The sequence below is a fragment of the Aquimarina algiphila genome (assembly GCF_947494415.1).
In the GTDB taxonomy this organism is placed as follows: Bacteria; Bacteroidota; Bacteroidia; order Flavobacteriales; family Flavobacteriaceae; genus Aquimarina; species Aquimarina algiphila.
Map to the genome: position 1 here is coordinate 634387 of NZ_CANLVC010000007.1, position 57671 is coordinate 692057.

At 32.7% G+C, this 57671-nt stretch carries 55 protein-coding genes (2 of these 55 only partly in view); 26 read left to right on the plus strand and 29 right to left on the minus strand.

The features are described from left to right. A protein-coding gene (locus tag PQF96_RS17370; RefSeq protein WP_109438728.1) for a helix-turn-helix domain-containing protein crosses the window boundary here: on the minus strand, window positions 1-672 show its 5' portion. It extends 297 nt beyond the left edge of the window; 672 of the gene's 969 nt are visible here — the first part of the coding sequence; the start codon lies at window positions 670-672; its stop codon lies beyond the left edge, outside the window. Window positions 673-828: 156 nt separating this feature from the next. Here PQF96_RS17370 and PQF96_RS17375 point away from each other — a divergent pair, with 156 nt between their 5' ends. The 4 genes from PQF96_RS17375 (at window position 829) to PQF96_RS17390 (ending at window position 4177) form a co-directional block, all read left to right on the plus strand. Further along, window positions 829-1530 carry an LA_2272 family surface repeat-containing protein gene (locus PQF96_RS17375; RefSeq protein ID WP_271767609.1) on the plus strand — a complete coding sequence of 234 codons (702 nt, stop codon included), beginning with the start codon at window positions 829-831 and terminating at the stop codon, window positions 1528-1530. Between the two features lie 2 nt (window positions 1531-1532). Then, window positions 1533-1919: a hypothetical protein gene (locus PQF96_RS17380; RefSeq protein WP_271767610.1), complete on the plus strand. Its 387-nt coding sequence runs from the start codon at window positions 1533-1535 to the stop codon at window positions 1917-1919. Window positions 1920-2034: 115 nt separating this feature from the next. Next, window positions 2035-3132, plus strand: coding sequence for a fatty acid desaturase family protein (locus tag PQF96_RS17385; RefSeq protein ID WP_271767611.1), 1098 nt, complete (start codon window positions 2035-2037; stop codon window positions 3130-3132). Beyond that, window positions 3122-4177, plus strand: coding sequence for a fatty acid desaturase family protein (locus PQF96_RS17390; protein ID WP_271767612.1), 1056 nt, complete (start codon window positions 3122-3124; stop codon window positions 4175-4177). Before PQF96_RS17385 ends, PQF96_RS17390 begins: the two co-directional genes overlap by 11 nt. 77 nt (window positions 4178-4254) lie before the next feature. On the opposite strand, the gene PQF96_RS17395 is transcribed toward PQF96_RS17390, so the two are convergent. Beyond that, window positions 4255-6447, minus strand: coding sequence for a polyribonucleotide nucleotidyltransferase (locus PQF96_RS17395; protein ID WP_271767613.1), 2193 nt, complete (start codon window positions 6445-6447; stop codon window positions 4255-4257). A gap of 222 nt (window positions 6448-6669) precedes the next feature. After that, window positions 6670-6939, minus strand: a complete 270-nt coding sequence (gene rpsO / locus PQF96_RS17400) for a 30S ribosomal protein S15 (RefSeq protein WP_109438722.1) — start codon at window positions 6937-6939, stop codon at window positions 6670-6672. 166 nt (window positions 6940-7105) lie between these two features. Here rpsO and PQF96_RS17405 point away from each other — a divergent pair, with 166 nt between their 5' ends. Continuing rightward, window positions 7106-7933, plus strand: coding sequence for a hypothetical protein (locus tag PQF96_RS17405; RefSeq protein WP_271767614.1), 828 nt, complete (start codon window positions 7106-7108; stop codon window positions 7931-7933). Window positions 7934-8053: 120 nt separating this feature from the next. On the opposite strand, the gene PQF96_RS17410 is transcribed toward PQF96_RS17405, so the two are convergent. From PQF96_RS17410 to tamL, 4 genes are all read right to left on the minus strand, one after another. Further along, a complete protein-coding gene (locus tag PQF96_RS17410; protein ID WP_271767615.1) occupies window positions 8054-10924 on the minus strand; it encodes a GNAT family N-acetyltransferase in 2871 nt (956 codons plus the stop codon). Between the two features lie 280 nt (window positions 10925-11204). Beyond that, entirely contained in the window at window positions 11205-12062 is an 858-nt protein-coding gene (gene accD / locus PQF96_RS17415; protein WP_109438719.1) for an acetyl-CoA carboxylase, carboxyltransferase subunit beta, read from the minus strand. A 66-nt stretch (window positions 12063-12128) separates the two neighbouring features. Further along, the gene (gene fbaA, locus PQF96_RS17420; RefSeq protein WP_109438718.1) at window positions 12129-13196 is read right to left on the minus strand and encodes a class II fructose-bisphosphate aldolase; all 1068 of its coding nucleotides are present in this window, start codon (window positions 13194-13196) and stop codon (window positions 12129-12131) included. Window positions 13197-13395: 199 nt separating this feature from the next. Then, window positions 13396-15969: a translocation and assembly module lipoprotein TamL gene (tamL, locus tag PQF96_RS17425; RefSeq protein ID WP_271767616.1), complete on the minus strand. Its 2574-nt coding sequence runs from the start codon at window positions 15967-15969 to the stop codon at window positions 13396-13398. Window positions 15970-16006: 37 nt separating this feature from the next. Between tamL and PQF96_RS17430 the strand changes: the two genes are divergently transcribed. Beyond that, a complete protein-coding gene (locus tag PQF96_RS17430) occupies window positions 16007-16738 on the plus strand; it encodes a TrmH family RNA methyltransferase (RefSeq protein ID WP_271767617.1) in 732 nt (243 codons plus the stop codon). Window positions 16739-16744: 6 nt separating this feature from the next. Here PQF96_RS17430 and porT read toward each other — a convergent pair whose 3' ends face one another. Next, a complete protein-coding gene (gene porT, locus PQF96_RS17435) occupies window positions 16745-17452 on the minus strand; it encodes a type IX secretion/gliding motility protein PorT/SprT (RefSeq protein WP_109438716.1) in 708 nt (235 codons plus the stop codon). Between the two features lies 1 nt (window position 17453). After that, a complete protein-coding gene (gene ubiE, locus PQF96_RS17440) occupies window positions 17454-18182 on the minus strand; it encodes a bifunctional demethylmenaquinone methyltransferase/2-methoxy-6-polyprenyl-1,4-benzoquinol methylase UbiE (RefSeq protein ID WP_109438715.1) in 729 nt (242 codons plus the stop codon). Window positions 18183-18391: 209 nt separating this feature from the next. Here ubiE and trkA point away from each other — a divergent pair, with 209 nt between their 5' ends. Together trkA and PQF96_RS17450 are read left to right on the plus strand one after the other, a co-directional pair. After that, window positions 18392-19741: a Trk system potassium transporter TrkA gene (trkA, locus tag PQF96_RS17445; protein ID WP_143917100.1), complete on the plus strand. Its 1350-nt coding sequence runs from the start codon at window positions 18392-18394 to the stop codon at window positions 19739-19741. A gap of 1 nt (window position 19742) precedes the next feature. Next, on the plus strand, window positions 19743-21239 hold the full coding sequence (locus PQF96_RS17450; RefSeq protein ID WP_109438713.1) for a TrkH family potassium uptake protein: 1497 nt from the start codon (window positions 19743-19745) through the stop codon (window positions 21237-21239). A 21-nt stretch (window positions 21240-21260) separates the two neighbouring features. Here the strand turns inward: PQF96_RS17450 and PQF96_RS17455 are convergent, their stop codons facing one another. The 3 genes from PQF96_RS17455 to PQF96_RS17465 form a co-directional block, all read right to left on the minus strand. Then, complete coding sequence (locus PQF96_RS17455) at window positions 21261-21548, minus strand: hypothetical protein (RefSeq protein WP_271767618.1); 288 nt, start codon at window positions 21546-21548, stop codon at window positions 21261-21263. A gap of 236 nt (window positions 21549-21784) precedes the next feature. Further along, window positions 21785-22972 (minus strand): pyridoxal phosphate-dependent aminotransferase, encoded by a 1188-nt coding sequence (locus PQF96_RS17460; protein ID WP_271767644.1) that lies wholly within the window; start codon window positions 22970-22972, stop codon window positions 21785-21787. Between the two features lie 40 nt (window positions 22973-23012). Further along, window positions 23013-24116: a fatty acid desaturase family protein gene (locus PQF96_RS17465; RefSeq protein ID WP_109438860.1), complete on the minus strand. Its 1104-nt coding sequence runs from the start codon at window positions 24114-24116 to the stop codon at window positions 23013-23015. A gap of 139 nt (window positions 24117-24255) precedes the next feature. Between PQF96_RS17465 and rsmG the strand changes: the two genes are divergently transcribed. From rsmG to PQF96_RS17480, 3 genes are all read left to right on the plus strand, one after another. Beyond that, entirely contained in the window at window positions 24256-24885 is a 630-nt protein-coding gene (rsmG, locus tag PQF96_RS17470; protein WP_109438711.1) for a 16S rRNA (guanine(527)-N(7))-methyltransferase RsmG, read from the plus strand. A gap of 201 nt (window positions 24886-25086) precedes the next feature. Next, the gene (locus PQF96_RS17475) at window positions 25087-26412 is read left to right on the plus strand and encodes a M949_RS01915 family surface polysaccharide biosynthesis protein (protein ID WP_271767619.1); all 1326 of its coding nucleotides are present in this window, start codon (window positions 25087-25089) and stop codon (window positions 26410-26412) included. A 24-nt stretch (window positions 26413-26436) separates the two neighbouring features. Continuing rightward, on the plus strand, window positions 26437-27549 hold the full coding sequence (locus PQF96_RS17480; protein WP_271767620.1) for a YARHG domain-containing protein: 1113 nt from the start codon (window positions 26437-26439) through the stop codon (window positions 27547-27549). Between the two features lie 49 nt (window positions 27550-27598). On the opposite strand, the gene PQF96_RS17485 is transcribed toward PQF96_RS17480, so the two are convergent. From PQF96_RS17485 to pruA, 3 genes are all read right to left on the minus strand, one after another. Further along, window positions 27599-28066, minus strand: coding sequence for a GNAT family N-acetyltransferase (locus PQF96_RS17485; protein ID WP_271767621.1), 468 nt, complete (start codon window positions 28064-28066; stop codon window positions 27599-27601). 54 nt (window positions 28067-28120) lie between these two features. After that, window positions 28121-29230: an FAD-dependent oxidoreductase gene (locus PQF96_RS17490; RefSeq protein ID WP_271767622.1), complete on the minus strand. Its 1110-nt coding sequence runs from the start codon at window positions 29228-29230 to the stop codon at window positions 28121-28123. A gap of 103 nt (window positions 29231-29333) precedes the next feature. Continuing rightward, complete coding sequence (pruA, locus tag PQF96_RS17495) at window positions 29334-30962, minus strand: L-glutamate gamma-semialdehyde dehydrogenase (RefSeq protein WP_271767623.1); 1629 nt, start codon at window positions 30960-30962, stop codon at window positions 29334-29336. Between the two features lie 316 nt (window positions 30963-31278). On the opposite strand from pruA, the gene PQF96_RS17500 reads away from it, so the two are divergent. Continuing rightward, window positions 31279-31995, plus strand: a complete 717-nt coding sequence (locus PQF96_RS17500; RefSeq protein WP_271767624.1) for an NRDE family protein — start codon at window positions 31279-31281, stop codon at window positions 31993-31995. A 24-nt stretch (window positions 31996-32019) separates the two neighbouring features. Further along, window positions 32020-33015: a DUF6695 family protein gene (locus PQF96_RS17505; protein WP_271767625.1), complete on the plus strand. Its 996-nt coding sequence runs from the start codon at window positions 32020-32022 to the stop codon at window positions 33013-33015. On the opposite strand, the gene apaG is transcribed toward PQF96_RS17505, so the two are convergent. From apaG to PQF96_RS17520, 3 genes are all read right to left on the minus strand, one after another. Then, window positions 33008-33394: a Co2+/Mg2+ efflux protein ApaG gene (apaG, locus tag PQF96_RS17510; protein WP_109438703.1), complete on the minus strand. Its 387-nt coding sequence runs from the start codon at window positions 33392-33394 to the stop codon at window positions 33008-33010. The two genes, PQF96_RS17505 and apaG, sit on opposite strands and share 8 nt — an antisense overlap. Window position 33395: 1 nt before the next feature. Further along, a complete protein-coding gene (locus tag PQF96_RS17515) occupies window positions 33396-34550 on the minus strand; it encodes a DUF3667 domain-containing protein (protein ID WP_109438702.1) in 1155 nt (384 codons plus the stop codon). Between the two features lie 78 nt (window positions 34551-34628). After that, entirely contained in the window at window positions 34629-35897 is a 1269-nt protein-coding gene (locus tag PQF96_RS17520) for a type IX secretion system plug protein (protein ID WP_271767626.1), read from the minus strand. A 414-nt stretch (window positions 35898-36311) separates the two neighbouring features. On the opposite strand from PQF96_RS17520, the gene PQF96_RS17525 reads away from it, so the two are divergent. From PQF96_RS17525 to PQF96_RS17570, 10 genes are all read left to right on the plus strand, one after another. Continuing rightward, window positions 36312-37667 (plus strand): Na(+)-translocating NADH-quinone reductase subunit A, encoded by a 1356-nt coding sequence (locus PQF96_RS17525; protein WP_109438700.1) that lies wholly within the window; start codon window positions 36312-36314, stop codon window positions 37665-37667. Window positions 37668-37671: 4 nt separating this feature from the next. After that, on the plus strand, window positions 37672-38898 hold the full coding sequence (locus PQF96_RS17530) for an NADH:ubiquinone reductase (Na(+)-transporting) subunit B (protein ID WP_271767627.1): 1227 nt from the start codon (window positions 37672-37674) through the stop codon (window positions 38896-38898). Window positions 38899-38900: 2 nt separating this feature from the next. Then, window positions 38901-39656 (plus strand): Na(+)-translocating NADH-quinone reductase subunit C, encoded by a 756-nt coding sequence (locus PQF96_RS17535; RefSeq protein ID WP_271767628.1) that lies wholly within the window; start codon window positions 38901-38903, stop codon window positions 39654-39656. A 3-nt stretch (window positions 39657-39659) separates the two neighbouring features. Then, entirely contained in the window at window positions 39660-40352 is a 693-nt protein-coding gene (locus PQF96_RS17540; protein ID WP_271767629.1) for an NADH:ubiquinone reductase (Na(+)-transporting) subunit D, read from the plus strand. A gap of 11 nt (window positions 40353-40363) precedes the next feature. Next, the gene (gene nqrE / locus PQF96_RS17545) at window positions 40364-41080 is read left to right on the plus strand and encodes an NADH:ubiquinone reductase (Na(+)-transporting) subunit E (protein ID WP_109438696.1); all 717 of its coding nucleotides are present in this window, start codon (window positions 40364-40366) and stop codon (window positions 41078-41080) included. A 1-nt stretch (window position 41081) separates the two neighbouring features. Then, window positions 41082-42389: an NADH:ubiquinone reductase (Na(+)-transporting) subunit F gene (gene nqrF, locus PQF96_RS17550; RefSeq protein WP_109438695.1), complete on the plus strand. Its 1308-nt coding sequence runs from the start codon at window positions 41082-41084 to the stop codon at window positions 42387-42389. A gap of 114 nt (window positions 42390-42503) precedes the next feature. Further along, window positions 42504-43217 carry an NADase-type glycan-binding domain-containing protein gene (locus tag PQF96_RS17555; protein WP_271767630.1) on the plus strand — a complete coding sequence of 238 codons (714 nt, stop codon included), beginning with the start codon at window positions 42504-42506 and terminating at the stop codon, window positions 43215-43217. A 13-nt stretch (window positions 43218-43230) separates the two neighbouring features. Beyond that, the gene (locus PQF96_RS17560; protein WP_109438693.1) at window positions 43231-44109 is read left to right on the plus strand and encodes a DUF4846 domain-containing protein; all 879 of its coding nucleotides are present in this window, start codon (window positions 43231-43233) and stop codon (window positions 44107-44109) included. Window positions 44110-44214: 105 nt separating this feature from the next. Beyond that, entirely contained in the window at window positions 44215-44592 is a 378-nt protein-coding gene (locus PQF96_RS17565; protein WP_109438692.1) for a Na(+)-translocating NADH-quinone reductase subunit F, read from the plus strand. Window positions 44593-44600: 8 nt separating this feature from the next. Continuing rightward, complete coding sequence (locus PQF96_RS17570; protein WP_109438691.1) at window positions 44601-45599, plus strand: FAD:protein FMN transferase; 999 nt, start codon at window positions 44601-44603, stop codon at window positions 45597-45599. A 104-nt stretch (window positions 45600-45703) separates the two neighbouring features. Here PQF96_RS17570 and PQF96_RS17575 read toward each other — a convergent pair whose 3' ends face one another. The 5 genes from PQF96_RS17575 to gpmI all read right to left on the minus strand — a co-directional run bounded on the left by PQF96_RS17575 (window position 45704) and on the right by gpmI (window position 50857). Next, entirely contained in the window at window positions 45704-46696 is a 993-nt protein-coding gene (locus PQF96_RS17575) for a hypothetical protein (protein ID WP_271767631.1), read from the minus strand. 305 nt (window positions 46697-47001) lie between these two features. Beyond that, complete coding sequence (locus PQF96_RS17580; RefSeq protein WP_271767632.1) at window positions 47002-47769, minus strand: class I SAM-dependent methyltransferase; 768 nt, start codon at window positions 47767-47769, stop codon at window positions 47002-47004. A 59-nt stretch (window positions 47770-47828) separates the two neighbouring features. Further along, the gene (map, locus tag PQF96_RS17585) at window positions 47829-48647 is read right to left on the minus strand and encodes a type I methionyl aminopeptidase (protein ID WP_109438688.1); all 819 of its coding nucleotides are present in this window, start codon (window positions 48645-48647) and stop codon (window positions 47829-47831) included. Between the two features lie 120 nt (window positions 48648-48767). After that, the gene (locus PQF96_RS17590; protein ID WP_109438687.1) at window positions 48768-49229 is read right to left on the minus strand and encodes a RidA family protein; all 462 of its coding nucleotides are present in this window, start codon (window positions 49227-49229) and stop codon (window positions 48768-48770) included. Window positions 49230-49339: 110 nt separating this feature from the next. After that, the gene (gpmI, locus tag PQF96_RS17595; protein WP_271767633.1) at window positions 49340-50857 is read right to left on the minus strand and encodes a 2,3-bisphosphoglycerate-independent phosphoglycerate mutase; all 1518 of its coding nucleotides are present in this window, start codon (window positions 50855-50857) and stop codon (window positions 49340-49342) included. A gap of 319 nt (window positions 50858-51176) precedes the next feature. Here gpmI and PQF96_RS17600 point away from each other — a divergent pair, with 319 nt between their 5' ends. Both PQF96_RS17600 and PQF96_RS17605 read left to right on the plus strand, forming a co-directional pair. Then, window positions 51177-51560, plus strand: coding sequence for an ankyrin repeat domain-containing protein (locus tag PQF96_RS17600; protein ID WP_271767634.1), 384 nt, complete (start codon window positions 51177-51179; stop codon window positions 51558-51560). A 478-nt stretch (window positions 51561-52038) separates the two neighbouring features. Then, window positions 52039-52419 (plus strand): ankyrin repeat domain-containing protein, encoded by a 381-nt coding sequence (locus PQF96_RS17605; RefSeq protein WP_271767635.1) that lies wholly within the window; start codon window positions 52039-52041, stop codon window positions 52417-52419. Window positions 52420-52484: 65 nt separating this feature from the next. Here the strand turns inward: PQF96_RS17605 and PQF96_RS17610 are convergent, their stop codons facing one another. The 4 genes from PQF96_RS17610 to PQF96_RS17625 form a co-directional block, all read right to left on the minus strand. After that, window positions 52485-53249, minus strand: coding sequence for a M48 family metalloprotease (locus PQF96_RS17610; RefSeq protein WP_109438683.1), 765 nt, complete (start codon window positions 53247-53249; stop codon window positions 52485-52487). Between the two features lie 172 nt (window positions 53250-53421). Then, complete coding sequence (locus PQF96_RS17615) at window positions 53422-53931, minus strand: CAP domain-containing protein (RefSeq protein WP_271767636.1); 510 nt, start codon at window positions 53929-53931, stop codon at window positions 53422-53424. A 57-nt stretch (window positions 53932-53988) separates the two neighbouring features. Further along, entirely contained in the window at window positions 53989-54714 is a 726-nt protein-coding gene (locus PQF96_RS17620) for a M15 family metallopeptidase (protein ID WP_109438681.1), read from the minus strand. 40 nt (window positions 54715-54754) lie between these two features. Continuing rightward, window positions 54755-55318, minus strand: a complete 564-nt coding sequence (locus PQF96_RS17625; RefSeq protein WP_408629612.1) for a ClpP family protease — start codon at window positions 55316-55318, stop codon at window positions 54755-54757. Between the two features lie 126 nt (window positions 55319-55444). On the opposite strand from PQF96_RS17625, the gene PQF96_RS17630 reads away from it, so the two are divergent. Further along, entirely contained in the window at window positions 55445-55870 is a 426-nt protein-coding gene (locus PQF96_RS17630) for a GNAT family N-acetyltransferase (protein ID WP_271767637.1), read from the plus strand. Between the two features lie 73 nt (window positions 55871-55943). Here PQF96_RS17630 and PQF96_RS17635 read toward each other — a convergent pair whose 3' ends face one another. Further along, complete coding sequence (locus PQF96_RS17635) at window positions 55944-57107, minus strand: gliding motility-associated C-terminal domain-containing protein (RefSeq protein WP_271767638.1); 1164 nt, start codon at window positions 57105-57107, stop codon at window positions 55944-55946. A 237-nt stretch (window positions 57108-57344) separates the two neighbouring features. After that, window positions 57345-57671: the final stretch of a beta strand repeat-containing protein gene (locus tag PQF96_RS17640; protein WP_271767639.1), read on the minus strand. The gene runs 3372 nt beyond the window's last position; the window shows 327 of its 3699 coding nt (coding positions 3373-3699); the start codon falls outside the window, past its right edge; its stop codon occupies window positions 57345-57347.

The following is a 57671-nucleotide window of genomic DNA, read 5'->3' on the forward strand; positions in this document are numbered from 1 at the left end:
TTGTGAAATCACTTTTTTGGCAATCGAATCAATCAACTTCTGAAGATCATTGCATATTTCTAAGGCATCATCAGAAGAAAGAGAATTGGCTTCAAAATAGAAATGTATCTGTTTTAAGGTGCTGTTTATTGTGGTGATATCCCATATTTCTATAGAGTTAAGATTATTATAGATGTTTCCAAGACGTTTTGCTGCTTCTAGAATAGACAGTGGTGGATTAAAAGAAGTAAATTTAACATCGTTAATTCCTGAATCCAGAATTTTTAGCCATACATACATTTTAAATTTTGACAATAAACTATCATCTGAGGTGTAGAAAATTGGTAAATCCTTTGCTGAATATATCATTTCTACATTTGGATTATTAACTAAGGGAGATAATGATTTATAAGAGTTTTCATAATATACCAGTAAACTCTCCATGTCAGTTATAGGTGCTGTTTTTTTTACTGCTACAATATGTTCGTCTTCATTAGAAAATAATTGATCAATAGAAAGACTAAAGTATTTGGCTAAGGATACGGCTTCCTCTAATGATAATTTACTTTTCTTGTTAGTTCTTCTGTGCGCAGCATCATAGCTTATATCTAATGCGGTAGCTACTTCATCAATCAAAGAGGTTTTAGGATCGATCTGTTTTTTAATAAGTTCTAGAAAGTTTTCTTGTATCATCAATTGGTTATTTAGCTAATCATAATGGGCAGTGTATCAAAAATAAACTAATTTTTGTGATTTTCGCAAAAAAATAATTTCACATTCGCGATTTATATCTTCTTAATTGTTTTTATCACAATAATTTTGACTTGTTGAATTTTAAAAACAAAAAGAATGAAAAATAGAATTTTAATAATCATTGTATTGTTGATTTCGATATCTGTAGTTGGTCAGAATAGAAAAACATATTTTCCAGCATGGACCTTTCATAGTAGTAATAGTGATATTATTGGATTATCGTTGGGAGTTGTTCCTAAGGATTTTCTTAATGAAAATAATACAACTTTGACCAGATCTTATGGCTTTAGACTAGAAGCTCCCGGATTAGGAGTGTTCTATTTTATGGCACCATCAACCCTTATTTCTGGAGGAGCAGATATGAAATCACTAACAGATCATGTATATGGGATTAATATTTCTGGAGGCAGTATAGGGGATATAGCTGTTGATGGCATCTCTGGAGCTTTGATGGGACAATATTTACAAAGAGTAAATGGAATTGCCTTTGCTGGAATAGGAAACTCTATAGAAGAACAACGAGGAATATCTTTATCCATTTATGGAAATGAAATGTATGAAGGTTTTGGAATCTCTGCCTCCGTTTTGGGAAATCAAACCTATTACTATACAGGAGTGCAAATAGGTGCTATAAATGATATTGAAGTAAAAGGAGTCGGACTTCAAATAGGACTTTTTAACAAAAGTACAGACCATAGAGGAATTCAAATAGGGCTATGGAACAAAAACGAAAAACGTTCCTTACCCTTTATTAATTGGCAGTTTTCGAAGAAAAAAACAAAAATTAAGGAATCTTAGTTATGAAAATCACAAGCAATCTGAGTATAGAAGGAGATTATAAGTTTGAAGCATTTTATGTGCTTACAGGAAATTTGGTTGGGCTTATTCCTGAAAAAGGAGATTCGTTTACCCGTATCAAATTATTAAATAAAAAAACATTAAAAGTGAGTTTAATGAAATCTGGAGTTCAAAAAACTACCAAGTATATTAAAGGATCCTTGAGAGATGGAGTTTTTGATGTATGTGTCTCCAATCCATTGACGACTATAGTCTCGTTTATAAAACATTGGCGAACACAAAAAATAAATGTGCATTCTACTAGAGAGCAATTGTTAGTTTTTTTGTCTAAAACTGGGAATGTGAAAATTGGAATTTTTAAAGACAGTACATCACATAACAAAAAGTAATCCCTTTGAAGTAATAGTTATTACTTAATTAATTATCAATAATGTATTTGTAAACAGTAAGAGTCTTATTACTGTATGCGCACTCTTTTCTGTCGAATTTTAAAAATGAATAATTATGAAAAAAATAAAATTTTCTAAGGATGAAGGTTCTTTATTCTATAAAGAATTAAATGAAAGTATTAAGAATTATTTTGAAGAAAACAAGATCAATAAAACAGGAAACCAAAAGATGATGTTTAAGATAATAATGTATTTTGGGCTTGTGATGCTGTTTTATTCTTTGATGATTACTTCGTCCAGTGTTTGGATATTTTTTGTTTTATATATTCTCTTAGGAATATCGGTTTTGTTAACGGCATTTAATGTCTCGCATGATGCTGCACATGGAGTAGCTGTCAAAAGTAAATTTTGGAATAAATTATTATTCCAATTAAGTTTTAATTTACAAGGAAACAATGCTTATGTGTGGGGTAAGAACCATAATGAATCACATCATTTGTATACTAATATAGAAGGAAGTGATATAGATATAATTCATAACCCCTTAGTGAGAATGACTACGAGTCAGGATTTAAAGTGGTATCATAAGTTTCAGCATCTATACACTCCATTTTTATATCTATTGTATTCATTAAATTGGTTTTTGTTTAGAGAGTTTTTAATGATTTTTAATCGCTCTAGCAGAACTATTAAAATTTCAATTCCGAAATGGGAGATTGTTAAACTTATTTTTTTTAAGGTATGTTACCTCTCTTATATGGTCGTGTTACCATGTCTATTGTTGCCATTTGATTGGCGCTTTATTTTATTAGCATTTCTTTTTAATCATTTTTTAGTTTCTATAATTTTTACAGCAGTATTGGCGGTTTCTCATTTGTCTGACTATGTAGAACATCCAGAAACTGATGTAGAAGGTAGGCTAGCAATGAGTTGGCCAAAATTACAAATGTGTACATCGGTTGATTATAATGTAGATAGCTCTTTTTTGAACTGGGTTTTGGGTGGGTTTAATGCACATGCATTACATCATCTTTTACCCAATGTTTGTCACGTACACTATATTAAATTACTACCCATTTTTAGAAAATTAGCAAAAAAACATGGTATTATTTATATGGAAATGTCATATCTCGAAGCATTAAAATCACATTTTAGATTCTTAAAGAAAATGGGAGAACAAACAGAATTTAAACCTATGGCTTATGAAATCTAAACATATTTATAACCAATTACATGCCGATTTGTTGAAAACAATTCAGGTAGAAATAAATCAAAAGCTATCTTTTTGTCCGAAACGATTTAATAGAATACTAATCTTTAAATGCTTTGTTTATTTGATATTAACGATAATCACTTATGTTTCTCTTTATATGATTACAAATACGTTGTTGTTTATGGGGTGTTTTGTATTGTATGGGATAATATCATTGTTATTTGCGTTTAATTTTGCACATGATTTTTCACATAATACAATTTTTAAAAATAAGAAAGCAAATCATTACTGTTTCATTATTTTGTATACAATAGTAGGGGCTCATGCAGAGGCTTGGAAAGATAGACATGTGACATCACATCATCATGCACCAAATGTAGAAGGGTATGATACTGATTTGGAGATAACAGATTTAATAAGAGTAGTTCCAGAAAGCAGATTGAAAAAACATCATCGATTTCAGCATTGGTATGCACCTTTTTTATATACCACGTATTCTTTGTTTTGGATATTTGTAAAAGATTTTAAGGTCTTTTTTACTAGAAAATTGCCTGGGAAAACTAAAACTCTTCGCTATATGATATCTTTTTGGATGCAGAAAATGGTTTATGTATTATATTTAATTGTTTTACCAATAGTATTGAGTAATCAAAATTGGGGTATAGTATTGATTGGGTTTTTCTTAATGCATTTAATACAATCAATCTTTTTACTCTTTACATTTTTTATGACGCATCATATCGAAGGAGTGGTTTATCCTAAAACTAATGCCAATGGCTTTATAAAAATTTCATGGTTAATGAATCAAATACAGAGTTCTAATGATTTTTATCCTTTTAGTAAAATAGCTAATTTTATTTTTGGAGGTTTTAATAATCATATTGCTCATCATCTTTTTCCACATATTCATCATGTCTATTATCCAGAATTAAATAAAATATTATATAAGGTTTTGATCAATAATAATATAATTCCGAACCAAACATCATATTTGGGCGGAATTAGGTCTCATTTATTGCATCTACGGCAATTAGGAAAAGCATAAAAGAAATAGTTTAATCAATAAAAAAGAGTCCTTAAAAATTTTTAAGGACTCTTTTTTATTATCATAATAAAAGAAAATTAATTTTCTTTTTTATCTCTACGAGGAGGTCTTCTGTCATCCTTTTTTCTATCACCACCTTCTGGTCTAGGAGGTCTAGGTAATAAAGCTTTTCTAGAAACCTTTTCCTTTCGTGTTCTAGAATCAATTCCGAAATATTTCACATCAAAAACGTCACCCATGTTTACAACATCACTAACATTTTCTGTACGTTCCCAAGCTAACTCCGAAACATGAAGAAGTACTTCGTTACCTGGAGCTTCCATATACTCCACTACAGCACCAAAATCTAACATTTTGATTACTTTCACTTCATATACACTACCAACGGCAGGCTTGAACGTAATAGAATCTATTTTTGCTAATACAGCATCAATTCCTTCTTGGTTAGTTCCAAGAATTTCTACATTCCCTTCTTCGGTAACAGGATCTTCATTGATCACAATAGTAGTACCTGTTTCTTTTTGTAATTCCTGAATTACTTTCCCACCAGGTCCGATTAAAGCACCAATGTATTCTCCTGGAATAGTTTTGGTTACCATTTTTGGAGCATGAGCTTTTACATCAGCATTTGGAGTAGCAATAGTATCAGTAAGTTTTCCAAGTATATGTAAACGACCATCAGCAGCTTGCTTTAATGCATTTACCAGAATCTCATAAGAAAGACCTTTTACCTTGATATCCATCTGACAGGCAGTAATACCATCAGCAGTACCAGTAACTTTAAAGTCCATATCTCCTAAATGATCTTCATCACCTAAGATATCAGATAAAACAGCATAGTTTCCTGTTTCACTATCAGAAATTAACCCCATTGCGATACCAGAAACTGGTTTTTTTAATTGCACACCAGCATCCATTAATGCCATAGTACCAGAACAAACAGTGGCCATAGAAGAAGAACCGTTAGATTCTAATACCTCTGATACCACACGAACAGTATATGGACAATCTTCAGGAATCATTCCCTTTAATGCGCGTTGAGCCAAATTACCATGTCCTACCTCTCTACGAGAAGTTCCTCGAATAGGTCGTGCTTCTCCGGTAGAAAAAGGAGGGAAGTTATAATGCAGGTAAAAAGTTTCTTCTCCTTCATAAGAGGGCATATCAATTTGATTTGCTTCTCTGGAGGTTCCTAAAGTTACCGTTGCTAATGCTTGAGTTTCTCCTCTTGTAAAGATGGAAGAACCATGAGTTGAAGGTAAATAATCAACCTCACACCAGATAGGTCTAATTTCGTCGGTTTTACGACCATCTAGACGTAATCCTTCGTTAAGAGTTAAATCACGAATGGCAGCTTTTTCTGCTTTATAGAAATATTTTGATACCAGATCACCAAAATCTTCTAATTCTTCTTCAGAAAATGTAGCTGTTATTTCCTCTTTTATTTCTGAAAAAGCTAAACCTCGTTCTTTTTTAGAAGAACCTGCTTTTGCAATGGCATATACTTTGTCATAAGCCATTTCATGAATTTTCTTAGCTAGATCTTCATCTTCTCTTTCTGGATCATATTCTCTAATTTCTTTTTTCCCAAAGGCTTCTGCTAATTTAAGTTGAGCAGCACATTGTACTTTGATAGCTTCGTGAGCAAATTTTATAGCCTCCACCATTTCTTCTTCAGAAATCTCATCCATTTCTCCTTCTACCATCATAACAGAATCTGCAGAAGCACCGATCATCATATCAATGTCTGATTCTTCTAGCTGAGCTCTGGTTGGATTGATGATGAATTCTCCATTGATACGACCTACACGTGCTTCTGAGATAGCACACTCAAATGGAAAATCAGATAATTGTATTGCCGCTGAAGCTGCTAATCCAGCCATAGCATCTGGCATAACATTTTCATCATGCGACATTAACTGGATCATTACTTGCGTCTCGGCATGATAGTCTTTTGGAAAAAGAGGACGTAGTACTCGATCAACTAATCTCATTGTTAATACTTCACCATCACTTGGTCTTGCTTCTCTTTTGAAAAAACCACCAGGATATCGTCCTGCTGCAGCAAATTTCTCACGATAATCTACAGTTAAAGGAAGGAAGTCTACATCACTTTGTTTGTAATTTGAAACAACTGTACATAATAACATACAATTGCCGGATTGCACAACAACAGAACCATGAGCCTGTTTTGCTAATTTTCCGGTTTCGATAGAAATCTCTCTACCGTCACCAAGGTCGATGACCTCTCTATAAACTTTTGGAATCATAATTTTTTTGATTCTAACGTATCTGTCTTATCTAATACTATTATGACAATACGTTTCATTAAACATTGGTTTCCGTCTTACTCGGACGGACAAGGTTGTGTTGTTGTTGTAGTAATTGCGCGACCAATGAAAAACTAAGGCATGCATTCAAAACTTTTGGTAATGAATGTTTTTAATTTATAAATATAAAAAAAGAGGCACGTAGCCTCTCTTTTTTTTCAATTATTTTCTTAAATCTAATTCTTTAATAATTGCACGATATCTCATAATATCTTTCTTCTTAAGATAATCAAGTAGATCTCTACGTTTACCTACCAGTTTTACCAAAGAACGCTCAGTATTAAAATCTTTACGATTCTTTTTTAAGTGCTCTGTAAGGTGAGTAATTCTGTGAGTAAACAATGCAATTTGACCTTCTGCAGAACCACTGTCATTCTTTCCTTTACCGTGTTTTGCAAAAATCTCTTCTTTAACTTCTTTCGTTAAATACATTCCAATATTATTTAAATGATTTTTATGTATCGATAGCGCTTTGCTATCAGCGTGCAAATATAATATTTTTTGTATTAGAAATACATTTTATAGTAAAAAACATATTGAAATTAAACGTTTTGACAGATTTCAGGTCTTAATTCTAGTAACGTTAAAATTAAATATTATGAAAAGTAACTTAATTAGATTCAGTGTAATTGTCTTTTTTTCTATGCTTTTAGTTAATTGTGACAAAGATGAATCAGAAAATCAAACTTTACAATCTTTCAATGTAGAAGAGACAGAACTTAATGCCAAAGTAGATAATACTACAGAGGTAATAAGTGATATATTTTTACAAACATATGAACATGAAGAGAGTATTGTTAAAAGTCCTATTCATCCTTTTTTGCCAGAATGTGCTATGGTAACCATTGAGATAACAGGCACTTCAAAAGAAGTGATCGTAGATTTTGGAACCGAAGGGTGTGAAGTGCGTAGTGGATATATTTTAAAAGGAAAAGTAAATATGTCTTATACTAGGAATGTCGATGCGATGACATTAGTCATTAATTATACTCTTGAAGACTTCTTTGTAAATGATATTCAGTTTTCTGGATCTAGAACGGTTACAAGACAAAAGGCCAATGATAATGGTAATCCTCAATATATTATGAATATGGATCTGGTAGTTACTTTTGCAGATGGTACAGAGGCATCTAGAACAGGAACCAAAACCCGAGAATGGATTGAAGGTTCTTTTAATGGAAATTGGGGAGATAATGTTTTCTTAATTACAGGAGAGTGGGCAACTAATTTTAAAAACGGAAACATGCATAGTACAACCATTAAGACTCCATTACGTCGTGAAGCTGGTTGTAGATTCCTGGTTAGTGGAGTTGTAGACATGGTAAGAACAAATTATAGTGGTTCATTAAATTATGGAGACGGATTGTGTGATAATCTGGCAATGTTTACAAGTTCTGATGGAGAAGAATATGAAATTGAGTTATGAGCTAAATCAGTTACAAGCATACTTAGAAAAACACCTATAGTCAAATAGGTGTTTTTTATTTGCTTTTACTTAGTTAATAGATTTTAGTTTATCTATTTACTATAGATATAGGAAGAAACGTTATTTGACTTGAAAAATCATTTTGGTTTTGTCTTCCAAAACTTCTACTATTCTTGCACCAAGTTTTTTATAAAATTCAATAAGATTGATACCTTCTTTGCTAACATTTTTACAATAAAATAATGCTTGAGAATATTTTGATAATTTTGATATATCTAGCATGCTTTTAACGATCAGTTTTCCTATTCCTTTTGATTGATACTTTTGTCTTATACACATGGTATCAAAAAATATCGTATGATCTAATAAAGAAGGGTCATAATAGCATAAGCTAGAGGCTATTGGGATTCCATCATCTTTTATAATCGCCAGGAAGGTGTCTTTATAATTGGATCTTTCTTTTAATTCTTCTCTGTTATACCTTAAATCGATATCAAATTCTTTTTCAAGGTCAATAATGACCTGAAGAGCATTGTGATCTAGATCAAATAAAATTTCTACTTCTGGAGAAGGAATGATTTTTTTTAAAGTTGTTACTAATTCAGTTTTTAATACCTCAAAATCTTCAATATTTTCTTTTATTTTTAATGTTAGTTGCTTTATCAAAAGATTGCTGATTGATTTAAATTGACTAGGGATTAATTCAAATCCATTCCTTTTATAAAACTTGATTAGGCTTTCTGATTTTTCACCTTTTTCAGTAAGAACATATATTTGAGAAAAACCATCAAAAAGTGAAATTTTAGAATATAATTGTAACATTATTTGTCCTAATCCCAGATTTTGTTTTTCAGAAATGATACCAATAGTATCGAGATAAATAATCTCATTTGATAAGTTAGGGCTTACATAAGATAAAATAAATCCAACAGGTGTTTTGTTTTCATATATCATTATTATCTGAGAAGCTTTTTGCTGTAGTCTTTTTTTGATATCATCAGTAGAATATCTTAATTCGTTAGAAAAAGAATCCTTTTCAATAGATAACAATTCTTCTATCAATTCATCGCTAAATGCTTTGTTAGTAATTTCAATTTTGGGATTAGAAAGCTTTTCACTTAGTTTCTTTGTAAATTTGTCAATCACTTTCTCTTTTCTTTCATTTATAGTTGTTTCATGATAATCAGGTTGGCGATCGATTAACATTTTTGGAGTAGAAAAGCTTGTTTTTTCCTTTTTATGAATTTGCGATATCAATTTATTCTCTTTTATATATTCTTCTACATCAATTTCGAATACTCCTTTATTACCATCAACTAATTTTTCAACTTTATTTGCGCCCACTTGAGTGAACCCATAGTCAATTACACCTTTTAAAGGTTTGTTGTACCCAAGAGCAACAGTATAATGATGTTTTGAATTTGATGAAGAATGAAGTGCAGTATTGTCAGGATCTACAGATTCAAAATAATATGCTTCATGAAAAGAAATACTAGCTTGTTTCTCGCTAAATTTTTTTATATAATTTACAAAGTTTATTGGTTTTCCATAAGGGGCAGCAAAGATGACCACTTTTTTGGATCCTGCCTGATGCGCATCCATTAGGATTGAATTTAAAATGAATTTCATCGTTCCGTTATTTCCTCTTAACTCAAGAAGACGATTGTCATATTCTACTGTATCTACCAAAATAGTTTTTTGCCCTAATCGATTTACACCTAAGTATAATGTTGCTATTCCGAGAAATTCCTGATAAGGTTCCAACCAAAATTCGATAATCGGTGTCGTTGGATTAAGAGTCAATCTTGTTATTTCTCCATGAAAGAGTCCTGTCGGTTTAAATATACAGCATGATAATCTCTTGTTATCAAACAGTAATTCAGGAATATTTTTAGAACTTCTGACTGCGTATAATTTTCTGGGTTTAGGTAATTTACCTTCGTAATTTTGTAGGATATCTTTAATGTAGTCCAATTCTAATTTAAGATTATCTATTTTTACTTCTTCATCTAACTTATTTTGTTTTTTTAGAATGGAATGACCTTTATCCAGGGCAGGAGAAATTAGATTAATAATCTCCAAAGCAGCAACTTTATCCTTTTTGTTTTTTAGTAAGGTATAATGTTCTTTAATTATATTGAATAATTTATTTCTATTCTGTTTGATGTCAACTTCTGGTTTTTCATCTTTACTACCTAATATTTTTTTAATGATCTGAAGCAATCTTTCATCCCACTCCGTTTGCTTTTCTAGTTTACTGGGACCGATACTATGAATCTGTGAAGAGTTAAAAATTATATAATCTGTATCAAAACCTTTATGAGATATCTTTCTTAAAATTTCACTGGTGATTTTGTTATTCTGATAGTAGGCTTGAAGACCGCCATAAGTGCTTATCATCTGAAAGTAAAGCATAATATTGAGATCTTCGGACAAAAGTGTATTTATAGATTCTAATAGCCTAATCTTACTCCTGAGGTTAAGGTTTGTATTGGTTGGATGAAGTTCGGTTTTGCTGTATAGTAAACCCATGTATTGAAACAAAATTTCATCAATTATTTTTACTATTTTTTCATCTTCGATAAAATTTATAGTTTCTTCTGAAAAAGCAATACTATGATAATTCTCCTGCAACAGTTTTGATAATGCTTTATAGTGTTTGGGAGGGATAATACTCAGTAATCTTTGATGGAACAATAGGTTTTCTGGATGATAATCTTCGCGATTAACTATTAAATGTAGATAACTGATTATTTCTGAAATACTATTTAGTTCGTAATTAGATAATAAGTTAAAAAATGAAATGTTAGAGATTCCTATACTTTGAAGATCTGCTAATAAATTTTTAAAAGTATTTTCGTTCTGATTTTTAGATATAAAAATTTCAGGTTTTGGAATTAATGTTTTGGATAGTTCTGATTTTCTATAGTTTTCGAATGGTGATTTTGGGGAAAGTGAATTAGGTTTTGTGATAAGAGTGTTTCTTTTCATGATTTTATGCTTTTAAGCTGTGTATAATCTTTTAAAAGGGGTGTGGTGTTTATCGAGTAGGGGAAATCTGGATATGAATAAATCAATTTTTAGTAGTCTATTGATCTATATGCTTTATAAAACAAAAATATTAGATAAGAATAATGTTTGTAAGAGGGGAATATCCCTTTTTTTTAAGGTAAATGACTGTTTTTGAAAAAGATATGAGATTTAAGTTTGTTTTTTGAGAATAAAAAACCCGACATAAAGCCGGGTGAGTTCATTTTTATGTCGATATAGACTAATTCGCTAACGGTCTATTCAAAATTAAATTTAAATATAGATTTATTCGTTGTTTTAATTCTTGTCTAGGAGTAATAAAGTCAAGGAATCCGTGTTCTTTTAAGAATTCTGAAGTCTGGAAACCATCAGGAAGTTCTTTTCCTGTAGTATCTCTTACTACACGAGGTCCAGCAAATCCAATTAATGCTCCTGGTTCTGCAATATTGATATCTCCTAACATCGCAAAAGAAGCAGTAGTACCTCCTGTAGTTGGATCAGTACATAAAGATATATAAGGTATCCCTGCATCTGCTAATTGAGCTAGTTTTGCCGATGTTTTGGCCAATTGCATTAAAGATAATGCTGCTTCCATCATACGAGCACCTCCCGATTTAGAGATAATCATAAATGGAATTTTGTTTTTTAAAGCATAATCAGCAGCTCTAGAAATTTTTTCACCTACTACACTTCCCATAGAACCTCCAATAAATGCAAAATCCATACAAGCAATAACAATGTCATTTCCGTTGGATTTACCTACCGCTGTTCTAACTGCGTCTTTTAATTTTGTTTTTTCTTGTGCGTCTTTAAGACGATCAACGTATTTCTTCTTGTCTTCGAATTTAAGAGGGTCTTTTGAGGTAACGCTTTTGTCTAATTCTTTGTATTTGTTATCATCAAATAGAATTTCAAAGTATTCTTTACTCCCTATTCTTACATGATACCCATCTTCTGGACTTACATAGAAATTTTTCTCAAGTTGCTCTGCGTCAACAATTTTTCCTGTAGGAGACTTATACCAAAGTCCTTTTGGTACGTCTTTTTTGTCTTCGGTAGCTGTTTGTATACCTTTTTGTGTTCTCTTAAACCAAGCCATAAATTATTGTATTAAAAAAAGCTGAAACTTATTTAAATAAGTTTCAGCTTTGGTTTTTTAGTAGTACTACAATGTATTTACATTGTTTAAATCCTCGAAAGCCTTTTTAAGACGGTTCTTAAAGGTAATTTCTCCTTCTCGTAACCATTTTCTAGGATCATAGTATTTTTTATTAGGTTCTTCTGCTCCGTCAGGGTTACCTATTTGTGTCTTTAGATATTCAACTTTACTTGTCATATAATCACGAATTCCTTCATTAAAGGCAAACTGAAGATCTGTATCTATATTCATTTTGATTACACCATATCCAATAGCTTCTCTGATTTCTTCAAGAGTAGATCCACTTCCTCCATGAAATACAAAATCGATGTGGTTAGGCTCGACATTATATTTTTCGGAAATAAATTCTTGAGAGTTTTTAAGAATTTTTGGTGTTAGTTTTACATTTCCAGGTTTATATACTCCGTGAACATTACCAAAAGCAGCAGCTACAGTGAATTTATCACTTACTTTGCTTAATTCTTCATAAGCATATGCAACTTCTTCTGGTTGAGTGTAAAGCTTAGAATCATCAACATCACTGTTGTCAACTCCGTCTTCCTCACCTCCGGTAATTCCCAATTCAATTTCTAAAGTCATGCCCATTTTACTCATACGAGCCAAATATTCCTTACAAATTTCGATATTCTCTTCGATTGGTTCTTCTGATAAATCAATCATGTGAGAACTATAAAGTGGTTTTCCTGTTTCTTTGAAAAAAGCTTCTCCTGCGTCAAGTAATCCGTCGATCCAAGGAAGTAATTTTTTTGCACAGTGGTCAGTATGCAAAATTACAGGTACTCCATAAGCTTCGGCCATTAAATGTACATGCCTTGCACCTGCGGTAGCTCCAGCTATTGCAGCTTTTTGATCGGCATTAGATAATCCTTTTCCTGCGTTGAATTGCGCCCCTCCATTAGAGAATTGAATAATTACAGGAGAGTTTAATTCTGCAGCGGTTTCTAAAACAGCGTTAATTGTATTAGAACCGATTACATTAACTGCAGGTAATGCAAAACCTTTTTGTTTCGCATATTCAAAAATTGCTTGTACTTCGTCTCCTGTAGCAACTCCCGGTTTGATGTTGTGACTCATAATTTAGTTTTGGTTTATAAGGGTACAAAAATAGTAAAATTATATATAAACCTATACGATTAGTATAATGATTAAAGTACATCAAATTAAACCTGTTGCAAAGAGTAAACAATCAGGTGTGGTCATAGGAAATAATATTATAGTGATCCCTTTTGCAAACTAAGAATTAAAATACTGTGATGTTGATAATAAGTGTTGATTAAAAAGGGTAATTAATACCAAAGTTATAAATGGCTTCAGAAAAGTTGTATCCTTTAAACCACCTTTTATCATTATCACTGGCTGGGTTAAAGGTTTTAAAACCAACATCAAGTCTTAAAACAAAGAAATTAAAATCATACCTAAAACCAAAACCACTTCCAACGGCTATTTCTTGTATGTCATCTAGTTTAGAGAATACAGCATCTTCTTCCTCTACACTATCTAAAACATTCCAGATATTTCCTGCATCGATAAATAAAGCACCATGAAGAGATCCTAAAATATTATATCGATACTCAAGATTTGATGCTATTTTCATATTAGCTTCATTAAATTCATTTCTTCCTCCACTACTACCAGGGCCAAGGTCATATGCAAGCCATGCTCTATTATCATTTGGTCCACCTCCAAAAAAACTTCGGGCAAAAGGAATGTTATCGGCATTGCCATAGGGTATTGCTATACCTCCAAATGTTCTAAAAGCAATTATATTTTTTCTTCCTAAATCCCAATGTTTGATATAATCCAATTCCGTTTTTGCATATTGTGAAAATTCAACACCAAAAACTTCAAAACGATCATTAGAATTTTTCTTAAGACCAGCTATATCAGAGATCGTACTTAAGACATTACCCGCAAATTCTATTTTAGCTCTAAATCTAGAATATTCTTCGTCATAGAGATTTTCTCTATTGTTTTTTGTATAGGTGTAACTAGAAGCAAGAATTAGATTGTCTTCTGTTAATCGTACTTTACGCTCATTAATATTGCTAATTTCTTGTAACTGATCCGTAGTTAAATTAGAATTTGGAGTTGTGCCTAAAGATTCGTCTATAAAACTGTTAGCTCCGCTAGGGATGTTTAAGACAGCATCGTTTATGTTTGGGGTTCCGGTATCTGGTTGTACAAAGAATGGAGAATCTGGCTGAAGTACTTGTGTGGCAATATTGTTTAATCGACCAAATGAAGTTCTGTAAATATTGAAATAATTATTGGTATTTAAATTTCTAACATATTGAACATTAACAATATCTAATTGATTGGTTATGGTATTGTTTGGTTTCCATTGGTAGTTAAATACTCCAGTAGCATTTTGTTTATCAAGGCCAATATTCTGCTGGATATTTATCCCGAAGATAAGGTTAGTTGTCGGGGACATGTGTTTTGGGATAATTTTATTGGTTTTGAAAGGGAAAACTATTTTTGGAAATGATAGTTTTACATCGGTTCCAACTTCTGATATGTTGAAGAACTTTTGTCCTCCGTCTACAGCATCACTAGAAGAACCAATACTACCTCTGGCAGAAATTTCTAAAATTTCTGCACCTCCAAAAACATTTCTGATTAATAAGGAGCCTCCAAAACCTATTCCAAATGCTTGTATACTAGAAGTAGATACATCAAATTGAACACTTGTACTATATTTTTTCTTGGGGGTTAATAAAATATTGGCAATAAGACTTTCTCCATCATTAGGATCTATGTCGTATCTGATATTTGGATATTTAAACGTTCTTAAGTTATTAATTTGGTTATATGTAAAAGTACGATCCTTGTCTCTGAAAATTTCGCCAGGTGTTATTAAAACAGAATTTGTAAGTGCTTTACGAGTATATTTTATTTTCTCAAAGCCATAAATTTTATATCCTTTATAAGAAGTACTGTCTTTTGGTGTTTGATTTCTATTTTGATAAGAGTAATCAGTGAAAATATTTACTTTACTTATTTTATGTACTCTAAAAGGAATTCTTGCTGTAGAATCTGCAAAAGTTACAGGGCGATTCTTTATAAGAAGATTTAAGTTTACTTTGTGACCCGTGTTTATTGTATCTGCATCAAATTTTATGAATTCTTTTTCAAAATGATATAATCCAGAATTTCTAAATAAATATGTTAGTCGTTCTCTTTCCTCTTCTATATCTGATGTTTTGTATTGTTTTCCAGAAATAATTGTCGATTTTTCTGTATGGAGTTGATAAATAGAATCAGCGACTGTAGACTCTATTTTGGAGGTTAGGGAATCGATTAAATAGGGTTGATGAGGTTTTACATAATAATCTACTGTAGCTGTTTTATTGTCTTTTGTGTTAATTTTATAGTCAGCTTCAATATTAAACCAACCATTATTCCAATAATATGATTGTAATCTTTTTACAGACCGTTTTATTTTGGATTCATCAAGAATAGATGGTGATTCTCCTGTGCTTTTTACCCATTCGTTTATTCCATTTAAACCAACACCTAAACGATCTACTTGTTTTTTAGAAAGAAAATGAGTAATTCTCTTTTTCCTTTTTGGTTTTCGTACCAACCAATCTTTATATAGAGAATCTTGATTAACTTTGGCTAAGTTGTATATATGAAGCCTGACAGGAATTCCTAATAGTTTGGTATTAGGTTTTTGGTATAATTGATTGTAGAGCTTAACGTCTTTGGTTTTAACGCTATCAACAAAAATTTGATTTTTTTCTAATAAATATTTGCTTTCCGGAACTCTTTTTACCGCATCACACGAAAATAAAAAGATGGTGGTTATAGTAATTAATAATATTTTTGTCAGAAAGTCTTTCAATCCGTATTCATTATTGATTCAAAAATACACTATTTGTATGGTTAGCAAAAACCAAAAGAAACTAATAAAGAGTTTATATCAAAAAAAATACCGAAAACAACATGGTTTATTTGTTGCTGAAGGTAAAAAGGTGATAAAAGAGTTACTTGAAGCTGGTATGAAACTGCATTCTCTTTTTACTTTGGATCCAAATATTTTTGATATTCCTACATCATGTGAGTATGAAATCAACAAAGAAGAACTAAAACAGATAAGTTTTTTAACCACACCACAAGTCGCTTTGGCAATATTTTATATTCCAGAAACCAAAAAAGTAACCTTAGATCATTTAATTCTTGCATTAGATGATGTTAGAGATCCTGGTAATTTAGGTACTATAATTCGATTGTGTGATTGGTTCGGGATAAAAGATTTAATTTGTTCTGATCAAACCGTCGATTGCTATAATCCAAAAGTCATTCAGGCAACAATGGGGTCTATAACGAGAGTAAATATTAGCTATGTAGATTTGAAAGAGTTTTTAACAGATAAAGTGGGTGTTTTAAAAGTTTTTGGGACTTTTATGGATGGAAATTCTATTTATGCAGAAGAATTACCAGAACAGGCCATTGTAATAATGGGGAATGAAGCAAACGGAATTTCAAAAGATATTCAAGATATTATCGAACACCAAATTACAATACCTCAGTTTGGGGCTAGTAAAGAAACAGAAAGTCTTAATGTAGCTACTGCTACAGCTATTGTTCTTAACGAATTTAGAAGATCTTAAACTAGACTATTGGAATGTGAAATTTATAAAAATTCCTCTTGTTGACATCTTGTCGATAGTCGATGTATATGGACTATTAGGGTCATTGTCTTTTACCAATTCATCAGACATGGCAAACACTCCACGTATCGAAGGAGTGAATTTAAAATAAAATAAATAAAGATCTACCCCAAAACCAATCTCATAATAATTGGTATTCGTTTTCATTCTAAATTGTCCTGCATTATTATCATCAGGATTATCTTCATTACTGGATAGGTTGAGAGAGGTAGAAATACCACCTACAATGAAAGGTTTAATATTGTTAATTCGTTTAGTAGATATCTTTAATAATAGAGGTATGTGAACATATGTCGATTTTACTTCTCTATTAGCGTCAAAATCGGTGGTGAATTCTGGGCTAGAAAAGGTGAGATTACGTGTGGTGAAAGTAACCATTGGTTCTAGTCTAAGATCAAAATAATCATTAATTCTCATATTCCCTAAAAGCCCAACACTAAAACCTGTTGTTTTATCCACGATAATATCCGTATTTGGAGCATCAGCAGTATAATCAAAATTAAAATCATAACTATTGAATCCAAGAATATAACCATAACTAAACCTAGGTTTATCAAAGTTCTGAAGATTTTGAACTTTTTCTTTAGAAAATAATTGAGCACTCAAGTTTTGAGTACATACTAAAACAGCAATTAAGATAAATAGTTTTTTCATATTATTTTGTGGCTGTATAAATTGTAGCAACACCAAAAGTTTGTGGGTTATCTTTGACTTCTATAAACCCAATTTTTCTCAAAATATTGTTGAGTGCCTCTCCATAAGGAAAAGCAGCTGCACTTTCACGTAGATAGGAGTATGCCGATTTGTCTTTGGAAAACAACTTTCCTACAAGAGGTAAAATGGTACTCGAATAAAACTTATACCCTTGTTTATAGGGCGTTTTGGTTGGAATAGAAGTTTCTAGAATTACAAATATTCCACCGGGTTTAAGAACTCTGAAAATTTCAGAAAGTCCTTTCTCTAAATTTTCAAAATTTCTTACCCCAAAAGCTACAGTAATTGCATCAAAATAATTTTCTTCATAAGGTAAACTTTCGCTGTCTCCTTGTACCATATGAATTACATTATCTAATTTTTTAGCAGTAATTTTATGTTTTCCTACATCTAGCATTCCTGCAGAAATATCAAGGCCTATTATTTCTGATGCCCCTGTTTTAGATAAATTAATAGCTAAATCACCTGTTCCTGTAGCTACATCCAAAATTCTTTCAGGATTGGTTTTACTTACAAGACGAACTACTTTTTTACGCCATTTTACATCTATACCGAAAGAAATAACACGATTTAGCCCATCATAGTTTTTGGAAATCGTATCAAACATCTCGGCGACCTGCTCTTTCTTAGATCTCGATTTATCTTTATATGGTGTTATTTTTTCAGACATTCAAAAAAATTTAGGCAAATATACATTTTTGATATTGATCGTCAGAATAGATTTTAATTAAGTTGGTGATAATCAAATTTTATCAGTTACTCAATTTACATTATCTTTGTACGCTTTTATATTCTAAGATTCTTTACTTGTTATATTTTTAGTAAAAAATAAATCTTAGATTGATTTTATCTTTAGATGGAAAACAATAAACAAAACCAATGAAAATCATTATTGCCGGAGCTGGTGAGGTGGGGTTTCATTTGGCTAAATTACTCTCTTTTGAGTCTCAAGACATTACGCTTATAGATACAGATAAGGAGTGTCTTAACTATGCAGATACTCACCTAGATATTAGAGTTATTAAAGGAGATTCTACATCAATTGCTATATTAAAAGAAGCAAGAGTAGAGAATGTGGATATGGTGATCAGTGTCACCTCTAGTGAAACAACAAATATCACAATATGTGTATTAGCAAAACAATTAGGAGCTAAACGTACTATTGCTAGAATTTCGAATGCAGAATTTATAGAAAATAAAGAAGAGGTTGGGTTTACAAAATTTGGAATAGATGAATTGATTTCTCCAGAAGCTCTTGCGGCCAGTGAAATTGAACTCCTTCTTAATCAATCTGCATTTCATGGTAGTTATGAGTTTGAAGATGGAGCGTTAACTATGGTGGGAACGACACTGTCTAAAGAAGCTTTATTTGTTGGGAAATCGGTTAGAGAAGCCGCAGATGTCTTTCCAGAATTACATTTTATGCCAATTGCTATTCAGCGGTCAGGTACTCAATACACCTTAATACCAAGAGGAGATACAACTTTTAAAGAAGGAGATCAGGTGTATTTTGTAACTTCTCAAGGTGGGGTAGAAGAACTCTATAAATTGACAGGAAAAGTAAAAGAACAAATCAAGAATGTTATGATTCTTGGAGGAAGTAAGATAGGATTTAAAACTTCTTGTGACCTCTGTGATCATAAGTTTAGAGTAAAACTTATTGAGAAAGATAAGGATAAGTCTTTTGATCTTGCTGATGATTTGCCGAATGCTTTGATAATTAATGGTGATGGGAGAAATGTTGAGTTATTGCAAGAAGAAGGTATTGATCGTATGGATGCCTTTATAGCTGTTACAGGGAATTCTGAGACTAATATTATGTCATGTCTTGTGGCAAAATCTAAAGGAGTAAGAAAGACTATTGCATTGGTCGAAAATATGGATTATTTCCAATTGTCACATTCTATAGGTATTGATACTCTAATAAATAAAAAGCTATTAGCTGCTAACAATATTTTTAGGTTTATTAGAAAAGGAGAGGTTGTTGCTATGACCAAACTTAATAATATGAATGCCGAATTACTTGAGTTTATTGTTAAGCCAACTTCAGAAGTAAGTGAGAACCTGATAAAAGATTTAGATTTTCCAAGGTCAGCAATAATTGCAGGAGTGATACGAGACGGAATTGGAATGATCCCATTGGGTGATTTTTATATTCAGGCAGGAGATAGAGTCGTGGTATGCTGTCTTCCTAAATCCATTAAGAAGATAGAAAAGTTGTTCTTGTAAGATGTCTAGATTAAACTATAAAATCATCTCGCACATTATGGGGTTATTACTACTCTGTAATGGTTGTTTCATGTTAATTGCTGCGATCATTAGTTTTATTTATAAAGATGGTGTTACCATAGAGATCATGATGGCGTCTTTTGCTACGATGTTTATTGGTATAGTGTTGATGTTTTTAACAAGAGAACATCAAAAAGAAATTAATAAACGAGAAGGATATATCGTAGTAACATTTGGGTGGATTTTTATGTCGCTCAGCGGAACCCTGCCATATTTGTTTTCTGGTGCTATTCCTGGATTTACGAATGCCTTTTTTGAGACCATGTCTGGATATACTACTACAGGAGCTTCTATTCTCAATGAAATAGAAATTGTTCCGAAAGGAGTGTTGTTTTGGCGTAGTTTAACACATTGGATTGGTGGAATGGGAATTATTGTGTTAGCTATCGCAATTTTACCGTTGTTAGGAATAGGGGGGATGCAACTTTTTGCTGCCGAAGCTCCAGGTCCTAGTGCAGACAAATTACATCCAAGAATTACAGATACTGCAAAACGATTATGGTTGATTTATTTTGGATATACAGTTGCTGAAACCATTCTTTTGAAACTTGCAGGAATGAACTTTTTTGATGCTATAAATCATGCGTTAAGTACATTGTCTACTGGGGGGTTTTCTACTAAAAATGCTAGTGTAGCATATTGGAATGATAAACCGATTATACAGTATATTATTATATTATTTATGTTCCTGGCTGGAATGAATTTTGTCCTTAGTTATTTTGGGTTTAAAGGTAAGATTCAAAAAATTATAAAAGATGAAGAATTCAAGTTTTATACTTTATTTACCGTTGTATTTACCCTAATTGCTACGGTTGTGATTTACTTTAAATCTGATCCATCTATTTCATCGATTGATCATCCAATGGTATGGGGAGAAGCAGAAAGTGCTTTTCGTCATGCTTTGTTTCAAGTAGTAGCTGTAATTACCACAACAGGATTTGTTAGTGCAGATTTTACAATGTGGACTCCGTTTTTGACTATTCTTTTCTTTGGGATTATGTTTTTAGGAGGGTCTGCAGGTTCTACTTCAGGAGGTATAAAAGTAATGAGACATTTAATAACCATTAAAAATGGAATTTTAGAATTTAAACGTACTCTGCATCCAAGAGCGATTTTACCAGTTCGATATAATACAAAAGCAGTTTCTAAAGAAATTGTATTTAATATAATAGCATTTTTTATTCTATATATGCTGGCATTTATTATTGGGTCAGTGGTGCTTGGAGCTTTAGGGTTAGATTTTGAAACAGCAATAGGAGGAGCCGCATCCTCTTTGGGGAATGTTGGTCCTGCTTTTGGTAAACTTAGTCCAGTAAATAACTTTGACGTGCTTCCTGATATTGGGAAATGGTGGTGTTGTTTCCTTATGTTAATAGGAAGGCTAGAGCTCTTTACAGTGTTGATACTTCTTACTCCGTTCTTTTGGAGAAACAGATAAAGGTCGAAAAAGATTTCGCAATTATTGCATTTGCCAATTCCAGGTTGCAGATGAGTTTGGTAATGTAGTCCATAGCTCCGCCACTTTCTTAATAGTGTCTTTTACCTTTCCTGTAATACTATCAAGATGTTCTTCTTCTATGAAGAAAATATCTAATATGGATTCATAATATCTAATGTAATTAGACCCAGATTCCTTTTTAGGGTTAATATTTAAGATCTCATCATCTGTTTGGTATACATTGAAGTTTTCTCGGTAAAGTTCAAGTATGTTTTTTTTGACGATACGTTCTTTTTCCATGGTGTCCATGACGATTTGGTTTAAGTTGGTTTTATAATCACTGTTTTAGGTTAATACAGCTTATTTAAGTAATAAAAGAGTATAACTTTAATTTTGTTTGTTTAGTATCTAAGAGGATGAATTAATAATGATAAAATAAGGTTAAAATTTGTTAGTGTTTTCCAAAAAAACAAACAGATTAAAAAAACCGATTATCTTATGGTGGAGATAACCGGATATTTTTTAAAAATAAAGCAATAAAGTAATTAGCTAACAGCTTCTTTAATTCTTTTGATTGCTTCTATAATTTGTTCTTTACTTGCAGCATATGATATTCTAATGCAGTTGCCATTACCAAAAGCTACACCCGTAACTGTTGCTACATTTGACTCTTCTAATAAAAACATAGAAAAATCTGTTGCGTTTTCTATGGTATGCCCTTTAATTGTTTTTCCAAAGTAATATGAAATATCAGGAAAAACATAAAATGCTCCCTCAGGTTCATTGCATTCAAATCCAGGAATTTCAGATAGCAGATTAAGGATTAATTTTCTGCGTTCTTTAAATTCATCAACCATGTACTGGATTTTGCTAACTGGAGCTTCTAGTGCTGTAATTACCGCACGTTGGGCGATACAATTGGCTCCACTAGTTACTTGGCCTTGCATTTTATTACATGCTCTGGCAATTGTAGCGGGAGCTCCAATATATCCAATTCTCCATCCAGTCATTGCAAATGCTTTTGCAACACCATTAACAGTTACTGTACGGTTAAACATATCTTCAAATTGAGCCATTGATGCATGGCCTCCAACATAATTAATATGTTCATAGATTTCATCACTTACCACAATGATATCAGGATGTTTCTGTAATACATCTGCTATTGCTCTTAACTCTTCTTTACTATAAATAGATCCACTAGGGTTACAAGGAGAACTATACCATAACATTTTAGTTTTTGGTGTGATCGCTTTTTCTAGCTGCTCTGCAGTTATTTTAAAATCAGTATCAATTGCGGTCTTTACTTCAACAGGTACCCCTCCTGATAGTTTTACGATATCGCTATAGCTTACCCAATATGGGCAAGGAAGAATTACCTCATCTCCTGGGTTTAGGCATACTTGAGCAACATTATAAAGTGCTTGTTTAGCTCCTGTAGATACAACAATTTGTGAGCGATCATAAGTGAGGCTGTTATCACGCTTAAATTTTGTTATGATCGCGTCTTTTAATTCTACATATCCATCAACAGGAGTGTATGAATTGTAATTATCATTTACAGCTTGAATAGCTGCATCTTTGATGAAGTCTGGAGTGTTAAAATCCGGCTCACCCAGGCTAAGGCCAATAATGTCTTTTCCTTCTGCTCTTAATTCTCTTGCTTTTGCAGCCATGGCAAGTGTTGCGGATGCTTTAAGCGCGTTAATTTTGTCTGATAACTGAATACTCATTTCCGATACTTGTGTGCTCATTTTAATTGGTAAATAAAAGTTATGATTGTATTGTCGCAGGCTTCATCCCCATTTCCTTAAGGTGTTTGAAATGTGCAATGATAGCCTTGCGAGTACTCTTGTATTCATTATATGGTAAATTAAACTCTAATGCCGTTTGTTTTACGATTTTAGAGATTTTGGTATAATGAACGTGGCTTATATGTGGAAAAATGTGGTGTTCCACCTGATGGTTCAAACCGCCAGTAAACCAATTGACTAATCTATTTTTTGTTGAAAAATTAACTGTTGTAAATAACTGATGGATAGCCCATGTGTTTTTCATAGTACCTGTTTTATCTGGTATTGGCATTTGCGCCTCTTCTACCATATGAGCAAGTTGAAATACAACACTTAGTATTAATCCTGCAACATAATGCATTACAAAAAATCCTATTAAGATTTTCCACCAGGCTATGGACATAAAAATCATAGGGATTACAATCCAGATAGATACATAAATAATTTTGGTAACAACAATTGTACTCCATTGTTTTAAGGGACTTGGTAATTTGCCATATGAAAGCTTACGGGCCAAATAATTTTTGGTTTGTTTAAAATCTGTTGTAAGTGCCCAATTAAAAGTTAGCAATCCATATAAAAATATGGAATAATAGTGCTGAAACTTATGAAAACGTCTCCATTTTGCATGCTTAGTAAAACGAATAACTCTTCCTGCATCCATATCCTCATCATGTCCATGAATATTTGTATAGGTATGGTGAAGAACATTATGCTGTACTTGCCAATTATAAACATTGCCAGCTAGAATGTATAAACTACTTCCCATTAACTTATTGATCCATTTTTTTGAAGAATATGAATCATGATTACCATCGTGCATTACATTCATACCTACACCAGCCATTCCTACTCCCATTATTATAGTTAGCAATAGCATCCACCATTGTGAAATGTCAAGCGTAAGCATTAGAAAATATGGAGTTAAAAACATAGAGAACATAACAATTGCTTTCAGGTGTAACTTCCAGTTCCCTGTCCGTTTGATGTTGTTTTCCTTGAAATACAAGTTAACACGTTTGTTAAGTGTTCTAAAGAATTTTGCAGAATCTACTCTGCTAAAACGTATGTTAGGTGTAGTCATCATTATTGAGGTTTATAACCAAACGTTATTGATTATAATTATATTGGGTAAAGTTAGGTATTTAAATTTTTTTAAGTTCCTAAAAAGAAGTAAAATATATGATCTTAACATGTATTTTTGTGCTTTAATTTAATTATTGATGGATATTATACTAAAATACTTCCCGAACCTTACAGAAGAACAAAAAGTTCAGTTCTCAAAACTGGGAGAATTATATGCAGAGTGGAACGCCAAAATTAATGTGATTTCGCGTAAAGATATTGAATCACTTTATGAACGGCATGTATTGCATTCTCTTGGGATAGCCAGAGTTATGAAGTTTGTTCCCGGAGCGAAGGTGTTAGATGTTGGCACAGGAGGGGGTTTTCCAGGGATACCATTGGCAATTTTATTTCCAGAAACTCAGTTTTATTTAATTGATGTAATAGCCAAAAAGATACGTGTTGTTAATGAAGTAGCTAAAGCACTGAGTTTATCAAATGTAAAAGCAGAGCAACGTAGGGCGGGAACTTTTGATGATCGTTTCGACTTTATAGTGAGTCGCGCAGTTACCAATATGCCCGATTTTGTAAAATGGATTCGCAAGAACACTTTGAAAAAGGATAAACACGAATTTCAAAATGGTATTTTGTATCTTAAAGGAGGTGATCTAACCGAAGAATTATCGTTATTCCCAAAAGCAATAGAATATAAACTTTCTGATTATTTTGATTCTGAGTTTTTCGAAACTAAAAAAGTAGTGTACTTGCCATTAAAATATAAAGTTTAATGTTTGCTATTTACTGCGAATAATAATAAATGATTATCAAATATTCATTAAAATCAAGCAAGTTTTTATCGCTGATAGATATCATTAAAATTAAAAGTATTTTAGTGTTTTAAAATTACCGTTCAAACCCTTTTTTGTAGAATGTGTGTTTTAAACCATTAGAACCGATATAAAGAGACAAATAATTTAAGATGATTCTGTATGATAAAGAAATTACTAACATGCTTACTTATACTGATTTTTATATCCTGTCAAGAGCAAAGTAGTAAGTCACAAACTGAGACGAGTCATAAAGATTCCAAAATAGACTCGATAACGGTAATGAAAACAGAAACTCTTGACCAGGTCGTTCTTATAGAGCCATCAAGAGAGCTTTCTAAGGAAGAAATTCAATCCCTTTTTACAAAGAAGATAAAAGATCAGTTAGGGATAAATTACGGGATTTGGAAAGCATATGTTTATAACGACCACGAAGGTGAACATTATGCAGTTTTTACAGAACACTTTTTAAAAACCAATGAAAAGGAAGAATCGCTGTATGATAGTATTAGAGCATTTAATTTAATATATAGAGATAAACAATTTAAAATTAATTATACTACAAATGATTTTAAAAAGGAAGGTGAAGAATCAATTTGGTTTTGGACAAAATATTCTGAGTTTTCAGATTTGGATAAAGATGGGTTGATAGATCCTTTAGTTATTTATGGTTCATCGGGTCAAGACATGTATAATGATGGAAGGGTTAAGATTTTAATTTATTATAAAGGGAAAAAGATAGGAATACGACATCAGAATAGCGAAATGGATGATGAACGATATACTACTGTGGATAAAGAGTTTTATATGTTGCCTTTCAAAATACAGCATGTAGTAAAACAAAAGATGCAGATGATGACAGAGAAAGGACATGCTTATTTCCCTGGAGGTTGGAAAAAGGAAATGGCATTGGGAGCTACCCATATGGGGGGAGGAAATCAAACAAAATATAGCGATGAAATAGAAGCTATAGATGGATATACTCCGGATAATAACAAGTTTTATTTAAATTATTTGGTTGTAAATCAGCTTCAAAAGATGAAAAAAGCACTTGCAGATCAAAATAAGGTAGAATTGTCTAAATTTATTGATTTTCCCACCAAAGATTATCTATTTGTAAAAAGAGATGAAGAGTTAAATAAGCTCATAGAAGCTCAAAATGGGTACTTAACGCGACAAGTCTTTATTGAAAAATCAACCATACTATCAGAAAAAAGTCACCCAAGTCTTTATCAACTATTTCAGCATTTGGATTTAAACGCATTAAAAGATAGTTATACAGTAGATAAAACGGTTGAAATTCCCGGAGATAATTGTGATTATATATATTCAATATATTTGAATGAAAATAAGTTATCTATTAGTTACGGGATAAATACGGGTAGAGATGTAGAAGAGGAAGAGGCTTGCGGAGAGTATAATATATTTTTATATTTTACCTTAGAAGGAGATAGATTGATATATGATAGGAGTGATATGGCTGGATAAACTTGATTTTTATAAATTGTGAATATGAAGTATAGTATACGATGTCTTTTATGGTTGCTTATAGCAACTACACAGGTTTTTTTTGCCAATGATGGAGCCTATTATGCAAGTGGAAATCATTTGGTTCCTATAACCGATGCAGATATTGCTGTTACAAAAGAAATATTGAAAGTAACCCGGTATAAGGAAGAGTTTTTGAGTGTAGATGTATACTATGAGTTTTATAATCATGGTAATGACAAAAAGGTTCTTGTGGGTTTTGAAGCACCGTCTCCTTCTGGAGATGTAGATGGATATCCCATTAATGGAAAGCATCCATATATTAATAGATTTTCAGTAGAGATGAATACTGTTAACCTTTCTTACAAAACTGCTATCGTTTCAGATAGCTTATATTATAAAAATGGTGAGATTCTGGCAAAGACAGAAAATGAAGTTATAGGGAGTGATTTTAATACCAATGACCCCGAATTTTATTATGTCTATCATTTTAATGCAAATTTTAAAAAAGGAAAGAATGTAATTAGGCATAAGTATATCTTTAAGCTTTCAGGTTCGGTAATGGATAAGTATTCATTTGATTATATATTAACTGCTGCTAATCGTTGGTCCAATAAGCAGATAGACAATTTTACACTTATTGTTGATATGGGAAATGAAGCGAGTTTTAGTATCAATAAGTCATTTTATTCCGGTAATGACGATTGGGAAATAACAGGAAAAGGATTGAAGAGTTTTAATAAAGAGAGGGAATTTACAGATTTTTATATTGAAGAAGGTTCCCTGACATTTCATAAGAAAAATTTCGTATCCAAAGATGAGTTATATATATCGTCATCCAGGAATTTCCAGTATTGTCAAAAAGAAGAGTTTGATGCACAAGAATGTACAATTATTCCTTTTGATATTTCCTTTCAGGAAAAATTACAAGATGTAAAAGATGAAAAATCGTATAAGATTTTAAGAAATTTACCCTATGCAAGGAGAGGATATGTTTTTAAAACAGATTTTATACAAGCATATTATCAGAAACAATCCTGGTATACAAAAAATCCTACTTATGTTGCAGAATTAGAACCTTTGACAAAAGCAGAGAAAAATTGGTTAAAGTTTTTAAAAGCTAATGTCTCTTTCTAAGACAAGGCATTAAAATTAACAACGATATTTATTTAGAATATTGATTTTTTTAATCTTGATCTTTTAGATTGACCCGCATTTCGATTAAATGTTTCTCAAAACCTGTTTTTTCGTAAGCTTTTATAGCTCTGGGGTTTTTTTCATAGACGGTTAAGCGAACTTCTTCAAGGTTTTTACTTCTGAACCATTCATATAGATTTTGGATTACCATTTGACTTATTCCTTTACCGCGGTGTTCTTCTTTTACATACATAAAACCGATATATCCAAGTTGTTTTTGTTTAAAAAAGTCCTTTCGATCTCTAATTTGTCCATAGCCGCTCCCTACAATTTCTCCATCAATTTCGGCAACGACTACCTGGGTATGATCAGCCATGATGTAGGCACCTATATCATAATAGCTAATCTTTTCTAATTTTAAAGTAACATCCATTGGACGCTCTGCTTCAATGAGTAATTGTTCAAAATTAAGAAGTATTGGGAGATCTTCTGTTTTGGCGGTTCGTATTGTAATCATGTTTTTCAAAATTTATTGTTTTTTATGTGCGCTAAATAGAGTTTTATTGTTAACCTACCAGTTCGGAGTTTCGGCAAGTGGTTTGTAATCTTCAGTCCAGTTTTTTTCTCCTACTTTTTTTAATCCTAGTTTAGCAATCCAATACGGTAGTTTAGAAAGTTTTTCTCGTTTTTGGTTACGAATCCTTGTCCATTCAATACGATGCGTTCTGTTTTTGGAGAAAGTAGAAGCTACGTTGCTCCAATCCTCATCTTCTAATAGGGTTGCAAGCACTGCAGCATCTTCAAGAGCTAATGCTCCTCCTTGAGCCATAAAAGGAGGCATTCCGTGTGCGGCATCTCCAATTAGCACTAGTCTTCCATCACCCATAATAGGTAGTTTTGGGAGTTCTTCAAGGTCATTCCAATAAGAATGATCAGGAGACCACTCTTCAAGAATTTCAGGAACGGGAGAAGCAAATTTTTTGAAAGGTTCCATATAGAGGTCTTTGTCAAATGTTTTTAGGCCTTTTGTTTTTCGATTTACATAGCAATATGCAGAATCGTTATCTATTGGAATAATTAGAAATTGGCCTATAGCACTTATAAATAGTGTCCATGAATTGACTTTTTTAGGTTTTTTGATGATGAAACGACACACTTGAGCGGTAACTTTTCTCAAAGGGATATCTCCAAATATCAATGTTCTGGTTTTAGAATATAGACCATCAGCTCCGATAACCAAGTCGTATTTTTCTTTGTGACCATTAGATAATTCAATATCGATATATTGAGGATCGGTTTTTAAATTTTTTATAGTAGTGTCAAATAGGATGTTAACCTTATCAATACCATCTATAAGAATATCATGAAGTTTTTTTCTTTTAATTCCAACACAAGCTTTTTTTCTTCCCCATATTTTTTCGAGATCTAGCTTTAGTAACATTTTGGCATTTGAATCCATAATATGTCGAGAACTTACTATAAAACCTTCTTTTCTAACCATATCACCTAACCCTATTTTATCTAAAGCTACAATTCCGTTAGAAGGGATATATAGCCCAGTACCCGAAATTTGCCATTTGGGTTGTTTTTCTATTAGTGTTATATGATGCCCTTTGTGCTGGAGCATCCTAGCAATAGCAAGCCCTGCTATTCCTCCTCCCGCAATTAGTACCTTCTTCATTTTGTGTATATATATGGTTTCAAGTAAAATTAAATGTTTAAGCCGGTATACCCAAACAAAAAAAGCGTCCAATGGACGCTTTTTTTGTTTGGGTATAGTAGGTTTATTCTCCTAAGAAAGGATACCTGTAATCTACCGGTGTGACAAAAGTCTCTTTTATAGTACGAGGAGATACCCAACGCAGTAAGTTGAGGTATGATCCTGCTTTGTCATTAGTTCCTGATGCTCTGGCACCACCAAATGGTTGTTGCCCTACGACTGCACCAGTTGGTTTATCATTGATATAGAAATTACCTGCGCTATTTTGTAACGCTTTGGTAGCTTCCGCCGCAGCATAACGATCAGTAGAAAATATAGCTCCGGTTAAGGCATATTCACTGGTTTCATCAACTAACTTTAAGGTTTCTGACCATTGGTTGTCATCATATACATAAATTGTGATCACAGGGCCAAAAAGTTCAGTACACATTGTTGTGTATTTTGGATCTTTTGCAAGGATTACCGTAGGTTCTATAAAATATCCTTTAGTTTTATCATAATTACCTCCAGCAATGATTTCTGCATCATTATCATTTTTAGCCTGATCAATATATTTGGCTAGTTTATCAAAAGACCCTTCATGAATCACAGCAGTGATAAAGTTACTCATATCTTCTGGAGATCCCATTTTGAAAGACTTTATATCTTCTTTTAAAAACTTCTCTACATCAGTCCATAGGCTTTTCGGGATATATGCTCTGGAAGCGGCACTACATTTTTGTCCTTGAAATTCGAATGCACCGCGAGAAATTCCTGTGGCAACTTGTTTTGCATTTGCACTAGGGTGAGCAACAATAAAATCTTTACCACCGGTTTCTCCTACAATTCTTGGATATGTTTTATAATTATGAATATTAGTTCCGATTTTTGCCCAAATATCTTTAAAAACATGTGTGCTTCCTGTGAAGTGAATTCCTGCAAAATCAGGACTAGCCAAAACCGTATCTGTAATCATTACAGGATCACCATATACAACATTAATCACGCCATCAGGAACACCAGCTTCTTTAAAAATATCAACAATGACTTTTGCTGAATAAATTTGACTATCACTAGGTTTCCATACGACAGTGTTTCCCATTAAAGCAGCACTTGCGGGAAGATTTCCTGAAATAGCGGTGAAGTTAAATGGAGTAATAGCATATACAAAACCTTCCAATGGGCGATATTCTAATCGATTCCATGCACCCGAAGTAGAATCTGGTTGATCTTCATAAATTTGAGTCATGAATTCTACATTAAAACGTAAGAAATCAATAAACTCACAAGCAGCATCAATTTCTGCTTGAAATATATTTTTGGACTGGGCTAGCATAGTAGCTGCATTGATTTTTGCGCGGTAAGGTCCTGCAATTAATTCGGCAGCTTTTAAGAAAATTGCAGCACGTTGTTCCCATGCAAGATCGGCCCATTGCTGTCTGGCATCCAATGCAGTATCAATTGCTTTCTGGATGTGTTGTTTTTCTGCTCTATGGTATGTTCCCAGTATGTGTTGGTGCTCATGTGGAGGAGTCATTGTAGCAGTGTCTCCGGTTCTAATTTCTTCGCCATTAATATATAAAGGTACGTCGATAGTAGTATTGTACATTTCTGTATATGTTGCCAAAACTTCTTCCCTTTCAGGAGTTCCAGGAGCATATGACTTTACAGGCTCGTTTATAGCTGTAGGAACTTGAAAAAATCCTTTTCCCATAATGTAATGTGTTATAATTTAAATTAGTAAGATGTGTTTCTCAAAATGAGTTAGTCATTTAGGATTGCAAAGATAAAAAATTATGATGGCTAAAATCTATTTTAACCTTTTATGCAAAAAAAACACACAAAATAAGTAAAATTCTTCTGTCGATTCCTTTGTTTTAAAAGGTATAACATTTACATCCATAAGAAAAAGATGTTAAAGGTTGGTAAACAAAGTTAAAGAAAAACGAACTTAACCTTTTGGAGCTATAAAGGTGTAGAGTATGTAATTTTTTTTGTAAGTTGTGAGATATTTAGGCGACCCAAAATTTATGTGTACAGTTACGTTAATTCCAACTCAAGAAAATAATTTTATCCTTACCTCTAATCGTGATGAGGCCATAAATCGAAAAACATTACTTCCTGAATTTTATCAGGTGAATAAAACAAGAATGTTATTCCCAAAGGACGCCGTTGCCGGAGGCACTTGGATAGGGGTGAGTGATAAGAATACAATGATATGTTTGCTTAATGGAGGTTTTGAAATCCATGAAAGATCTTTGTCGTATAGACAAAGTAGAGGTGTTGTTGTTAAAGATTTGCTAGAAGCAGATCATTTAGAAGAAGCAATTTTGGCCTATAATTGTAAAGGGATAGAGCCTTTTACTATTGTGGCTGCAAATTGGCAATCTGACCTTTTGTTTTTTGAATTTGTCTGGGATGGACAACAAAAACATTTTAAAAGGTTAAAGAAAGAAATGCATATATGGTCATCTTCTACTTTGTATACCAAGGAGATGAAGGCTATGCGTAAAGAATGGTTTTCTGCTTATGAGAGCCAGAATGTATTGACATCAAATTCCCTCTTGGATTTTCATAAAAATGCTGGAATAGGAAATAAAGATGTAGATCTGCAAATCGATCGAGGTTTTTTAAAAACCAGAAGTATTACTCAAATCGTAAAAAAAGAAGAAGAGCTTTCTATGCGATATGAAAATCTACAAAATAAAGAAGTAAGTACTGTGGTTTTTGAAGCGATAACGGCTTAGAAAGATGATTTTAAATTAAGAAGATTGAACTATACAGGCAAAATAATTTCGCTTGCGTTTCCCGATACTTTTGTTCGTTTTTCTGATGAAAAAAATGCTTCAAGTTTATTACAATTGTTTGGCTTGGGTAAGAATGGAGTTATTAAGGCGGGGCACGCAGCTTTTGTGCTTATCGAAAATAAAACTGGTATTGCAGAATATTATGATTTTGGACGATATATAACACCTCACGGAAAAGGAAGGGTTAGGAGTGCTATTACAGATGTAGAGCTGGAGATACCATTTAAAGCTACGTTTACTACAGGTGGTAAATTGGCTAATATCAACGAATTTTTGTTATGGTTAGAAAAGCATCCTGAAAAAACTCATGGCAGTGGACGTTTGGTGGCGTCTGTATGTGATTATATTTTCTACGATAAAGCAAAAAAATATGTTCTAGAAACACAGGATAGAGGAAGTATCCCGTATTCTACTTTTAGAAAAGAAGGGAGCAATTGCTCAAGAATAGTTACAGATACAATTTTGAAGAGTACCGATAATTCTAGAATAAGAACTCCTTTGTTGAGAAATAAATTATTTACTCCAAGTCCTTTGGGGAATGTTGAAAAAGGATCTATGGAGAATAAGATATACCAAGTAGAAAAGGGAGTTCTTGTGGAGTATCCAAATTCGGTCTTCAGGGAAAATCTCACTAATTATTTTGATAAAAAAATACCGCCATTTGAAGAAAAGAAAAAGGTCGTGGTGCTAGATTTTTTAAAAGATGCTCATTTTCTTTCTGGGATTGGAAGTAGTGCATATTTCATAATCAAGGAATCTTTGCAAAAACAACTTTTTGAAATCAGAAGATATACCGAATATGGAGAAGAGGATTTTAAAGGATTGTTTAGAGCAACAAGAGATGGTTTTGATATCACCAAAGAGCATCATTTTGTATATGATTCTAACTGTAAATATTGTCACATAGAACAAGATGAGAAAAGATTTAGGTTTGAACAGGTAGAAATTATTACTAATTAAGTGCAAAAGGGGCGCTTAACTTAAAACCGGGAATCATTACTTGAAATTTTCGAGTAGATGTAAAATTAACCATATTATAATGTCCTTTCATTGCTCCAAAAGGTGAGCTAAGTAAACATCCACTATTGTAAGAGTGAGATTCTCCGGGTTTTAGGACAGGTTTTTTTCCGATTACTCCTTCGCCTTCGACAATTTCGGTGTTATTAAGGGCATCCTTGATCTCCCAAAAACGTGAAGTGAGCTGCACAGAATCTTTGCTTTGGTTTTCAATAGTAATGCGATAACCAAAGGCAAAGTGAATCTTGTAGTTCTTATAGAACGTGCCTTCAAAGGTGGTGTCCACCGAAATTTTTATACCTCTGGTAATTTGTTGAACCATATCAAAATATAAACACGGATCCTACTAAAGTTAGTACAGAACCTACACCTGCTAATATAAAAAATAATACATTCACTAACAGAAATTTAACAATAGTTTTACCTCTCCCTTGATTATAAAACTTTCGCATGGCTTTATACAGGTAAAATAAGAAAACAAGCATTGCGATATTAAAAAATGCATTGACGTTTGAGATTTTAGAAATTAGAATAGCGAGACCAATTACTATGAAAAACATGGTTTGCGTATGGAATATAAAAACTAGATGTTCCATATAATTGAAAGGTCTTCTAATGTATAAAAGCCAAATGCCTAAAGCAAAAAATGGCAGGAAGAAGAAAATTATAAAAGGTAATTTGTTAAATATGAATTCAAAAAACTCTTGCCCATAGTTTTCTTCTATTGATTTGGTTTTTAAAACTCTGTGATAAACGTATTTGTTAAGTTGGTTTTTTTTATGTTTTAATTCTGATAAAGCTCTATACGTAGATTTCTCTTCTGTTTTTTTATAATAATCTCTATACATTGCCCAAAGTTTAAAGCCTCTTTTAAAGAATCCGATACTATCGATTTGCTCTTGTGAATAATAGACAACTTCTTTGGGAGTATCTTCCTCAATATCTAAGAAAGAAAGTCCATCCGCATTTAGGATTTCTTGGCTAATTTTATCTTTTTCAGATTCAGGGATGCCATTAGTTGTTAATATTTGATCACTAATTTTTTGCTTTGTAGAATCATCCATTTTGATACTTTCTTTGATCTCATCGATGGCTTCTTTTCCGAATTTAGCTTTATCTTCCATTTCTGTTCTATAGCCATCAAAATCAATAAATAAACCATTAATGATAAAAAATATGATAGAAACACTAAGGTAGAATCGAAATGGATTAGCGTATTTTACTCGTTTACCTTGAATGTATTCTTTTGAGATTTTTCCAGGTTTAAAAAGTAATGCAATTATAGTGTGTCTTAATCGGGAATCATAAGAAAAAATACTGGCAAAAAACTCACTAAAAAAATCTTTAAGAGATAATCTCTTATTGGTGTTTATTTGTCCGCAATGATTGCAGTATCTATCTATAATGTCCAAAGGAACTCCACAGTTAAGACATTCGTCTCCTCTGTACTTTTTAAGAAATCTCCCCGTTTCTTTCATTTTTTTAGTTGTTTAGCCGGTAGGGGTCTAAAATAGGAGGAGTTTATTACAATCCCAAAAAATAAATTAGGAATTATTTTAGTTTGTAATATTTGCTGAGTTAGCTACGCCTTTTCCGATAGCTCTGTCATAACGTGCGCCCGGGGCACGATAATAAGGTATCACGGTGTATTCGTTTTCGGTTTCATCAAAATTGCCACTTATAAATCCAGGATCTATAGTTCCATCTGGTCTAAGTAATACATACTTATAGTTATAAAATCCTTGCTTGAATAGTCTTTTGTTGTAATATATGGCGTCTTTCTCATTATATTCGAGAAGAGTAGATTCGTCTAAGGTGTAATTATTAAAATTACCATAAAGATGAATTTTTCCACCGTCGAGAGGTTCATAGCATTCCAAAAAGAAATGCATCCAAACATAATCAGCTTCAACATTATTATCCTCTGCATCAAGATTTCGAATCACAAAATTTCCATTAATATCTGGATTATAGGTGTATTTTCTATTTGCTCTTACAATATTTGGATATAAATAGTTGTGGTAAATTCCATCTAGTTCAATTCTTCGGGTACTCACTGTGGAAGCTCTTATGTCCTTACTGTCAAAAAATAAAAATTCATTTCCTCCCCAAAAACTGGATTCCTGATCGTATTTATATACGAGTTTATCTGCAATGGTGAATTGAGGTTTTAGATTGGTAATTCCTCTGTTAATGTCATTGTTCTTCATGACTAAGGTCTTTACCGTTTGTTTGGGGTTTCTTAGGATTTCTCTAGCAGAATTTATTTCAAATTGAACAGATTGTTTTGTGTTGATGTATTTTAAGTCCCTTGATCTCTTGGTGTATACTTTTACAGTAGTAAGAGGTTCGTAAACTATAAATTTCCTTGAAAATACGACTTCATCATCGTCGTCGTAGATTTCTATTAGGTAGTTTCCGCTTACTTTAAGTCTTCTGGTATCTTCATTAGGGATGTTTAATGTATAGTGACTATACATTTGTAGCGTATTGAATGAGTTTTCATAGGTTACAATTCTAATTTCGTCAAATCCATCCAGGTATTCATTTTTGTATAGAGCAGAAGGAGTCCAATCAAAATTATAATGACTTATTCTATAGTAGTAATCCGATTCATCTCCTGTAGTGTCATCAAAAGCAATACTTATAGGTTCTCCTATTTTTAAAATAGGTACCCCCGCGAATTCTGCATCAGTAAGAAATTGAATGGTGTTGATATGACTTGCAGCAGGAGTTTCTTTGATTATGGACTGAGTATAAGAGGTATAGCAAGCCGCAATAGAAAATATAAAAAAGAATAAAATTTGTTTAAGTTTTTCTGGCATTATAAATAATGATTTCAGGTGTAAATATAAACAAATAGAATAGAGTTTTATTGCCTGCAAGATGGTTAAAGGAAATGTGTTTACTTCTTTTTGTTCCAAAACTCTTTGTGAGATGAACTTTCAATTTTGTTTTATTTTTTTGACTGGTAATTTAAATATGGATGCACAGATATTGTTTTGTTAATTATTTGGATAGTGGTATTTAAATTTGAAGAAATATGAAATGTATGTGATAAAGGATACGGTAAGAGATTGTATATTTGCCTCATAAAGTAGATGTTGTTTTTTTGATTCAAAAAAACACTTATTTAGAAACGTTATAAATAAAATCTTATAACAGAACCTGCTTTCACTTACGTGTTTTAATTAGTAAATTTGCACGATTTTTTTAGTTAATTAACATAGACTACAAATATGTCAAAAGACATTCGTATCAGAAAGGGCTTAGACATTAAGCTTGTTGGCGAAGCAGAGAAAGTTACTGTAAATGCCACTACAAGTAATGTTTACGCAATTAAGCCTGACGATTTTCACGGTATAATCCCCAAAGTTATTGCCAAACAAGGGACAGAAGTTAAAGCCGGCGAACCACTTTTTCACTCAAAATCTAATGAAAATATGCTTTTTCCTTCTCCAGTAAGTGGAGAGATTTTGGAAATAGTGCGTGGTGCCAAAAGAAAGATTTTAGCTTTCAAAATTCTAGCAGATAAAGAACAGCAATATGCAGACTTTGGTGCAAAAGATGTAAATGCTATGGATGGTGATGCTATAAAGGCACACTTATTGGCTTCGGGATGCTGGCCTTTTATTAAGCAACGTCCTTATGATGTCATTGCAAATCCTGACGCTACTCCAAAAGCTATTTTTATCTCTGGTTACACTACAGCTCCTCTTGAAGCAGATAATGACTATGTGTTGACAGGGAAAGAGAATGAACTCCAGGTAGCAGTTACGGCATTAAGTAAACTAACCAAAGGAAATGTTCATGTATCTGTTGGGAAAAATGGAAATTCTCCATTAGCAGGTTTAAATAATATTTCAGTTCATAGGGTTTCAGGTCCTCATCCAGCAGGAAATGTAAGTGTGCAAATAGCTAAGATAGATCCTATTAATAAAGGAGAAGTAGTTTGGACAATAAGCCCACAGGATCTTTTGATTATAGGAGAGTTGTTGCTTACAGGGAAATTTAATGCAGAAAGAACAATTGCTTTGGCAGGTTCTTCGGTTAAAACACCTAAGTACTATAGAACCAAAATAGGAGCTGAAGTAGCTTCTGTAGTGTACAATTCTGGAGTTATAGATGAAGGAAATATTAGAGTGATTAGTGGTAATGTTCTTACCGGTGAAAACGTAAAGCCCGATGGTCATCTTGGATATTACAATAGTAGTATAACGGTAATTCCTGAAGGAGATGATTATGAATTCTTTGGATGGAATAAACCTGTTTTTAATAAAATATCACCGTCTAGAGCGCTTACTTTTTCTTGGTTGTTTCCAAATAAAAAATACGATCTAAATACTAATACAAATGGTGAACATAGAGCATTTGTAGTTACTGGAAACTATGAGAGTGTATTTCCTTTAGATATTTACCCATTACAATTACTTAAGGCTTGTGCGGTAAATGATCTGGATGCAATGGAGCAGTTAGGTATGTATGAAGTTGCTCCTGAAGATTTTGCCCTGACTGAATTTATATGTGTTTCTAAACAACCACATCAGCAAATCATAAGAGAAGGGTTAGACTTAATGTTAAAAGAAATAGGATAGTGCTATGGGATTAAAAGATAAATTACATAAACTAAAACTTAAATATAAAGGCAAAAAAATGGCCCCTGCATTCAATGCAATCCATACTTTCTTGTATTTGCCTAATGAGACTACTCATTCTGGATCTCATGTTCGTGGAGCAGATGATTTAAAACGAACCATGAATACTGTAATCATGGCGTTACTACCATGTTTAATTTTTGGAATGTTTAATGCAGGATATCAACATCATCTTGCAGAAGGAGAAATAGAAGCTGTAGCTAACGGGTTTTTTAGTGCAGGATTCTGGTCAATAGATAATCTTGTTGTAGGACTTTGGAAGGTATTGCCGTTAGTTGTTATTTCTTACGGAGTTGGACTTGGAGTAGAATTTCTATTCGCAGTAATAAAAGGACACGAAGTAGAAGAAGGGTATTTGGTTACAGGAATGTTAGTACCATTAATCGTTCCGATAGATACACCATTATGGATGTTGGCAGTTGCAGTAATCTTTGGAGTAGTAATTGGTAAAGAGGTATTTGGAGGAACAGGTATGAATATACTAAATCCAGCCCTTACTATAAGAGCATTTTTGTTCTTTGCTTATCCAACATGGATGTCTGGAGATAAAGTATGGGTACACGGTGCTGTAGAAAGAGCTAACGAGATAGCCGGTGGAGCACAGTTAGATGCAATATCAGGTGAAACTGTCCTGGGAAGCTTGGCACAAGGAAAAGAAATTTCATACTCAGTTGCTGATATGTTTTTAGGGTTTATTCCTGGTTCTGTAGGTGAAACTTCTGCGTTATTGATTTTACTAGGAGGATTGTTTTTGATCTTTACCAAGATTGGAAGCTGGAGAATTATGGCAAGTGCAGCTCTTGGAGCATTAGCTATGGGATTAATTTTTAACGGAGTTGTAAGCGCAGAATGGATTAGTGAAGGAAGTAAATTCTATAGTTTGATGAGTACAGAATTCTGGCATCATTTAATTATAGGTGGTTTTGCTTTTGGGGTTGTATTTATGGCTACCGATCCAGTAACTGCTTCGCAAACAAACAAAGGGAAATGGATATATGGATTCTTGATTGGATTTATCTCTATATTGATTAGGGTATTCAATCCAGCATATCCAGAAGGAGTAATGCTAGCAATTCTATTAATGAACGTATTTGCTCCAACGATCGATCACTATGTGGTTCAGGGTAATATCAAGAAAAGAATGAAACGTTTAAAACTAAAAACGGCTTAATCATGGCGATGAATACAGATAAAAATTCATATACGATCATATTTGCCATTGCAATGGTAGTTGTGGTCGGTTCATTATTAGCATTTACTGCATCTTCATTAAAAGACAGAATAGATGCCAATAAGCGTACAGAAAAACAACAGAATATTTTATTTGCAATGGGTGTTGCAGATGCAGAGGATTCTAATGAATTTGTACCAACAGAAAAAGCTCAGGAGTTGTTTGATAAATATGTAGGTGATGAACAGTATATTATTACTGGAAGTTCTGCAGAGAAAACAAGTGATGCTTTTAGTATTGAGGTAAAAAAAGAAAACGATAAAGTTAAGCAAGATCCTAATTACCAGAGAAAAATGCCTTTGTTTATAGGGAAGAAAGATGGTCAGGAATACTATGTGGTTCCTATGAGAGGTAATGGTCTTTGGGATGCGATTTGGGGTTATGTTTCTTTAGATAAAGAATTCAAGACAGTTAAAGGAGCGTTCTTTGATCATAAAGGAGAAACACCAGGTTTAGGAGCAAATATAAAGGAAGCATATTTTAGAGATGATTTTATAGGAGAAAGCATTTTAGATGCTTCAGGAAACTATAAAGGAATTACTGTGAAAAAAGGAAATGCAGATCCTAAAAATGTGGATAAAAGTGATAATGAAGTAGATGCCATGGCTGGAGCAACAATTACAGGCGATGGCGTTACGGCAATGGTAAAGAAAGGAATAAAGATGTATCAACCTTATTTCGAAACTTTAAAAAAATAACAAATGGCTGAAGTAACAGAAGAAAAAGTTAAAGTAAAAGAGCCTAAAGAGCCTTTGTTTTCAAAGAAAAACAAGAAATTACTTACAGATCCTCTTGCTGATAATAACCCAATTACAATACAAGTATTAGGTATTTGTTCTGCATTAGCGATTACAGCGCAATTAAAGCCATCCATCGTTATGGCAATCTCAGTAATTTTTGTTTTAGGAATAGGAAATGTAGTCATCTCTTTAATGAGGAATATCATTCCATCCAAAATTAGAATTATTGTTCAATTGGTTGTGGTAGCTGCACTAGTAATCGTAGTAGATCAGGTGCTAAAAGCTTTTGCATATACACTAAGTAAAGAACTTTCTGTATTTATTGGTTTGATTATCACGAACTGTATTATTATGGGGCGTTTTGAAGCCTTTGCTTTAGGTAATGGACCTTGGAAATCTTTCTTAGACGGAATAGGAAATGCAGCCGGATATGGAGTCTTATTAGTGATTGTGGCATTCTTTAGAGAATTACTTGGATCAGGGACGTTATTCGGAGCTAAAGTGTTAGGAGATCCTATAGAAAAAACAGGATTGTATGCTTTGGGATACGAAAATAATGGTTTTATGGTATTAGCACCAATGGCGTTAATTACCGTTGGGATTATTATCTGGATCCAGAGAAGTAAAAATAAGGCATTAATCGAAGATCATTAAAATAAAGAAACATGGAATATTTAGAATTATTTTTAAAATCGATCTTTATAGATAATATGGTATTTGCATTCTTTTTAGGAATGTGTTCATACCTTGCTGTTTCCAAAAAAGTATCTACAGCAGTAGGTCTTGGAGCTGCGGTAATATTCGTATTGGCAATAACAGTACCATTAAACTTCTTATTAGACAAATACATTCTTAGAGAAGGAGCTTTGGTGTGGTTAGGGCCAGAATATGCAGATTATGATTTAAGTTTTTTGACTTTTATACTTTTTATTGCAACCATTGCAACAATGGTACAATTAGTAGAAATTATAGTAGAGAAATTTTCTCCATCACTTTATAATTCATTAGGTATATTTTTGCCATTGATTGCTGTTAACTGTGCAATCTTGGGAGGGTCTTTGTTTATGCAGCAAAAAGAGTTTGCAACAATTACTCACGCTGGAGTTTATGGAATCGGATCTGGAATCGGATGGTTCTTGGCAATTCTTGCGATTGCGGCAATTCGCGAAAAGATCAGATACTCTAATGTGCCCGCTCCTCTTAGAGGGTTAGGAATAACTTTTATTCTTACGGGATTAATGGCTATTGGTTTTATGAGTTTTGGTGGAATGTTAACTGGTGGAGATGAAGAGGAGAAAAAAGAGACAAAATCAGTTCAAGTCGAAAAAGAAGAGACTACAAAAGAAGTAGCCGAAAATACTAACGTTACAACACTTAAATAATATGATATTTTTAGCATCTACCGGTGGTACAATAGCAATAACGATTATTTCGTTTTTGGTGCTGATTCTTGTTTTAGTAGGAATCTTATTATTTGCAAAAGATAAGTTACTGCCATCTGGACCAGTAAAGATTACCATTAATGGTGAAAAAGAAATAGAAGTAGCTTCAGGAGGGACATTATTATCTACTTTGGGAGCTCAGAAAATATTTTTACCCTCTGCTTGTGGTGGTGGTGGAACCTGTATTCAATGTGAATGCCACGTATTAGAAGGTGGTGGAGAAGCGTTACCTACAGAGACGCCTCATTTTTCACGAAAAGAATTGCAACATGGAGCGCGTTTGGCTTGTCAGGTTAAGGTAAAACAAAATATGAATATCGAAGTTCCGGAAGAGGTATTCGGGATTAAGAAATGGGAAGCTGAAGTAGTTCGTAATTACAATGTGGCTTCTTTTATTAAAGAATTTGTAGTACGTATTCCAGAAGATATGGGATATAAAGCGGGTGGATATATTCAGATCGAAATCCCACAATGTGAGATTAAGTATGAAGATATTGATATTACTGCCCATCCAGAAGAGCATGAGACTCCAGATAAATTCCAGGCAGAATGGGATAAATTTGGTCTTTGGCCATTAGTTATGAAAAATGACGAAACGGTAGAGCGTGCATATTCTATGGCTTCATATCCAGCAGAAGGAAGAGAAATAATGCTTAATGTACGTATTGCTACTCCGCCATGGGATAGAGCAAAGAATGGATGGATGGATGTAAACCCTGGGGTAGCATCATCTTATATTTTTGCTCAAAAACCAGGAGATAAAGTAGTTATTTCTGGCCCTTATGGAGAGTTCTTTATTAATGAATCTGAGGCAGAAATGCTTTATGTAGGAGGTGGTGCAGGTATGGCACCAATGCGATCTCACTTATATCACCTATTCAAAACCTTATCGACTGGACGTAAAGTGACATATTGGTATGGTGGGCGATCTAAGCGGGAGTTGTTTTATCTGGATCATTTCTATGACTTAGAAAAAAACTTCCCTAACTTTAAGTTCTACCTTGCACTTTCTGAGCCTTTGGAAGAAGATAACTGGAAAGTGAAAGCAGATATTGATGCAGAGGGAGATGGATTTGTAGGATTTATTCATAATTGTGTTATAGATAATTATCTAAATCATCACGAAGCTCCAGAAGATATTGAACTGTATTTCTGTGGTCCACCATTAATGAACAAAGCTGTTCAAAAAATGGGTGAAGATTTTGGTATCCCAGATGAGAATATCAGATTTGATGACTTTGGAGGGTAAAATATAGTATTGATCAATATTTTCTTCTAAGTATAGAAAATATATAAATGATTCACGGGAAACCGGTATAAGTAATTATATCGGTTTTTTTATTTTTGGATAAATCTGTTTTCTATGATGAAATATGATATTCTTAGGGTTTTAATATTTGTAATTCTGTGCACTGGTTTATTAACTTGTTCAACATTATATTCCCAAAACATAAAAATATCCAGAGACTCTTTGGTTAATATCATTGAATTTGATGGGGCTTTTTATAATAAATATACGTTAAAGCAATTGATAGTAGATACTTGCAAAGCCTCTAGTGTTTTACGAAATAAAAATCAAAATTATTCAGAAAACAATCTTATTGATAACAATGACCATACCGCGTGGGTTGAAGGTGCTTTGAATGCTGGTATTGGAGAAAAAATTCGGATTACTTTTAAGGATAAAAATGCTTTGCCTTATGCAATTAGGGTAGTTCCAGGATATTTAAAATCTGAAGAAATTTGGTATAAGAATAATAGAGTTGCTAATATTACTATCAGAACCGTAGGAAAAGAGGGAGATTCAGAATATATAATTGATGAATGGAAAGATGTGAGTTTTAGAAGAGATTCTTTATCTAAAGTTTCGATTTCTCCTGTATATATTGATATTAGCCAAAATTATATTCAGCATATGGGGTATAACGATTTTGTGGCCATAGAATTCGAAATTATGGAAGTTGATAATGTTGGAGCGATATATAATGACACATGTATTTCTGAAATGAGTTTTTATGAAATTAATGAACTAATCAAAAGCTATTCTCCCGAAGAATATCAAAAAATAAAGAATTAATAATCCTGATGTTATGAAAAAATATATAATATCTCTGACTATAATAGTCATTTTGTTTTTGATATTTAGAAATACATCAAAAGGTAAAATGGTAACTAACCACATAAAATCAGTTGTAAGTAATGTGGTTACAGATGCTGATTATATTAATACTAAAGGAGATTCTATATCAACAAGAGTTATTGTTCCCAAAGGATATAGTAGAGTTAAGTATGCTGTAGGCTCGTTTCAAGAGTATCTTCGTCATTATAGGTTAAAACCTTATGGGAGTAAAATTATTAATTATGACGATAGTGAGTATTTTGCACAAGATTGGCATGACGCAATTTTAGAAGTTCCTGTTCCGTCTAACGGATTGCAACAATGTGCAGATGCATTAATGAGGATAAGATCAGAGTATTTGTGGGAGAAAAACAAAAAAGATAAAATAGGGTTTAATTTTACTTCTGGACATTATTGTTCGTGGATCAAATATGCAGAAGGTTTTCGACCTAAAATAAAAGGAAATAAAGTAACATTTCACAAAACAGCAAGTCCCAACCATTCCAAAGCAAACTTCTATACATACTTAAATCTGATTTATACCTATGCAGGAACAATGTCGATGCATAATGAACTGAAAAAAATACAAGTTAAGGATGTTCGAATCGGAGATATGTTGGTTAAACCAGGTTCCCCAGGACATATTGAAATCGTAGTAGACGAAATCCAAAATGCAGATGGGGATAGAATGTATCTTCTGGCTCAAGGAAACACACCAGCGCAGAATGTTTGTTTGCTTAAAAATTTTGAAAACACTAAATTTTCTCCCTGGTATAGGTTTGATAAAAATGAACCTGTATATACCCCTAGTTATTATTTTGATAAAGCAATATTTGTTCGGTTTAAGTAATTTTTACAATATCCTATTTAGAATTGATTTTTTGATAAGAATAGTATAGAGAAAAGGTTTGAAACTAAAGTATAATTTATTTCAAAATAATATCTTTGTATCCCTATGACAAGGACACTCACCAAACAAGAATTACATAATCTTGCAATGAATATTGTAGGAGAAGAATTAGAAAAAAGAGGATTTGAATTTATTGCTATAAATAGCAAATTAGGGAAGCATCCGCAATTTGTTTGTGTCGACCCATCTAATCAACGATATTTTGTTCTTGTTAAAGCAGTTTCTTATCCTGATAATCCTCATAACTATGACATGATCTGGATGGAATCATTTAAAAAACATGCAATAGAACAAGAAGCAAAGGTGTTTTATGCCGGAGTGGGGTTGCAAAATCCTGATAATCCTAATAAACCTGTATTACTAAATGAAGAATATGTTTTAGAATATGCCGGTCTGCAAGTAATAGAAACTCATCTGAACTGAGAAAGGTTATGATTAGAAAACTAAATGTTTTATTAGTACTCTTATTAGCTATTGTTTCATGTAAAAATGAAAAGAAATTAGAACTTAATTACACTAGTGGAAAAGCTTTTGGAACTACGTTCTCTGTTCAATTTATAGATCGACAAGAATTAGATTTCTCCCATTCTTATGATAGTCTTATATCAGTGATTAATGCTTCGATGTCTACCTATATTGATGATTCTGATATCTCCAGAATCAATAGTGGAGATACGACGGTTACTATTGATAAGCATTTTATAAATGTTTTTAAAGCGTCTAAGAGGTTATACGGCGAAACAGAAGGGGCTTTTGATCCTACTATTGGTGTTTTGGTAAACGCGTGGGATTTCGGGCCAAAAGGGAGAATAAAGTCGTTAGATAGCCTTAAAATAGATAGTTTGCTAGTATCTGTTGGTTTAGATAAGGTAACTTTGAAAAATGATAAGATCATAAAGAATAATCCCAATACATATATAGATTTTAATGCTTTAGCCAAAGGATATGCTGTTGATGTGTTTGCGAATTTTCTTGAAGATAAGGGGTTTAATAATTACTTGGTAGAGATAGGGGGCGAAATTAGAGGTAAAGGAAGTAATGTGATCAAACAAAAACCATGGAGAATAGGAGTGGAAGACCCTAATTTTGACGAAAAACAATCATATAGTAAGGTGGTCGCATTAAAAAATGAAGCTATGGCTACTTCTGGGAGTTACCGAAAATATAAGATAGATGAAAAAGGAAATCGGTACGCGCATATCATTAATACTACAACCGGGCATCCACATAAATCTAATCTGTTAAGTGTGTCTATATTGGCAACTACTTGCATGGAGGCAGATGCATATGCCACGGCGTTAATGTCGATGGGACTAGAACGTTCAAAAGAATTTTTGAAAAATCATCCAGAGCTCAAAACATATTTTATTTATGAAGATGAGAACAAGGAACTCCAAACGCTTTCTCTAAACGGTTTTCCAGAAGAGTAAGCTTTTTGATTAGACTTTGTGACTATTTTATAAACAGTATTATGCTGTGATAAAAAAAAGCCTTGCTTAGTTGGCAAGGCTTTGATGATTAGTTAGTAAATATTTTAAAATTTAATATCGCGTGTTTTTAATTTGTCTTTTATGGTGTCAATCAAATCATCCGTTTTAACATCAAACTTAAAGAATATAAAGTTTTGACCATTTAAACGTTCTTTATAAAGCCCTTTGTAGTCTACATAGGCCTTGGAGATAAAATCATAAGAAATATTAAGGTTTACATCTTCTCGGATAATAACAAACCTTTTGACAATCTGGTTTAGAACAGCAATGATAGGATTGAAAATAAAGCTAGTAATATGAATGCGATCCACTTTTAGAGTATTTACTTTTAATGTATTAGTTTTAGCATCAAAATTAAGCGGTATATGTAGATCGGCAGAAAGTCTTTTGTTAATTATTCTACGTCTTTTCCCAAAAAACTTTACATACCTTCTATATCTTATTTTACATCTAATTTCTATTTTAATTCTTGAAGAACCAGAGATTTTAATTCTTCTCAGCGAAAATCTATAAAGATTAATTTTTTGTCTTTTACTATAAATTTTAAACTCAGGAAATGAAGCAATAGTCTGACGAATCAATTTATCACTTAATCCAAGGTCGAAAAAAGGACTACGATCCGAATTGACTCCTATTTTTGCTTGAAAATATTTTCCGGGTTCTTGTTTAATGTCATTTAGCATATTTGTTATGGCACCAGCAAGTTCTCTTTGGTTATATTGTGTAGCTTTATTATTAGGATCAATAGCTGTCATGTTCTGAAACTGATCATTTAACTGCTTTTCAAATTCGACAGCATTTTTCATGTCATCTTCTTCAATAGATGTTAAAAGTTCTTCCTCTGTCATGCCGGTTTCTTGTAAATAGGTTTGATTAATACCATTTACAAACACGTCATTTTTAAACTCGTCTTCATCATCAGTTTCAGGTTCAATATTAGTAGTGTCAGGTTCGGTTAAAGTATTGTCATCAGTATTACATCCAATTAGTATTGTCAATGTTAAAAATAGTAATGGTAAATAAATTGATTTTTTCATTGTTTAGGTTTTAATTAGTTTATATTGATTTTTATGAATTCCTTACTAATAAATTTTGGAGATTAAATAATGAAAACCTTGGGGGAACACTTATATGTATTTAGTGTAGATTGACTTTTCAAAAGTATATCATAAAGTCAGAAAAGATGGATCAGATTATAAGTTGGAACCTCTTTTTATTCAATAAGACTTGTTTTGACTTTTATAACTTGTGTTTGAGAAGGATGTGTTGTCAGTAAAGAAGAAGAGGAATCTTTTAAAGTATTTGATACCTTATCTTTTCCGACGAAAAAAATAAAAAAGAATTATGGTTTATAACAAACCGGAAGAATTTCTCCTGGAGCGAGACAGAATTGAGTAACGTCGTCCTTGGATAATTTTTGGGTATAATCTACTTCATCTACTTTAAAACCGATAGCTCTTAGTTTTTCAAAATAATCCCTGCCATAAACTCTCACATGGTCATATTGGCCAAATATTTTAGCACGTTCTTGTGGGTCTGTGATACTATCGTCTTCAAAAGTAGTGGCTCTATTCAGATCTTGCGGTATCTGTAAAATAGCCATTCCGCCTGGTTTTAAAACTCTAAATAACTCTTTCATGGCTTTAGTGTCATCTGGGATATGTTCTAACACATGATTACAAAAGATAATATCATATTCGTTATCTTTAAAAGGAAGGTTGCAAATATCAGCTTTTACATCGGCTAATGGAGAATTAAGATCAGTAGTGGTATACTCAAGATGTTGTAATTTTCTGAACCTTTTATAAAATGCTTGTTCTGGAGCAAAGTGTAATACTTTTGATGTAGTAGTAAAAAAATCAGTCTCATTTTTAAGGTATAACCATAATAACCGATGACGTTCTAAGGATAGTGTTGAAGGAGAAAGGACATTTTCTCGTTGTTTACCATATCCATACGGTAAAAATTTAGAAAAACTCTTTCCATCTATTGGATCGGTATATGTTTTTCCTCTTAAAAATAGAGCAATAATAGGCCTGGCAATATAACTCAACCGAATTAAAAGTGGTCTGGGGATGGTGTTGAGTATAAATTTAAATAGCTTTTTCATAATTGATCGCACAAAACCCTATAAGAAACTCTGTGTAATTTTATAAAGAAAAAAGTGTATTACACGGTTAATACCTCTTGTCTAAAAGCATCTTCCTCATCAGATTCAATACCAAGAGCTTGATATATATATTTAAATGTAGAAAGAATTTCGGGTTTACCATCAATAAGAGCAACGTCATGTTCAAAATGAGCACTTGGTTTGCCATCTGCAGTTACAATCGTCCATCCATCTTCTAGCTGTTTTATTCTATGTGTTCCCATATTGATCATCGGTTCTATGGCGACAACCATACCTTCAATAAACTTTTTACCCTTACCACGACGACCATAATTTGGCATCTCAGGATCTTCATGTAATTTCTTCCCTAGTCCATGACCAACAAGTTCTCTAACAACTCCATAACCAAAGTCTTCAGTATATTTTTGAATAGCATATCCTACATCTCCAACACGATTTCCGAATTTAAATTCTGCAATTCCTTTGTATAAAGACTCTTTGGTAACTTTTAATAGTTGTTCTACTTCTGGCGGAACTTCACCTATAGTAAAAGTGTATGCATGATCTCCATAAAAATCATTTTTTATTGCTCCACAATCGATTGCTACGATGTCACCATTTTCAAGAGGTTTGTCAGTTGGTAATCCATGTACGACGGCTTCATTCACACTGGTAAGAAGAGTAGAAGGACAGCCATATAGACCTAAAAACCCCGGAGTTGCTCCCTGATCTCTGATAAACTCTTCTGCAATTTTATCCAATTGTGCAGTAGTAACTCCTGGTTTTAGCTCTGTCGCTAACATTCCTAAGGTTTTAGAAACAACCAATGCACTCTCTCTCATTAATTCTATCTCTTCACGTGTTTTCGTAATAATCATATAAGCTTGTAAAAAATTCACATTATAAGGAAGGCAAATTTACAAAGAATATTGGTTGTTAGGGGTAACCATAACCTCTATTTTAAGATTTGAGTAATTCAATAAGATGAGAGGGGGACTTTATACTGTTTTTAGAGTAAAAGATGTAGTTAATCCCACGCAAAAATTCAAGGGAAGTTTTTCTACTCCAAAAATGGCTCTAGAATGTGTGCCTTTTTCTTCTAATATTTTGACGAATAAATCAGAAGCACCATCAACTACAGCAGGAGATTTATCCCAATCTGTCCCGGATTGAAAATAAGCATCTATATGATTTAGTCCTTCGATTGCTTCAAAACCGATTTTATGATTTATTTGTGCTAAAACATTTAGAGCGCATAATTTCATAGCTTCATATCCTTGTTGCGTAGATATAGTATCTCCTAATCTTCCTTGATATAGATATTCTTGATTTAGTATAGGAAACTGAATAGCAACGTAGGCGATATTTCCTCTTCTGTTGACAGAGACGTATGACCCGCCAGGAATAGAAACTTCTGGAAGTACAAGCCCCATTTCTTTTAGCTTTGCTTTAGGATTCATATTACTAAGAGGTTTTATCTTTAGAAGCACGAATATACCACCACTAGAAAACCTACTACACTATTTTATAGGTAGTTTAACAAAGTTGACTTCAAAAATGTGAACTCTCCTTATTTTATGAGAGTGTTTTGTGTCATAGCATCTGGTTTGTCAACTCCCATGAGATGTAAAATGGTTGGAGCAATATCTCCCAAAACTCCATCTTTTACATCAATTTGATTGTGATCAATCAGAATAAAAGGAACCGGATTTGTAGTGTGGGCGGTATGAGGTGTTCCATCAGGATTAATCATCGTTTCACAATTGCCATGATCAGCAATCAGAATGGTAGAATATCCATTTTCCAAACCTGCAGTGATTACATCTTTTGCACATTTATCTACAACTTCACAAGCTTTAATAGCGGCTTCCATTACTCCTGTATGTCCTACCATATCACCATTAGCGAAGTTAAGACATACAAAATCCACATCTCCTTTTTGCAATTCGGGAACAAGAGCATCTCTAAGTTCATATGCGCTCATTTCTGGTTTAAGGTCGTATGTGGCTACCTTTGGAGAGTTTCTTAATATCCTGGATTCTCCTTCAAAAGGTTCTTCTTGTCCACCAGAAAAGAAAAAAGTAACGTGTGGATATTTTTCGGTCTCAGCAATTCGTATTTGAGATTTACCTGCCTTAGAAACAATTTCTCCCAGAGTTTCTGTAATATTATCTTTATTGTAAATAACCTTGATATCTTCAAAATTTTCATCATAGTTCGTCATAGTAACATAGTATAATGAAAGCTTATGAGTATTAAATTCATGCATGTCTTTTTGAGAAAGCATTTCTGTTAATTCACGGCCACGATCTGTTCTGAAATTAAAGAAAATCACAACATCATCCTCTTTTATAGTGGTTACTGGATTGCCATTTTTGTGCATGCTAATAGGCTTTATAAACTCATCAGTAACATCATTATCATAGCTTGCCTGAATACTTTCTATTGCATTTGTACTTGATTCTCCAGCCCCATTAACGACAAGGTCATAGGCTAGTTTAACACGTTCCCATCTTTTGTCTCTATCCATAGCATAGTATCTTCCTATAATAGATGCTAATTCACCTGTTGTTTTAGACATGTGATCCTGGATATCCTGTATATGGTTTATTCCTGATTTTGGATCAACATCTCTACCGTCTGTAAATGCATGAAGAAAAACATTTTTTAGTTTATGCGAATCTGCAGCGTCAAGTAAACCTTTGATATGATTGATATGAGAGTGAACTCCACCATCGCTTACTAAACCAAGTAAATGAATATTTTTATCATTTTCTTTTGCATATTGAAAAGCATCAGCTAAAACTGATTCATCTTTAAGTTTATTATTTTCGACAGCCATATTAATTTTGGCCAAATCCTGATATACAATTCTACCAGCCCCAAGGTTCATATGTCCAACTTCGCTATTACCCATTTGTCCATCAGGTAGCCCAACGTGAAGACCGTCAGTACGCAAAGATGCGTTAGGGTATGTTGTATATAAACTATCAATATATGGTGTGTTGGCATGATCTATTGCCGATACTTTTGGGTCAGGAGAAGTTCCCCATCCATCCAATATCATCAGGATTACTTTTTTGTCCATGGTATTTATACTCTTAATTAAAGTTTTGGTTGGTTAATGATGATTGAGCTAAAAAAGCCCAAAAATAAAGCAAAGAGACAAATTTACAACTTCGTTGATAAGCATGCAAAATGCATATGTTATTCCTGAGTGATTTAAACCTGTATTTAAGATTAACTATAGAGGAGTTTTTGTGAAACTATTAACGGATTTGTGTAGGCAAGGTTAAAAGTGAGTTATTCTTAAAATTAGAACCTTTTTTTTAGGAATAATATAATTCATTTGCAGTGTCAAAATTTGACATATCACAAATCAATAATGAACCTAAAAAAGTAAAAAAATGAAAAAGTTAATTGTTTTAATGTTATGTATGGTAGTTAGTTTTGCATTTGCAACCGATCCTGTGAAAAATGATAATGGATATAAGGTTAAAAAAACTGAAATTATTAGTGTTTCTCCGTTTTGTATTTCAATAGCCAAGGGTGATTATGAAATGGTGAAAAAAATGATTGAATTAGGCACAGAAGTTAATGAATATTCTGAGGGAATGACACCTCTTATGTATGCAGCTCGTTATAACAGACTTGAAATTATTAAACTTTTGGTGTCCAATGGTGCAAAAATTAATACAAAAAATGATAAAGGATTTAATGCACTTAAATATGCTGAACTATCTGGAGCAGTTGATGCTAAAAAACTTTTGTTAGAACTCAAAAAGAAGTAGCTTTTATAGAGTTATCTATATAGTAGTACTTAATCTGTTTACCTGGTATTTGTATATGCTTAGGTAAACAGATTTTGTTTTTAATAGAATTACTACCACTATCATAATGTTTTGTTATTTAATAATTTATATCCCAATGTTAAATATAATAGTGTTATTTTTGTTTGTATTACTTTTATAATATGATAGTAATACTTTTAATTCTTGAAATTTGCAATATCTATTTAATAAAAATAGTAGCTCATTTTCAATATAAATTAGGAGTGATTTGTTTGATTTGATAATCTCCCAGAAACTCTGCTTGTTAACATCAACAAGCAGAGTTTTTTATTTATTAAAAAGTAAATAATTTGAAATGTAATAGCATAATTTTTTGTTAGATGAAGGTTAAAATTATGTTATTTAATACAAAAGGGTGTAACAAGGTATAGTAAATAAGGTCATACATGTATAAGTCAATCATTAAATCGAATTCATTATGAAAAAAACAGTTTTTGTAGCCGTATTGGTTATGAGTATTACTTTTGTTGGTTTTGCAACAGAATCAATCGAGACTTCAGTTAGTCACGATTATGAACTAAACAACTATAAATCAAATCCATTTTGTATGGCTATAGTAAAAGGAGATGTAGAAGTTGTAAAAAAAATGATAGAACTTGGGAGTGATGTTAATGAAAAGTGGGATGGTATGACACCACTTATGTATGCTGCTCGCTATAATCGCGTAGAGATTATTAAAATCTTAGTGAAAAAAGGTGCAAATGTCAAAACCAAAGACCCCAAAGGTTATACGGCAATGAAATTTGCAAAATTATCTAACGCAAAAGAAGCGATAGCATTATTAGAAACATTAAAATAGGTACATAGCGTATCTATACTTTACGTAAACACTCTGTCTAATGTGTATTTAGACAGAGTTTTTTATTACCTGCTATATTCTAATATAGCTTCTCTGATTTTTTCTACACGATTATCTGGATCAGGATGTGTGCTTTGAAATTCTGGTGTGCGATTAGGTCCGGCAGCTGCTTTTAGAATTTTCATAACCCCAATCATTTCTTCTGGATTATATCCTGAATTAATCATAAATAACACTCCCAGTTTATCACTTTCTAGTTCATCATCACGTCCATTACCTAGCAATACATTTTGTCCTATACTATTTACAATTCCTCCCGCATCTGCACCTACAGAAGCTCCTGTCGAAATTGTTTTCCAAAATTCGTGCTCTGCTATTCTTTCTGCTGAGTGCCTTCCCAAGACATGACCAATCTCATGACCAAGTACGCCGGCAACCTGATCTTCATTCTCTAATTTGGATAATAGGGCATAGGTAATAAATATCTGACCTCCTGGTAGAGCAAATGCATTAATAGTATTGGGGTCGGCCAGTAAGTGAAATTCATATTGGTAAGGGGTTTGCTTAGCCATACTCGAATTCACTAATTTATTCCCGATCATATCGATATAACTTTGTAATTTTTGATCTGGGTATAGTCCACCATGTTGCTGAGTCATTTGTGGAGCACTTTGTAATCCTATAGAAATTTCTTGATCACTGGTCATATTTATATTTTGTACTCTATCAGTATAAGGATTTAGCGTTTTATTATTACATTTTTTAAAAAATGCAAAAGCAACAATTGCTAAACCTATTAATATTCTGAGTTTTAAGCCACCACGTCTCATTAGAAATTAATTTTTTTTAAAATGTCAAGCTTAAAGTTAATAAATATAAAAGTTGCTTACTAAATAAAATGTAAAAAACACTTTTTAGTAAGCAACTACTAGAGGTTAGATATCATTTACAACCAATATAAACGAAATTAGTGCTATCCTAGCATAGTTGAGTTAGCATAGTTTAGCGATAAAATAACTGAGTATAATAATATTTTCCGCTTTCATCTTTAATAGCGGCAATACCTGTGTGAGTATAATTTCCTTCTATGTTTTTTCGGTGTCCGTCACTACTTATCCAGGCATCAACTACACTTTTTGCATCTGGATAAAAATTAGCAACATTTTCTGCCATTCCTCTTGCATTCTCTTTTTCATTTAACACATCTCCTCTTGCATCAAAATTATCATGACTAATTTGACCCTGAGAAATCATATATCTAGTGTGATCAGCTGCTAATTCATCGGCAGTTTGATTTGAGGTCAATGCCGATAAGCCTTTTGTCGCACGATATTCGTTAACTAATCTTAATATTTCCTCGGTAATTGAAGTATTACTTGGAGTTCCATCCACTCCTGTAGGGTTTTCAACTCCCGTATTTTCATCAGGAGGAGTGCCATCATCATCAGAACAGGAAATGGCTATAGATAAAATAATAAATACAAATAAATATTTAATTGAAGAAATTTTCATAAGTGGGGCTTTTTTATTTAGAATAACTAAAATAGTATAAATTTAGTATATAACCCCTTATAATAATTCTGGATTTATATCCAGTATGTTTTCTTTAATGTATTGATTAATAAAGTTTTCTGTAAAAAAATCACTTCCTAATAACTTTACTTTTTTTAACTCTGATGCGATATCTACTTTTTGATATGCTTTTAGCATAGGAATGGATATTGGAGCATAAGAATAATGCCATGGTTCATATTTAAATCCTTTTCTGTCTTCTTTATCAGTATATACCAGATAAAAACCAAAAGAATTAGCATGTGTATCCATCCATTCTTTAAATTTACAAAAAGGACCTTCACTATCAAAATTCTTTGCTAAAAGCAAGCCTTTGGGTTGAGGTGGGTTACCATCTACGATATCTAAATCAGTACCCCAATGGTGTCTTGATGTTCCTGGTATTGTGGAGTACTCCACAATTTTTTTGATAGCGTTAATAGGAGATAATCCCTCTTGTGTAAACTTTTTATATTTGCGTTCCCATATGCGATTTTGATGAGCATAATTTCTATAACTGGAAACGACTTTAATTTTAAATCCACTTTTCAATGCTTCAGCTTTCATTTTTAAAAATGCATCATAGGCTTTCTTTTGCAGTTTATATCCATCTCCGTATAGAGAAGGATCGCTTTTACCCATTAAATCATCTTTAGAAAACTCTGACTGAAGCATAGAAAATGATGACAATGAAAACCCTATCATTCCTAAAGTGCTTAGACTAACAAAATCTCGTCTTTCCATTGACATTATAATTTATAATGGTATTCTCTTTAATTATAATTTATTCAAGAATTCCATCTACAATTCCATACTCTAAGGATTCTTGAGCATCCATCCAGTAATCTCGATTAAAATCTTTTAATACTTTTTCTATGTCCTGGCCACAGTTGTCTGCTAGAATCTGTGCGCTTAATTCTTTTGTTTTAAGAATTTCTGCAGCTTGTATTTCTATGTTAGAAGCTTGACCTCTTGCACCACCACTAGGTTGATGAATCATTACTTTTGCATGAGGTTGTATAAATCTTCTTCCTTTTGCTCCTACACTTAATAGAATAGAGCCCATTGATGCTGCTAGGCCTGTGCAAATAGTAGATACAGGGCTTTTAAGACTTTTTATAGTGTCATACATGGCAAATCCTGAAGTAACATATCCTCCTGGACTATTAATATAAAGTTTAATTTCTTTATCACTGATCATATCCAGATACATCAATCTATCGATAACATGCTTTGCAGATTTATCATCCACTTGACCCCAAAGAAAAACACTACGTTCTTCTAAGAATTTTTTATCAATAAGATCTTGAGTTTTTCCTGATTTTTCTTTCATTTTTATGGTTTTAATTTTTAAAGAAAGACAAAAAAATAAAATAATTTGATGGTATTAATAAAATTACCGTATTCTATATTTTTTAAGAATTCTTTACATCTTCGAGATAAATGTATAATTATTTTTGCAGAAAAGCATCATATGAATTTAGCATTTCACAAAATTTTAAAAGAGGACTTTAGTCAAGCTCTTCCTCTTATTCAAAAACTAATGAATAATCAATTCACAGATGAAGTGTTATTAGGAAGATTTAATGAAATGTTTGATCAGAATTATGAATGTTTTGGTGTATACTCTGATGAAAAGTTAATAGGAGTTTTTGGATTGTGGTTTATGACAAGGCACTATGCAGGTCGTTCTTGTGAACCAGATCATGTGTATGTAGATGATCACTATAGAAATCAAGGAATAGGGAAGAAGGTGTTTGATTGGATTTATGCTTATGCGAAAAATAAAGGTTGCGAAACCTCAGAATTAAATAGCTATGTTACAAATTACCCTTCTCATAAATTTTATCTGAATGAAGGTTATGAGATTTGGGCGCATCACTTTGTGAAAAAATTGTAGTTTTTATATGATGAAGAATATTGAGGTTAATGTAAAGTAATAGGTATTCAATCTTGATTTTTAAGTCAAAGATTTATTCATTAATATATAAATAACCAGCACGATCTTTTTCTCCATCAATTTTAAGGACATAATAATATGTACCTACCGGAAGTTTTTCACCTTTGGCAATAGTCGCTCTTCCTTCAGAAATACCGGCAAAACCATCTGAATTGGTTTGTGCTTCATGATATTGTTCTCTTTGGTATACTAAAACTCCCCATCGATTATATACGAATAGTTCATTATTAGTTTCTCCAAGACCATCAATTCTAAAGAAATCGTTGTCTCCATCACCATTTGGAGAAACTGCAGTGTATATCTCTAAGTCTCCGTCCAACAGCATATCAGATGTCCCAAAAGTAAGAACAGTATAATTGTCAGGAATCATAAGTTCAGAAGTAATTTCACCTGTGTTTAGATCTCCAGATACTGTAGAATTTCCAAGATTTACCCACTGTCTTAAATTTGAGTCCCATCCAACTACTCTTAAATTATTGATATCATCTACAAGTGTTGGAATGTTGCTATTGTCATCCCAGGTTAGTGTAACTCGTGTTTCTATATCTCCATCAAGATCCCAAAACTCAAAACTACTTACTCCAAATAATAAGTTATCAAAACTATTGGTGTTGAAGCTTGTTGGGAAGAAATTAGGGGAATTTGGATCTTCAAAATAATATGCTCCTCTTGCTGTATTTGTAGCTGCTTGACTTTCTATACGCATAGGTCGTAGTCTGAAATCATCTCCAATAGGAAATGTAAAATCTAATACTCCGGTAATAGAAGCATATCCATCTACATAACGATCATCATTTTCACCTAAATACGGTGCATCATTAATGTAATCTAAAGAAACATTACGCCTATCTCTTGGTGTTTGAACTCTCCCTGTAGTAAACTCTTGAAAATTAGTTACTGCTACTGCAACTTCAAGTTGTAGGTCATCTCTTACGTCAACTTCCATATCGTAAAAAGTAGGCCTGTTATTTCCAGAAACAGTTAAGTCGCCAGATGTATTGTAAAAACCAACCATGCCACCATCGTTTTCATCAAAAGTACCATCATTTATTAGATCGGTATGAAAACCAACTTCTGCATCAGTATGTGTTTGTAGATTTCCATAGTTGTGAAATGCTTGTTGTCCTATTGTTGTGTAGGTCAGGAAGAATGCGATTATGTAGATTATTTTTTTCAAAGTATATAGGGGTATTACGATAATTACGGTTAAACAGTAATTAATAGGTGGTAAATATACTCAAATACTTACATTTGACAATGGTTTTTTTCGATAAAAATCAATTATCTATCGATAAAATGCATTTTTAGTTCGATTAAGTGCAGGTGTGCTTGGGTAATTAGGAGTTGTTTTTGACATATGTGTTATTTTTATGGGGTATAATTATTTAACGATATTAATGTGATTTTATTGGTCTCATAGTTTATAAAAACTTACACATCCACATGCTGGACCTGTACCTTGGGGTGAAGGTGCAGCTCCAGAGCCGGATATTATGGTGTTTTGAAATGCACCCAAAGCCATTGTACTTGTAAATAGATAGTTAAATGTTCCGTCTCCATTATCTGTTGTAATTAAAGTATGGTTACCAAGGTTTAATCCTGGAATACTAGCATAAGGAACATTTTGTATATATATTTCATAGTTAAATGGTGTAGCTGTTGTATTTTGGACCTGTAATTGATATGGGCTAAACGCGCTATTTTGTCCATCATCAAAATTGTTGATGGATAGGTCAGTTGT

Coding starts and splice junctions, on each gene's coding strand:
- PQF96_RS17410 (WP_271767615.1), bottom strand. CDS start 10,924: ATGAAAAGAAACACTCTTATCACAAAACCTAATTCACTTTCCCCAAAA.
- PQF96_RS17405 (WP_271767614.1), top strand. CDS start 7,106: ATGAAAAGTAACTTAATTAGATTCAGTGTAATTGTCTTTTTTTCTATG.
- PQF96_RS17465 (WP_109438860.1), bottom strand. CDS start 24,116: ATGACTACACCTAACATACGTTTTAGCAGAGTAGATTCTGCAAAATTC.
- porT (WP_109438716.1), bottom strand. CDS start 17,452: ATGAAAAAACTATTTATCTTAATTGCTGTTTTAGTATGTACTCAAAAC.
- map (WP_109438688.1), bottom strand. CDS start 48,647: ATGATTATTACGAAAACACGTGAAGAGATAGAATTAATGAGAGAGAGT.
- PQF96_RS17380 (WP_271767610.1), top strand. CDS start 1,533: ATGAAAATCACAAGCAATCTGAGTATAGAAGGAGATTATAAGTTTGAA.
- pruA (WP_271767623.1), bottom strand. CDS start 30,962: ATGGGAAAAGGATTTTTTCAAGTTCCTACAGCTATAAACGAGCCTGTA.
- PQF96_RS17530 (WP_271767627.1), top strand. CDS start 37,672: ATGGGATTAAAAGATAAATTACATAAACTAAAACTTAAATATAAAGGC.
- PQF96_RS17500 (WP_271767624.1), top strand. CDS start 31,279: ATGTGTACAGTTACGTTAATTCCAACTCAAGAAAATAATTTTATCCTT.
- PQF96_RS17615 (WP_271767636.1), bottom strand. CDS start 53,931: ATGAAAATTTCTTCAATTAAATATTTATTTGTATTTATTATTTTATCT.
- PQF96_RS17520 (WP_271767626.1), bottom strand. CDS start 35,897: ATGCCAGAAAAACTTAAACAAATTTTATTCTTTTTTATATTTTCTATT.
- PQF96_RS17610 (WP_109438683.1), bottom strand. CDS start 53,249: ATGAGACGTGGTGGCTTAAAACTCAGAATATTAATAGGTTTAGCAATT.
- rpsO (WP_109438722.1), bottom strand. CDS start 6,939: ATGTATTTAACGAAAGAAGTTAAAGAAGAGATTTTTGCAAAACACGGT.
- PQF96_RS17485 (WP_271767621.1), bottom strand. CDS start 28,066: ATGATTACAATACGAACCGCCAAAACAGAAGATCTCCCAATACTTCTT.
- PQF96_RS17515 (WP_109438702.1), bottom strand. CDS start 34,550: ATGAAAGAAACGGGGAGATTTCTTAAAAAGTACAGAGGAGACGAATGT.
- PQF96_RS17475 (WP_271767619.1), top strand. CDS start 25,087: ATGATAAAGAAATTACTAACATGCTTACTTATACTGATTTTTATATCC.
- PQF96_RS17555 (WP_271767630.1), top strand. CDS start 42,504: ATGATGAAATATGATATTCTTAGGGTTTTAATATTTGTAATTCTGTGC.
- PQF96_RS17390 (WP_271767612.1), top strand. CDS start 3,122: ATGAAATCTAAACATATTTATAACCAATTACATGCCGATTTGTTGAAA.
- PQF96_RS17535 (WP_271767628.1), top strand. CDS start 38,901: ATGGCGATGAATACAGATAAAAATTCATATACGATCATATTTGCCATT.
- PQF96_RS17450 (WP_109438713.1), top strand. CDS start 19,743: ATGTCTAGATTAAACTATAAAATCATCTCGCACATTATGGGGTTATTA.
- PQF96_RS17570 (WP_109438691.1), top strand. CDS start 44,601: ATGATTAGAAAACTAAATGTTTTATTAGTACTCTTATTAGCTATTGTT.
- PQF96_RS17620 (WP_109438681.1), bottom strand. CDS start 54,714: ATGGAAAGACGAGATTTTGTTAGTCTAAGCACTTTAGGAATGATAGGG.
- PQF96_RS17590 (WP_109438687.1), bottom strand. CDS start 49,229: ATGAATCCTAAAGCAAAGCTAAAAGAAATGGGGCTTGTACTTCCAGAA.
- PQF96_RS17575 (WP_271767631.1), bottom strand. CDS start 46,696: ATGAAAAAATCAATTTATTTACCATTACTATTTTTAACATTGACAATA.
- PQF96_RS17560 (WP_109438693.1), top strand. CDS start 43,231: ATGAAAAAATATATAATATCTCTGACTATAATAGTCATTTTGTTTTTG.
- PQF96_RS17480 (WP_271767620.1), top strand. CDS start 26,437: ATGAAGTATAGTATACGATGTCTTTTATGGTTGCTTATAGCAACTACA.
- PQF96_RS17630 (WP_271767637.1), top strand. CDS start 55,445: ATGAATTTAGCATTTCACAAAATTTTAAAAGAGGACTTTAGTCAAGCT.
- PQF96_RS17525 (WP_109438700.1), top strand. CDS start 36,312: ATGTCAAAAGACATTCGTATCAGAAAGGGCTTAGACATTAAGCTTGTT.
- PQF96_RS17430 (WP_271767617.1), top strand. CDS start 16,007: ATGGTTAGCAAAAACCAAAAGAAACTAATAAAGAGTTTATATCAAAAA.
- gpmI (WP_271767633.1), bottom strand. CDS start 50,857: ATGGACAAAAAAGTAATCCTGATGATATTGGATGGATGGGGAACTTCT.
- apaG (WP_109438703.1), bottom strand. CDS start 33,394: ATGGTTCAACAAATTACCAGAGGTATAAAAATTTCGGTGGACACCACC.
- PQF96_RS17605 (WP_271767635.1), top strand. CDS start 52,039: ATGAAAAAAACAGTTTTTGTAGCCGTATTGGTTATGAGTATTACTTTT.
- ubiE (WP_109438715.1), bottom strand. CDS start 18,182: ATGTCTGAAAAAATAACACCATATAAAGATAAATCGAGATCTAAGAAA.
- trkA (WP_143917100.1), top strand. CDS start 18,392: ATGAAAATCATTATTGCCGGAGCTGGTGAGGTGGGGTTTCATTTGGCT.
- rsmG (WP_109438711.1), top strand. CDS start 24,256: ATGGATATTATACTAAAATACTTCCCGAACCTTACAGAAGAACAAAAA.
- PQF96_RS17385 (WP_271767611.1), top strand. CDS start 2,035: ATGAAAAAAATAAAATTTTCTAAGGATGAAGGTTCTTTATTCTATAAA.
- PQF96_RS17395 (WP_271767613.1), bottom strand. CDS start 6,447: ATGATTCCAAAAGTTTATAGAGAGGTCATCGACCTTGGTGACGGTAGA.
- fbaA (WP_109438718.1), bottom strand. CDS start 13,196: ATGAGTCACAACATCAAACCGGGAGTTGCTACAGGAGACGAAGTACAA.
- PQF96_RS17460 (WP_271767644.1), bottom strand. CDS start 22,972: ATGAGTATTCAGTTATCAGACAAAATTAACGCGCTTAAAGCATCCGCA.
- PQF96_RS17600 (WP_271767634.1), top strand. CDS start 51,177: ATGAAAAAGTTAATTGTTTTAATGTTATGTATGGTAGTTAGTTTTGCA.
- nqrE (WP_109438696.1), top strand. CDS start 40,364: ATGGAATATTTAGAATTATTTTTAAAATCGATCTTTATAGATAATATG.
- PQF96_RS17580 (WP_271767632.1), bottom strand. CDS start 47,769: ATGAAAAAGCTATTTAAATTTATACTCAACACCATCCCCAGACCACTT.
- nqrF (WP_109438695.1), top strand. CDS start 41,082: ATGATATTTTTAGCATCTACCGGTGGTACAATAGCAATAACGATTATT.
- accD (WP_109438719.1), bottom strand. CDS start 12,062: ATGGCTTGGTTTAAGAGAACACAAAAAGGTATACAAACAGCTACCGAA.
- PQF96_RS17565 (WP_109438692.1), top strand. CDS start 44,215: ATGACAAGGACACTCACCAAACAAGAATTACATAATCTTGCAATGAAT.
- PQF96_RS17455 (WP_271767618.1), bottom strand. CDS start 21,548: ATGGACACCATGGAAAAAGAACGTATCGTCAAAAAAAACATACTTGAA.
- PQF96_RS17540 (WP_271767629.1), top strand. CDS start 39,660: ATGGCTGAAGTAACAGAAGAAAAAGTTAAAGTAAAAGAGCCTAAAGAG.
- PQF96_RS17490 (WP_271767622.1), bottom strand. CDS start 29,230: ATGAAGAAGGTACTAATTGCGGGAGGAGGAATAGCAGGGCTTGCTATT.
- PQF96_RS17375 (WP_271767609.1), top strand. CDS start 829: ATGAAAAATAGAATTTTAATAATCATTGTATTGTTGATTTCGATATCT.